Genomic DNA, 57,671 nt, shown 5'->3' with positions numbered 1-57,671 from the left:
CCCCTTACCTATAAAATACGAAGCATCAGCGTAGATCAAACCTATGTGGCTTTTGGGAGCATGGATAACCTGTACTCCATTCTTTTCTTTGGTGTTTTGGTAAGTTTTATCATGAAATACCTGGGTTTTGAATCCTCTATTTTAGCTGGTGAGCATTTCTTTATTCAGATAATCAACTGGCTATTGGTTGGCTTGGTGGTGGCTCTTTCGGTCATGGCCAAATTTATGCTTACAAAAATGTTGAGTTCTCTTTTTTTATTAAAAGAGCTACCCAATATCCAGACCCAGGATTTCGTACACTTCTATACCCTGGTAGTAACCGCAACTGCGATGATATCATTTCTGGACTTCTCCTTTTTTGATTATGAGTCTTTATTTTTCTCTAAATTCTCTCGTTATCTGCTGGTTATGGCTGTGATTTTTTTCCAGATCTGGTTGTTTTTAAAACTTGATAAGTTTTACGCTGTTAGAAAACTGGTGATAATTTCATACCTTTGCACGACCGAATTCTTACCGGGCTTCTTAACCATTTATTGGTTAATGAAAATGTGAAAAAGATTCTAATTTTAGTATTAGTATAGGAATGAGTGAAGAATTGCTTGTAACAGATAAAGAGAGGCTTAATAAAGTATCGTCTATTCTTGTTTCTCAGCCTGAGCCGTCTGATAAAAACTCACCGTATTACAAACTCGCCGAAAAATACAATCTCAAGATAGACTTCCGGCAGTTTATTGAGATTGATCCGGTAGATGCTAAAGAGTTTAGAAAACAAAAGGTGAATATCCTGGATCATACCGCTGTGATTTTCACAAGTCGGAATGCTGTGGATCATTTTTTCCGCTTAGCGGCGGAGAACAAGGTAGAGATCCCTACGGATATGAAATATTTCTGTATATCTGAGCAGACAGCTAACTATCTGCAAAAGTATATCGTCATTCGAAAACGAAAGATATTCACTGGCGAGCGTACTGCAGCTGACCTGTTAGAGGTTATGAAAAAGCATAAAAACGAAAAGTACATATTTCCGTGCTCTGATATTCGAAAAGACGACATCCCTGACTTTCTGGACAAAAATGGCTATAAGTGGTCTGAAGTAATCATCTACAAAACTGTGGCGAGTGATCTCTCGGATCTCTCAGACATCACCTATGATATTATAGCGTTTTTCAGTCCGTCAGGTATTAAGTCTCTTTTTGACAACTTCCCGGATTTCAAGCAAAACAAAACGAGGATTGCCGCGTTTGGTCCTACTACGGCTAAAGCTGTTAAGGATGCAGGACTTATTCTGGATATTCAGGCACCCTTGCCAAATGCCCCCTCAATGACCGGAGCGATAGAGTACTACATAAAAAAAGCCAACAACCTCTAACATTGCTCTTCAATAAGGGGTATTTTTGTTAAAGGCGTTATTGACTAAGTAAATACTTCTTTATGAAGAAATGGTGGCTTTTGACTGTAATAGTATTCTGTGCTCTGGCGGCCAGTGCCCAGAATAACTTCTTTTTTGGACACTACATGTTTAACCCCTCCTACTTTAATCCAGGCTGGACAGGAAGTCAGGAGGTGGGCTTTGCTGCCGCACAGCACAGAAGCCAGTGGCTCGGGTACAGCAGCTCATTTGACGGGCCCGGGGGCGCACCGTCCACACAAATGCTCACTGGTGTAGCGCCTATACAAAACTTTTTCCTGTCATCAGTAGGACTAAATGTGTCTAATGATGACTTGGGACCGGTTGCTAACCTGCAGGTTCAGTTACCTGTTTCGTATTCAGCAGAGATGCGGGGTGGGCGTCTTAGTATCGGTGTGGCTCCTGCGGTATTTTCTCAGACACAAAAGTTTGATGAGCTTCGGTTTAATGATCCTTCCGATCCACTAAATAATCAAAGCAGGGAGACGCAGATACAGCCAAACCTGAATGCCGGGATATTTTTCAAGACCGGCGGAGGCTTCTTTATAGGTGCAAGTGCCCTGAATCTGCTAAGGCCTGGTTTTGATTTTGGTCTGGATAGTCTGGAAAACGTTCAGGAGATTTCTTATGCAATTCATGGGGGCACACAGTTTTCGATAGGAGACGATCTGAATCTCAGCCCTACTTTTTTGGTTCGATCAGACCTTAGCCGTTTCACTTTTGATGTTGGTGCAATTGCTACCCTGAGAAATAAAATGTGGGGGGGACTGTCCTATCGACGGAGAGAGTCTGCCATCCTGTATCTTGGTTACAGCCTTTTACCGGGAAACAAATTAAAAGTCGGGTATTCGTTTGATTACATTTTGCAGTCTCAGGACGGTAAAGCTCCGACCTCACATGAAATTTTTATTCGGTACGATTTGCCCAACCTGATTTTTGGAGGCAGGAAGTCTGTGAAAACACCGCGATTTAGCTACTAATGGGGTATTTGCTTACCCCCTAAAGTGGGTATTTAGTCTAAAAATTAGGATAATTTGAAGATAAAACTTGTGTCGAAATCATATAAGGTTATATATTTAGGCTTGGTAAGGCACAATAATTTTTGTTAAAGTTTGTTTATTTTACATACTTGCAAGTTCAAATAAGGTGTTATGAATAATATGCGTGTTTTAAGGTTATCTACATTAACCGGACTCACACTCAGTGTTTTGCTACAGGGTTGCGGCCTCTTTGGAGGTGGTGGCAGTAGTGATCGAGGTGAGTTAGTAGGAGTTCCCGACCGTGAAGGTTGGGAGATGACCAGACCTTACGGGATGGTAGCTGTTCCAGCCGGTACATTTCATATGGGACAGGCAGATGAAGATCTTCCTGCCACCCAGATCAATCTTAATAAGCAGGTGACCATCGGAGCCTTCTTTATGGATGATACTGAAATTACAAATAACGAATATCGTCAGTTTACCCAGGCAATAACAGAAGGTTCGGAAGTAGACCTTCCTGCAGGGTACTCCGTTGGTGATCTTCTGCCGGACACTACGGTGTGGACAAGAGATTATACTCACCACATGGGAGATCCATTGGTGGTTTATTACTGGTCACACCCGGCTTTTGATGATTATCCGGTAGTAGGTGTAGACTGGAACGCCGCTCAATACTTTTGTGAGTGGCGAACGCAGCACTTGAACGAATATCGAACGAGTGTTGGACTTCCGGTTATGCCAAATTTCCGTTTACCATCTGAAGCAGAATGGGAATATGCTGCCAGAGGGGGTAGAGATATGGCTAAATATCCATGGGGGAACCCATACATCCGTAACCAAAAAGGATGTCTTTTAGCGAATTTTAAGCCAGGACGGGGTAACTACTTCGATGATGGCTTTGCTTATACTTCCCCGGTAGGAACATATTTCTCGAATGATTATGGCCTGTTCGATATGTCTGGTAATGTGGCGGAGTGGTGTGAGGATGCTTACAATCCTTCAGCAATGCCATTGGTTTGGGACTTAAACCCAACCTATTATGATGAGCGAATAGATTATAAAATTATCCGGGGAGGTTCGTGGAAAGATATAGCCTATTATCTGGAAACAGGTACGAGGACCTATGAACATAGAGATTCTGCACGTGCATCTATTGGATTCAGATGCGCAATGACGTATCTTGGTAGATCTTCGGGATATGAATTTTAATGATTGACATAAATTACTAACCTAAATAATTCAAAAAAATGAGCAAAAAAGGCGGATTCCAAGAGCTTCTCTTCACCACTATAATGCCTAAGATTTATGGAATCGGGGCTGCTATCGTTATCGTTGGTGCGATGTTTAAAATTCTTCACCTCCCAGGATCAGGTGCCATGCTTGGTATAGGTCTTACTACGGAGGCAGTCATCTTCTTTTTAAGTGCTTTTGAGCCTAAGCACAAAGATCCGGATTGGTCAAAAGTATACCCGGAGCTTGCAGATGATTATGATGGGCCGACTGCTCCTAAGCGAGTGACGACAGGGTCTAATACGGGTGTTGCAGCCAGCATGGATAAATTGATGGCTGACGCAAACGTGGGGCCGGAGTTGCTCAAAAGTCTGGGAGATGGCATGAGAAAATTGTCTGATAGTGCAAATAAAATGGCGCAACTTGGAGAGGCTTCAGTGGCTTCAGCAGAATATGCTAAAAACCTTAAGACCGCTTCAGTCTCCCTGTCAGAAATGAATAAATCTTATGCGTCAGCACAAGAAGCAATAGCTGCAATGTCAGAAGCATCTAAGGATACTAAAGAATACCACTCTCAGGTACAAAACGTAACTAAGAGTCTGGGTGCTTTGAATGCAGTATATGAAATGGAGCTTAAAGACGCTCAGAGCCATGTGAAGTCAATGAATAAATTCTATTCTAATCTGACTGAAGCATTGGATAGCATGTCTGCTGCAGGTAAGGAGACTTCAGCTTTCCAGGGAGAGTTGAATCAGCTTACTTCAAATATTGCATCACTTAATAAAGTGTATGGCAATATGCTAAGCGCAATGAAAGGTTAATTTTCCAATTTTAAGCTAAAAGAAAAAAGATATGGCTGGAGGAAAAGAAACACCACGGCAGAAGATGATCGGGATGATGTATTTGGTACTAACAGCTTTGTTAGCACTAAACGTTAGTTCTACGGTCATTGATAAGTTCGTATTTCTTAATGACTCTCTGGTACGAGCCAATAACGAAACCCAGGAAAGAAATGGAGCTATCCTTGAAAACATTATAAGTACGGTAGATGATACCGGAAACAGGGAAGCTGACCTGGTCATTGTGAAGGCTGCAGAGGAACTGCGAGCAGAGACTGCACGTGTAATGGAAGAAATAGACAACCTGAAAGTCGCTGTTATAGATGAATCAGGGGGATATGAGGAAGGACATGAACCGGAATATAAAGGGGATGCCAAGCATCTGGTAGGGAAGGTAGACTATAGCACGGTAGGCCACTACATGATGCCAGAAGAAGAAAACGGTCAGGGACACGGTATAGAACTAAAGCAGCTCTTGAATGGCTATGCGGAGTACGTAAAGAATAAACTGGATGAAATTGGTGCTGAAGAGGGAGACCTGACAGCTTATAAAGAAATTGCGCTGGATGCCGATCAGGATCCTGTATATAGCGCAGATCCAAACCAAAAAGGGAAAAGTTTTTCTATTCTGGCCTTCAATGACTCACCAACACCCGCTGGCCTGGCGACACTTAGTGAATTCCAGTCACGAGTGCTGGGTTATGAGACAAGAGCCCTTGATTATCTGTCGGATAAAGTAGGTGCTGGTGACCTGAAATTTGACAGGATTGTACCTATGGTGAAGCCGGAATCCAAGTATGTAGCGGCCGGTACCAAGTACTCGGCTAAAATGTTCATTTCCGCATCTTCTTCAGGAGTGACTCCTACGATGAAGTACAATGGGAATGAGATTCCTGTAGATGCCAGTGGCCAAGGGTTAGTAGAGTTTACGGCAAACTCTTCCAGTTTTGATAAAGATGGACTGGCCCGTAAGACTTATGAAGCTGCTATTACAGTGACACTTCCCGGGGGAAGAGATACCACTTTTGTGGAGCAGATGGAATACTTTGTAGTAAAACCTACTATTCAGATCCAGTCACAATCCGTACAGGCATTGTATAGAAACTGCGGGAATAAGCTGGATGTGCAGGTCCCACAATTAGGAGTAGCTTACAATCCTTCATTTTCAGCAAAAAATGCGAGAACTTATGAGGGTTCTGAAAAAGGTGCGGTAACCGTAGTGCCTACATCTCTTGAAGAGGTGACTCTTAATGTTTCCAGTAATGGAAATTTTATTGGTGCAAGGAGTTTCAGTGTTAGAAGGATACCCGCTCCATCAATTACTGTTTATGGACCGGATCAAAAGGAAGTGAATATGAAGACTGGTATTTCTGCCAAAACACCGAGAATTTATATAAAGCCTATTCCTGATGAAAGTTTCCAGCAGTTTTTGCCGGATGATGCAAAATTCCGTATTGCTGAAGCTCAGATCACGCTGGTTAGTGGTGGTTTAGGAAGAGGCTCTATTACAACAGGTGAAAATGTGAACCTTTCTCAGATAGCTTCAAGAGCCAGGAAAGGTGATCAGTTAGTAATAGAGATCAAGAAAGTTCAGAGACAAAATTTCAGAGGTCAGGTGGAAGATTTTCCAACCTTCCAGCGATTTGTGAATATTTCGCTCAACTAAGAATAATGTAAAAACAGGGTTATGAAAAATTTTTGTTGTGCTTTTTTAATGGCTCTATTTGTACTTCCGGCAGCGCATAACGCTTCTGCACAGGAGATACAGGCGCCAATCATAAAAGCTGTTGTTCCTGAATATCACCAGATGTTCAAGAAAACAGTTTGGAGGAGAATGGACCTTAAGGTTAGACAAAACAGGGCATTCAGTGCGATCAATCAGGAAATTCCAAGATTGTTATTCGATGCTGTGAACGAAGGGTTAATCAAGCCTTACATGTCTGATTCGTGTGTCAATCTGATGCCAGATAGTGTTTTTATTGACCAGACTAGCATTGAAAGACAGAGTGGAGGGTTTGGTGGAGGAGGTTTTGACTCAGGATTTGGCGGTGGATTTGGGGATGAGCCTGCTCAGGAATCTGCTGATAGCGGTCCGCAGTACGATCCAATACCACCTGAGGTATTTGATGTCCTTTATTTAAAAGAGGATTTAATGTTTGATCGCAACCGGTCCAGGATGTATTGGTACATTCGGGCTTTATCTGTTGCTTTACCAGCCAGAGCAGGTGCTGTTTGGAATGAAGCAGGATTCGAGAAGAAAGTAGCACATTTCAAGTATGAAGATGTGATCAATCTTTTCAGGGGACCTTATGCAGATAAAGCGCTTTGGTATAACAATCAAAATGATGCGGCTCATAGAAACTATGGGGATGCATTTGAGCTAAGGCTTTTTGCTGCTCCTATAGTGAAGGTTTCTAACGCTCAGGATTTGGATATCAGACAACAGACCTCAGATCCATACGAGGCAATAATGCTACAGCAAAAAGCTGAATATGATCTGATGGAATATGAAAGTGAACTTTGGGAATATTAAATGTATTCGAAAGACATAAAAATTTAAGAGGGATCAGGATTGATCCCTTTTTTCTTTTAGACCCTCCTTTATGAGTGAGGCTTTTGACTTACCAATGACCTTTTCCAGTTCATCGGCAGAAGCTTCCTTGATCCTTTTTACACTTTTGAAATGTTGCAACAGCCTGGTTTTTGTCGCACCGCCAATCCCTTTAATTTCATCCAGGGAAGATTTGATAGAAGCCTTACTTCGCTTTTGCCTGTGAAAAGTGATGGCAAATCGATGAGCCTCATCTCTAAGGTGTTGCAGGAGCTTTAGAGCCGGAGATTTTTTGCTAATGTGAAGTGGTACGGAATCTTCCGGGTAATAGATCTCCTCGAGACGTTTCGCAATTCCGATAATGGGGATTTGACCATAAACATTGAGGTTTTTTAGCGCTTCACAAGCGGCGCTTAGCTGTCCTTTTCCTCCGTCTATTATTACCAGATCCGGGAGTGGTACCTCCTCGTTTATGAGGCGTTTGTATCTCCTTCCCACAACCTCTCGCATGCTGGCAAAGTCATCCGGCCCTTCTACTGATCTGATATTGTACTTTCTGTAGTCTTTTTTGGAAGGTTTTCCGTTTTTGAAGCAGACCATCGATGAGACCGGATTGGTTCCCTGTATGTTACTATTGTCAAAACACTCGATATGCTTTGGCAAATTGTTAAGCCTTAAGTCGGACTGAAGCTGTTCCAGTACTTTTTCATTGGGAGATTTTGCTTCAGCTTTTCTTTTTGCCTTTTCATTTCTAAAGAAGAGGGCATTTTTGACAGAAAGGTCTACAAGCTTTTTCTTATCCCCGATCTTTGGCAGTATTAATTCTACATTACCCCAGCTGTCGATTTTTTTATTCGTTAATATCTCATTGTTTTCACTTTGATATTTATCGCGGATATTAAATAGGACTACCTGCAATAGTTCATCTTCCGGCTCATCAAGCCTTCTCCTGGCTTCAAAGGTTTCTGAGACACGTATACTGCCATGCTCTATACGCATGTAGTTTAAAAAATACTTTTCGCCTTCCGTGATCACACCAAAAACATCTGTGTTGTTGATCTTAGGATTTACAATCAGGGACTTGGTTTGGAATTTTTCGAGATATTCCAGTTTGGTTTTGTAGGTATGCGCCACCTCGTATTTAAGTTCCCCTGCAGCTTTTTGCATCAGGTTTTTGAACTGTGTCCTGACGAATGCGATGTTGCCTTTTAAAATCTCCTTTGCGCTTCTGATATCCTCCAGGTAGTCACTTTCTGATTGTAATCCTTCACACGGTCCCAGGCAATTGCCTATATGATACTCAAGGCAAACTTTAAATTTCTTTTTTTCAATATTTGATCGGGAAAGATTAAGGTTGCAGGTTCGGATGGTGTATAGCTTACGAATCAGGTCAAGTACATTATTCATGGCCTTCACACTGGTATACGGCCCGAAATAGTCCCCCTGTGATGGAATGATCCTGCGGGTAGAGAAGATTCTTGGGAACCGTTCATTGGTTACACAGATACTTGGAAAGCTTTTGTCATCCTTCAAAAGGATGTTATACTTAGGTTGGTTTTCCTTGATCAGACTGTTTTCCAGCAGCAGTGCATCGAACTCAGAATTGACAATGATAAATTCTATATAAGCTATTTCGTTTACCAGCCTTGCGGTTTTCCTGTTGACGGTACCTGCTTTGGTAAAGTAGCTGGACACCCTTTTAACCAGACTTTTGGCCTTACCTACATAGATTATTGTGTTTTCCTCATTGAAAAACTTATATACTCCGGGTTCATTTGGTAGTTTATTATACTCTTTGGTCGAGAATTTTTGAAATTCCATGTCCGCTTACATGATATCGTCTTCATTGATGATATCGGATTGTATAGAATCTGCTGGATTTACTATGGCTTCATACCTGTCACAATTCAGTTCTATACTGATTGGTTTTATGGGCTTGTCAAAAGACCCTTTGGTATAACCTAATGTAGGATCATCGTACACTTTCACCATGAAGCGCTCCCAGATCGGCATGGCGGTACGGGCGCCCTGACCCATTGCCCAGTACCTGAAGTGAATAGATCTGTCATCTCCCCCTACCCAGGCCCCAGCTGCAAGATCATGAGTAATGCCTACGAACCAACCATCCGAAGCATTTTGAGTAGTACCTGTTTTGGCGGCTATCTCATTGTTTTCCCGAAGAGAGCGGTCAATGGCCAGACCGGTGCCACCAGGCTCCTCTGTAGTACCCTTGAGCATATGCAGCATTACGTAGGCGGTTTCCTCATTGAGGGCTTCTCTAGTCTGCGGAACAAACTGCTGAATGACATTGCCATTTTGATCCTCAATGCGTGTGATGTAAAATGGCTCGGTATAGACACCTTTATTGACAAAAGTGGAATATGCTCCAAGCATTTCATAAAGGGATACATCACCTACTCCCAATGCGAGAGATGGTACAGCATCGAGGTGACTTTCTATTCCCAGCCTATGGGCATAATCTACCACAGTCTGGGGACCTACCTGCTTCATCATGAAGGCTGTAATGCTATTTACTGACCGGGCCATTGCCTGGCGGATAGTCATTACTTCTCCTGAAAATCTTCCGGACGCATTATCCGGGGTCCATGTTGGCGGGTCCTGTCCGGGCATGGAAAAGGTAACCGGAGCATCCACCACAGGATAGCATGGCGAATAATCATTATCGATAGCCGCTGTGTAAACGAAAGGCTTGAAGGTGGATCCTGGTTGCCTTTTACTTTGTTTTACATGATCAAATTTGAAATACTTGTGATCTATGCCGCCTACCCATGCTTTGATGTGACCTGTCGTCGGGTCCATAGCCATAAAGCCGGCCTGGAGAAATCTTTTGTAGTAAGCCAGAGAGTCGTATGAACTCATTAGTGTATCCACTTCTCCATCCCAGGAAAAGACGGTCATTGGTCTTTTTTTATTCAGGTAGTAATCTACCGAATCAGAATCTTTTCCAAACTGCTGAACAAGGTCTCTGTAGTGTTCCGTACGCTCGATGGCATCTTCCAGAAAACCTTCAATTTCATTGCCTTCCTCGTCTATCCATGGATTTCTTCCTTCCCAGGATTTATTAAATATCTGCTGCAGGGTATCCATGTGTTCTTTCATGGCCTCTTCAGCATACTGCTGGAGTCTTGTGTCTATGGTGGTATAGATCTTTAGTCCGTCTTCAAACAGGTCGTAACCATGCTCTCGAGTCCAGGCCAAAAGGTCTCTTCTGATGACGGTTCGGAAATAAGTAGCCAGACCCTCATTATGAGAATCCACCTTATAATTGAGCCCAAAGCCAGAGGTTTTAAGGCTGTCATACTGTTCCTTGTTTATTAGACCGTTTTTATAAACATTGTACAGTACTTCAGTCCTTTTTCTCATGGCATTGTCCGGGTTCAGGATAGGATTCCACCTTGTAGGGGCATTTATGGCACCCACTAAAACCGCCGATTCTTTATAGTTAAGTTGTGAAGGCAGTTTATTGAAAAATGTTTTAGCAGCTACTTTAATCCCAAAAGAATTACTTCCAAACTCTACTGTATTTAAGTACATGGCCAGGATCTCTTCTTTCGTGTAAGATTCTTCCAGTTGTACCGAAATGATCCACTCTTTCAGCTTGGTTATGATCTCACCCACTCCCCCATATTTGTAGAGCTTCCCCCGGTTTTCGGAAGAGGTCCGATAGAGGTTTTCCGCAAGCTGCATGGTGATGGTTGATCCTCCTCCTCTAAACTGCCCGATTAGTTTGCCAGTTATCGCTCGAATCAAACCTTTCAGGTCGATTCCTGAATGCTCTTTGAACCGGATATCTTCTGTTACCAGCAGCGTATTTACAAGCTCAGTAGAAAGCTCCTCGTAAGTTACCGGTGTGCGGTTTTTCCGATAGTATTTTCCAAGGGATACTCCATCAGCACTTATAAGTTCTGATGACAGGTCGGGATCCGGCTTTTCCAGTTCCTGAAGGCTGGGCAGTCCACCGAACCAGTTGTTGAAATCGGCTTTTACCAGGTAAAAAAGAGTGGGCACTGTAATGACAGCCCCAAGAAAGAACACCCATAGCAGGATGACAATGATCTTTATTCCTTTTCGATTCATTTTAGATAGTGCTTTTCAAAAAAGTTCAGGTAGGCGGTCAGGTCCTTGGTCTTGTAGAAGATATCAAAATTATCTTCTGATATAACAAAACTGTATATTTTTTCTCCTTTATGTGTATCATTCAGCGGTAATTCAACATCAAATTTTTTCAAATAATTCTCTGCTTCTTGACCATTTGGAAAATCATTGATCAGAATCATAGCGTTTTTTTCATTCAGGATCAGGTTACCTGTGCTTAGTCTCTGCTCTCCCTCTTTGATGTATTGATCTACTTCTGATGTTACCGCCTGTGATAGAGCGCTCTTGTTTGGATACACAATGACGAGGTAATGCTTTTGGTCAAAGTAGGTGATAAATTTAGCTTTGGCACTGTTATAAAGGTTGATCTGGTAGTTTTCGCTGGATTCTACCAGGCTTTTTGCGTAAGGTACCAGTTCACTCTCCGGATAGGTTTTTATAAAATTGTTGAGTTCGTATTGGTATTTGTACTGCCCTTCCAGCTGACCAGTATTTAAAACAGTGAGTAATGCCATATTATCTTCAAAAGTGTTTTCAGCTGAGCTTGTCAGGGCGCTGTCAAGCAGTTCTATTGAAGATTTGTATTCTTTGTCTTTGTAAAGCTTATAGGCCCTGGCATACACCTTTTTGAGCTTTTCTGTGATGGCCTGATTCTCTTCCCTGTAATTGGGGTTGTCTACCAGTTTGGCATAAACAGTTTCGGAAAACTCAGCTTTGAGTCGGTTGGCTTTTTCTTCGGCAAGGTCCGGATGTTTGTTTTTGTATAGCAGATATAGCTGGTACAATACCTCTGCTTCGTATTCGCTGCCTGGGAATCGTACCAATAAAGCCTCAAAAGTCTTGATCGCATTGTCTTTTTCTTCCAGATTGAAGTTGTAGATGTTCCCCAGTTTGTAGTGGGCGTCCTCTACTTCTTTTAGCAATTGGTCTATCTCTTCCTGACTTTTAGGTACTGAGGCCAGCATGGTTTCTACCTCTTTTTGCATGCGTTGTGCTTTGGCATCCTCTGATGAAAGGGTGTCAATTGCCTTGTTCTGACCTGCATCCTGGGCGACCAGCTGCCCGGTTTTCAGGCTTCTGCGCCAATTGTCTGCCAATGGGATGTCACCCCATGTGGCTTTAAACTCACTGATTCCTTTGGCAACCTCTGTCGGGTTGTAAAAATACCAGGTGGCTCCACCAAGATTAGTCCCGATCAGGTCTCCTTCATTTACATCAAAGGAGCTGGCCGCCTGATTAGCCCTTCTTCGTTCCTCCCTTTTCTTTTTTTCTTCATTAAGTTTTTCTTGTTGTTCCACGAGCTCTGTAGCCAGAGCCACTAATGAATCCTGTGGCAGGTTTGCTAAAGCAACCAGGCTGTCATTCTCACGGATGGTTTTTATCTGAATAACAAATTCGTCCAGTATTTCCTGTCGTTGTTTGATCTTGGCAAAGTTCTCTTCGTCTTTTGGCATGGTGTTGACAGTGCTGTCATAGTAAGCCTGCGCAAGCTCAAAATTTTTCAGGCTATCATAGTAGATCTGGCCCAGTTTGAGATATGAGTAAGCTTTTTGCCTGTCATTTTTAACCGAGGTTCTTACCGAAGATTTGTAGTAACCAATGGCCTCATCCAAATTGCCCTGCTTGAGTTCGAAATTGGCCATTTCATAGTAGATCTTGTCTTTATATTCTTTGTTTTTGGTATCTCGGAGGAGTTTTTTAAAATATTTTCTGATTTTTTTGATATCACCTGAACTGGTTAGCTCCGTCACCTGGGCCATGTTTAGTTTGGTGTAAAATTCCAACTCATACTCCGGGTTGTTTTTCAAAGACCTCTCGTAGTAATTGTACGCCTCCGATTCAAAACCAAGCTGCTGGTACACCTGACCAATGATAAAGTCTATTCTGGATTTGTCTGCAAAGCTGGTCATCAGATCTTCAGCTTTCACCAGGTTCTGAACCAGCTGGTCAAAATCATTTCGTTTTTGATACAGATAGGCTCTGACCAGGTGTAGCTCCTCCTTGTTTTTACGGTTGAGCTCTTCTTTTTTCAGGTAATCTGAAACGGCGATTGCATTATTGATTTCATTGAAATCAACAAAAGTCTTTATCAGCTCAATAAGGGCTTCATGACGGGCATCATCGTCCTCTCCTTCTTTGTTGACAAACTTGAAGGTTTCTATAGCATCTGCATATTCGAGCGAGTAGTACCGGGCTTTCCCTACCAGGATATATGAATCATCTTCCCATTTGGAGCCCTCATGACGCTGAATTGCAATCGAGGCCTTTTCTATACAGTCCTCTATCTGGGTCTTCAGGCTATTGGCATCATTGCTATCTACCGGCACATATATTGGCAGGATTTTATTGTAATTCCACTGATAATTGTCATAAAGAGTGGTTTCTATTTCTTTCATGCGCTCGTTGGCGATGAAATAAGCATTGTAATGCGCTGTAAGGTCATGATAGGCGGTATTCAGGGGGTTGCTGCTGTACGTAGAGCAGCCTCCTGCTATCAAAAGAATTGCCGTCAGGTAAATTAGGAGATCTCTCAACACAATAGATGTTTGCAAATTAACGTATATCTCTGTAGAATCTTGTAAAAATAAGACATCAGGTTTTTAATAGGCCTTACATATAAAAGTATTCCATAATTTGGTGATTGAAAATCAATAGGTTAACTAATTTTGCTTGCTTTAAGGCGGAAAAATGAATTCTGCGAACTAAACGATTGAGAATAAAAAACTCAGAAACTTGACACCCAAGAAGACATTATCAAACTGGCTGACAAACCGGTATCTACTGATCATCCGAAACGAGGAGAACTTTGCGGAGAAGAAGACTATCAGCTTCAATTTCGCTCGTGTTATCCTTCTTTTTGCGGGTATTTTTGTGGTATTGATTTCTTTGTCAGTTTACCTGGTAACCTTTGTTCTGGAGCAGTGGCTGGATCCGCGTTTTGCCATGATGCAGTCTAACCGTCAGTTGGTGGATCTTACGATGAAGATCGATTCTCTGGAATATCAACTGTCTATACAGGATCAGTACGTGGACAATATCAAAAGAGTCGTAGGTGGGGATATAGAAGCACTTAATACTCTAGAAGCAGGTCGTGAGCCAGCCGACTTTAATCCCTCTGAAATTCAGCTGGGCGAATCGATTCCGCCTATCGATTCACAGTTTCGGGCAGAATTTGAGAAAGAGGATCTGGGGATACTGACTTATCAAAACTCCAGGTCAGATGAGTTCAGGGAGCTATTTCTTTTTACACCGATGGATGGGATTGTTACTGATGAGTTTAATCCCAAAGCGGATCATTACGGTACGGATATCGTGGCTAAGGAAAATGAACCGGTAAAATGTGTAGCTGACGGAGTGGTTATTTTTTCTTCATGGACCTTAGATAGTGGCTATGTGATTGGTATTCAGCACAGTGGCAATCTCATATCCGTGTATAAGCACAATTCGGAATTATTAAAAAACGTTGGTAATTTTGTGAGTGGAGGAGAAATAATTGCTATAATTGGGAATACGGGAGAACTTACTTCAGGTCCGCATCTCCATTTTGAGTTGTGGCACAATGGTAACCCCGTTAATCCACAAGAATATGTCGCCTTTTAAATTCGTACATCAATTTTTAAAAAAGAAATGTTTAACAAACAGGAAAAGAAAGTGGCAGAAGATCTAAGTAATTCAAGCAACATCATTGGTAAAGGAACCATCCTTGAAGGGAATCTTGAGACCTTTGGGAACATCAGAATAGAGGGCAAGGTGGTTGGAAATATTAAAACGAAAACCAAGGCGGCCTTTGGAGATTCTTCTCAGGTAGAGGGTAGTGTACTCGCACAAAATGCAGAAATAGCCGGGCATATTTCCGGAACAGTGGAGGTTACTGAAGTCCTGGTACTGAAGCCTACCGCTGTGATAGACGGTGATATTATTACCAACAAGCTTATTGTAGAATCTGGCGCTACATTTAATGGTAGCTGCAAAATGGGAGTGAAAAGTAAGGAGATAAAGATAGGGAAGGTTGAAGGACAAGAAGAAAAACCGCTCCTTAAAGCCCAATCCTGAGAAAGGTAATGATTATGCTCGGTTAACGAGCATAACTTTTGAGCTACTCTCCTTAAATTTGGGGATTATCCTTGGGGGTTATTACCTCGATCGTGAGATAGGGTTTGAAATCCCCTGGATTCTTATTTTATCTATCTTCCTGTCTGTGGCTGCAACCATTTATTATTTGCTTAAGAAGTTTGGTTCATGAAGAAATACCTGATCGCTACATTCCTGATCTCTGTTTTCTTCATAGTAGCATATTATCTAGAGGCGGGTGACTGGTTGTCCATAGATCTTCATGAAAAATTTCCAGGGCTGGTTATCTTTTTTTTCGCCCAGTCAATCATTGTTTCATGGATGTTTTATCAGGCTGAAAAAAATGAATGGAAGACTCCGCTTTATGCACTTGGAGCGATTACATTCAGACTAATGACAGCCCTGTTCTTTCTCGTGATATTATTCATGCTGAAGCTGGATAATATAAAATCCCTCATGATCCAGTTTATAGCCCTTTACTTGGTTTATTTAATCTTTGAATTATTTGCTGTATTACCTAACTTGCGGCGGAATTGAGGAGTGAACCCAATAGCAATGAATAAAAATCGGAGTAACGTCTTGTCTAAGTTTTTGAAATTCAGCAGCTTATTTCTTATTGTTTCAGTGCTTTCGGCAGTTCCGGCGCTTGCGTCCGGTGGAGACGAGGAAGGGGAGAAATTTGATCCGAGTGAAATGATCAATCACCACATCAGTGATGCTCATTCATGGGAGATATTTCACGGGTTTACGGTACACCTTCCGGTTATTATTTACTCCGAAGAAAATGGTCTGGATATATTCTCCTCCGGCAACTTTTATGATGAGGATCATAATGTAGTTCCTTACAAAGGTTATGTGATGGAGCATGAGCACATTACCCTTGCTGACGGGGAGCATGTTATAGACCTGTCAATTACGAAAAATGTACTATTTCTGCTTATAAATTCGACTGTTTTGATTCTGATTTTTCTTGCAGTAGCCAGGGGATATAAAAAGAACGCAGGTGGGCCTCCAAGGGGAATACAGTCCTTTTTCGAGCCTATAATCATTTATGTCAGAGATGAGATAGTAAAGCCAAACATTGGCCCCAAGTACGAAAGGTACCTTCCTTACCTGATGACATTGTTTTTCTTTATCTGGTTCGGGAATCTTTTGGGGCTGCTTCCCGCAGCTGCAAACTTAACAGGCAACATTGCGGTTACGCTGACATTGGCTGTTTTCAGCCTTATAATCACACTGATTTCAGGGAATAAAACCTATTGGTCACATATTTTTGATCCGCTGGGTAGTAGTATGAGTTGGGTGGCCAAGGTACCTCTTTATATGATCCTTGTGCCCATTGAGATCATTGGAATATTTACAAAGCCATTTTCACTGATGGTACGACTTTTTGCAAACATTACTGCAGGTCATATCATCATCTTAAGCATAATAAGTCTTACGTTCATTGCGCAGAGCATAGCTGTGGGAGTTGCCGCTACCATTTTTGCTACCGTTATGAACATGCTGGAATTGTTTGTGGCCTTGCTGCAGGCATATATTTTCACCCTCCTTTCTGCTATGTATTTTGGGCAGGCAGTAGAGGAGCATCATTAATGAATCTTTTATTTTAAACCATATAAATTAGATTAATCATGGGAGCAATTGGAGCAGGTTTAGCAGTACTGGGAGCAGGTCTTGGTATCGGTATGATCGGTAAAGGAGCTACTGAAAGTATTGCCAGACAACCAGAAGCAGCCGGCAGAATCCAGACTGCAATGATTATTGCAGCAGCCTTGATAGAAGGTGTTGCACTATTTGCAGCTGTAATCGGATTCTTGTCTATCGGATCTTAAGCATTCTAAACCCAACCTGATCTTGATAGCATTAGGCTTCAGGATCAGGTTTATTATCAGGCACAATAACAATTAAAATATGGTTCATCCGGAGATAGGATTAATAATTTGGCAGACGATCGTTTTCCTTGTAGTATTTGGAATTCTGGCTGTATTTGTATGGAAACCGATCGCGGGCGCATTAAAAGCTCGAGAAAGTAAAATAGAGGACTCATTACGAGCAGCTGACCTGGCGAAAGAAGAGATGGAGCAGATCAAAGCAGATAATGAATACCTGCTTCAGGAAGCTCGTACAGAACGCGATAAGATATTGAAAGAGGCGATTTCAGCAGCTAACAGGATCAAGGAAGAAGCAAAAAGTGAAACCTCTGTGATTGCGGATAAGATGATTGCGGATGCAAAGGCTAGCATCGAATCTGAGAAAAAATCAGCGCTGAAAGAGGTAAAAGACCTGGTAGCTAGTCTCTCTTTGGAAATTGCCGAGAAAGTGATCAGAGAAAAGCTCTCAGATGACAAATCGCAAAAAGCGCTGGTAGATAAATTCCTCAAAGACGTAAAAGTAAACTAAGATGTCGATTACCAGAATAGCAAAGAGGTATGCCAAGCCATTGTTGGAGCTGGCTGAAGAGAAGAAGGTGCTGGAAGAGGTACGTGATGACATGGCTAATTTTTCTGAGATATGCGATGCTAACAGAGAGTTTTTGCTCATGCTGAAAAGCCCAATCATACCTCATCTCAAAAAAGCAGCTATTCTCAAGGCTATTTTTGGTGAAAAGGTAAATCAGCTTACTGCACAGTTTTTTGATATTGTGACCAGGAAGAAACGGGAGAAGTTTTTACCTGATATTGCCAGTGAATTTGTAATTCTTTATAACGCAAAAATGGGCTTCCAGGAAGCCACTGTCACTACTACAATTGCTTTGGATGATGCTTTGCGCAAATCATTTGAAAAACTTGTAACCGACATTACTGGTAAGAAGCCAAAACTTAATGAAAAAATAGACCCGAATCTGGTTGGGGGTTATATCCTTCAGCTGGGTGACCGTCAGATAAATGAAAGCATTAGTGGTCAGCTAAGAGACCTGAAATTGAAATTTCAAAGAGAAACGATTTAATAAACCTGCCCGAAAAGGCACAAATAATAATATAAGACTATGGCAGATGTTCGACCTGATGAAGTCTCGGCAATACTAAGAGAGCAACTATCCGGCTCTAAAACGGAGGCTGAGCTTGAAGAAGTAGGAACTGTTCTTCAGGTAGGAGACGGTGTGGCGCGTATCTATGGTTTAACTCAGGCACAGGCTGGAGAGCTTTTGGAGTTCGAAAATGGCCTGAAAGCAATGGTTTTGAACCTGGAGGAAGATAACGTGGGCGCTGTACTTCTTGGAGAGTCAGCTGAGATCAAAGAAGGTGATACTGTAAAAAGGACCGGGCTAATTGCCTCTATTAAAGTAGGTGACGGTATGTCCGGCAGAGTGGTAGACACACTGGGAAATCCGATAGACGGCAAAGGAGCAATAGAAGGTGAGCTTTTCGAAATGCCTATCGAGCGAAAAGCTCCCGGAGTGATCTATCGTGAGCCTGTGAGTGAGCCTTTGCAGACAGGTATCAAAGCGATCGACTCCATGATCCCGATTGGTAGAGGCCAGCGTGAGTTGATCATCGGTGATCGTCAGACTGGTAAGACTGCCGTGGCGATTGATACCATTATCAATCAGAAAGAATTTTATGACCGGGGAGAGCCTGTATACTGTATTTATGTAGCGGTAGGCCAGAAAGCTTCTACCGTAGCAGGAATACAAGCCGCGCTGGAGAAAGCCGGCGCTATGGCATACACTACGATTGTGAGTGCTGCAGCTTCTGACCCTGCCCCTATGCAGTTCTTTGCTCCTTTTGCCGGAGCAGCTATTGGTGAGTATTTCCGCGATACCGGTCGTCCGGCTCTCGTGGTATACGATGACCTTTCCAAGCAGGCTGTTTCTTATCGTGAGGTATCTCTTCTACTCAGAAGGCCTCCGGGACGAGAAGCATACCCAGGAGATGTATTTTACCTTCACTCCAGATTGCTTGAGCGTGCAGCCAAGATCATTAACAATGATGAAATTGCCTCTCAAATGAACGATCTGCCTGAGCCTCTTAGGGGTAAGGTAAAAGGAGGTGGTTCTTTAACAGCCCTTCCTATTATCGAGACACAGGCTGGTGACGTGTCGGCTTATATCCCTACCAATGTGATCTCAATCACAGATGGTCAGATATTCCTTGAGACAAACCTCTTTAACTCAGGTATCCGTCCGGCTATCAACGTGGGTATCTCTGTATCCCGAGTGGGTGGTTCGGCTCAGATCAAGTCCATGAAAAAGGTGGCAGGTACGCTTAAGCTTGACCAGGCGCAGTTCCGGGAGCTTGAAGCTTTCTCAAAATTCGGTTCTGATCTGGATGCTGCTACAAAGCGAACGATAGACAGAGGTAGAAGAAACCAGGAAATTTTGAAGCAGGCTCAATACTCTCCCGTACCGGTAGAGGAGCAGGTGGCCATCATCTACGTTTCTACTAAAGGCTTCCTGGATAAAGTGCCCGAGGTAAAAGTGAAGGAGTTTGAATCTGACTTTATTAATGTTTTAAGAGCTGAAAACAAAGACGTTTTAGAATCGCTAAAGGCTGGAAAACTGGAAGAATCTGCAACAGATAAGCTTGCAGAAGTAGCTAAAGGTCTGGCAGCGCGCTATAACTAAGAATAACCCAAATGGCGAACCTTAAAGAAGTAAAAGGAAGAATTCAGTCGGTCACATCGACCCAGCAGATCACAAAAGCCATGAAAATGGTAGCTGCAGCCAAGCTGAGAAGAGCGCAGGATCGTATCATACAGATGCGTCCTTACTCTAAGAAGCTAACTGCGATCATACAGAATGTGGCCGCCGGAGTGGATAGTGATCAGGTAGAAAATCCGTTTGCTGAATCCAGAGAGGCCAATAATGTACTTTTGGTAGTGGTATCCTCTGACAGAGGTCTCTGTGGTGCTTTTAACAGCAGTATCTTTAAGTATACAAAAGCTGTAATCGCTGAAAAATATTCCAGTCAGGAGGCTGCCGGAAATGTGACTTTATTGCCAATAGGGAAAAAGGCTTACGATCACTTTTCTAAAAGAGGGTACAATGTAATCGACGAGTATGCCGGTCTTTTTGGTAGTCTTGATTTCACTCACGTGATGGAGGCTGCTGAGTTTGCCATGAACGGATTTATTGCCGGAGATTTTGATTCAGTAGAGATCATTTTTAATGAATTTAAGAATGTAGCTACTCAAATCGTACGAGCCGAACAGTTCCTGCCTTTGACTACAGTAGTGGATGAGGAGGAAGCAGAGAACAGCAATTCAAATGATTACCTGTTTGAACCGAGCAAAGAGTTTATTTTTTCTGAAGTCATTCCAAAATCACTGAAGATCCAGTTTTACAAAGCACTTCTGGAATCTAACGCTTCTGAGCAAGGCGCCCGTATGACAGCCATGGATCAGGCGACAGATAATGCGGGAGAACTGCTTAAGGAACTTAGACTGACTTATAACCGAACTCGTCAGGCTGCAATTACCAAGGAGATCCTTGAGATTGTGGGAGGCGCTGAGGCGCTCTCACAGGGAGGATAAGTGGTTCGTTCCTGATGGAAGTTTTATACAGATATTTCAGATGGCTCTCATTAGATGTGGTAATGGGAGCCATTTTTGTTTTAGCATATCTGGGCAAATATTATGAGGTCCATCTCCCCTTTTCTGTTTACGTTGCTTTAGGCGCAGCAATTTGGCTGATCTATACTACCGACCATCTGATAGACGCCCGAAAAGTAGCGTCTCCCTCCAGTCCCCGTCATCGGTTTCACAAGGAGCACTTTAGCTGGCTGATTATTATTTCAGGTCTGGTACTTATCTGTGGTTTGGTTAATATGGTCTTTTTGCCTGAGGTTGTCATCAGAAATGGTGCCTTGCTTTCGGCAGGTTGTGTTGGGTACCTGGTCCTGGTTTTTGTTGCGAAAAAGCTGTGGGTGAAAGAGCTGATTGTAGCAGTAGCTTATGCTGTGGGAATTTTTTTAGGGCCGGCCTCATTGGCACAGCGTATTGCATTTATTGATGTGCTGTACTGCAGCCAGCTGGCCATGATAGCTTTGATCAACCTCATGATCTTTTCTTTCTATGACCAGAAACGGGATCGGCAGGATGGCTTTGGTTCTTTGGTTATTACAGTTGGGACCAAATATGCTTCATGGCTCATTCATGGGATGTGCTTGCTGAGTATTTCATGCAGTTTGAGTCTTGTCACTTTATTTAACTCACCTCTTCAGTTTTTATACCTGCTGATGTCAGTAGTACTTTACGGGGTATTTCTCGTGCCTGCTGCCTCTTATAAGGATCGATTCAGAGTCATTGGTGATGGCGTATTTTATCTCCCGATCTTATTTGTTTTGTGACCAAAGTATTTGGTTATGAAAAACAACTTTGATTTTATAGCCAGGTTTTACGACGGACTTGCTGATCTGGTGTTTGGGAAAATGTGGGAACATGTCCAGTTAGCGCCGGTACGTAATCTTAAACCCGATGCTAAAGTCCTGATCGCAGGAGGTGGTACAGGAAGGATCTTGCCCTGTTTGCAGAGGACTCATCAGGTGGTTTTTCTTGAGCTGTCTGAGACAATGATGAAGCTGGCAAAAGAGCGGGAAAGCGATGCAAACATCACATTTATCCAGGATGATTACCTCGAGTGGCGAACTGACGAATCTTTTGACGCAGTTATTTTTCCTTTTTTCCTGGATTCGTTTCATGCGAGTAATCTTAAAAAGATACTGGCCAAAGCCAAAGATTTACTTGCAAGCGGTGGACAGCTTCATGTTGTGGACTTTCAAAAAGGCAAGGCTTTTCAGCAGCTTATTGTGTGGCTGATGTATCGCTTTTTTAACATAACAGCAAGGTTGGAAGCCCGCAGGCTAAACAATATTCATCAGTTTATTATGGAATCGGGCTACGATATGGATTTTGAGGAGAGCTACCTCGGGAGTTGGATTTTTTACCGTATGTATACTATTTAGGTAGCTAAATGACTGCAAAAACATGGTTATTGCAGTCATAATTTTTTAAATTTAGAGAAGCCAACCCTGATTAACTTAAAAAATCCAACGTAACCTTCAGTCCTATGTGCTTTGTTAAAACTATCACGTGCGGATTTCTTTTAGTCATTTCCGCATTTACATACAGTCAGAACACTGTCAGGATCAGTGTAGATGCAGCTAAATCTCAGGGAACTCTGAAGCCAATCTGGGCTTATTTCGGGTATGACGAGCCCAACTATACCTACATGAAAAATGGGAAGAAACTACTTTCCGAGATAGCTGAGCTCAGCAGTGTGCCTGTGTACGTAAGAGCTCATAACCTGCTTACTACCGGAGATGGAGAAGCAGGTCTTAAGTGGGGGTCGACCAATGCTTACACTGAAGATGAAGACGGAAATCCTGTCTATGACTGGACGATCGTTGATCAGATCTTTGATACCTACGTGGAGCGGGGCATGAAGCCCCTTGTGGAGATGGGATTTATGCCAAAAGCACTGTCTGAGAAACCCGAACCATACAGGCACCAATGGGATATTACTAAAACCTATGAAAATATCTTTACCGGGTGGACATATCCGCCAAAGAATTATGAGAAATGGGCCGAATTGATCTATCAGTGGGTGAAGCATTCCATAGATCGGTATGGGCAGGAGGAGGTTGAGACCTGGCTGTGGCAGGCCTGGAATGAACCCAATATTGGTTACTGGTCAGGTAAGAAAGAAGAGTATTTTGAGCTTTACGATTACTCGGTAGACGCAGTGAGGCGCGCATGCCCCAAATGTAAGGTTGGAGGGCCACACACTACGGGTCCTCGCTGGTCAAAAGCCTATGACTACCTCATTGATTTCATTGATCATGTATTGGAAGGGGAAAACTATGCGACAGGAGAAACCGGAGCACCTCTGGATTTTATTGCTTACCATGCTAAAGGGAGTCCTGAAGTGGTAGATGATCATGTGCAGATGAATATGGCGCCTCAGCTGATGGATATTGTCAGAGGGTTTGATGCGGTAAATCTCTACCCGCAGCTGGAGGGAATACCCATTATCATCGGGGAGTGTGATCCGGAGGGGTGCGCTGCATGCTCTGAAAAGACCAACCCACAAAATGGTTATCGTAATGGCACCATGTACTCCAGCTACACAGCTTCTTCTTTTGCCAAGATCTATGATATCGCTGATGCGTATGGTGTTAATCTTGAGGGGGCACTGAGCTGGTCTTTCCAGTTTGAGGATCAGGACTGGTTTGATGGTTTTCGTTCGCTTGCTACCAATGGAGTAGATAAGCCGGTTTTGAATGTTTTTCGGATGTATGGGATGATGGGTGATGACAGACTGGTTGTTTCGTCTACCGGAGCTTTGGGCTGGGAAAAGGTACTGCACGATGGTGTAAAAGAGGATCCTGATATCGATGCACTAGCCAGTCGATCGGAAAATTCGGTGACCGTTGTGGTCTGGAACTATCACGATGATGACCTTCCGGCACCAGACGCAGCAATAAATTTGGAATTAACCTCTTTGCCTAACGGAAGAGCTACAGTGGAACATTTCAGGATAGATGAAACTCACAGCAATGCCTATACGCTCTGGAAAAAAATGGGCAAGCCACAAAACCCATCAGCGGAGCAATACAAACAGCTTGAAAAGGAAGGCAGGCTTGAAGAACTACAGCCGCCAAAGAAGATCCGGGTTGAAGAAGGAAAATACACCCTGGATTTTGAACTGCCCAGACAGGGAGTGTCATTGGTCACGCTAAGCTGGTGATCAGATCAAATTGATCTCGGATAACTCTCGTCCGATTTCATGAATGCCATTAAGAATCTTTTCTGTTTGTTTGGCTGATGGTTTCTTTTTTCCCTGAACGTATTGGGAGAGTAAGGTGGGGTTCATGCCGATCTTTTCAGCCAGGAAAGAAGCATTCAAAACCCGATAGTATTGAAAGAATTGTTTCAGGTCAATCTGAAGATCAATGTCTGATGGGGAAATGCTTACATTTTGATCTTGAAATAGCAGCTCTAAAGCTTCTACAAGGTTATTTCCCAGCTCAGTAATGGACTTACCGGTTGTGTACACTCCTAAATCATCAATATAGCTAGAAAAACCGGTATCCGTCTTTTCTACTATTGCTGTGTATTTAGTATTCATTTCAAACCTGCCTTCTTTAAAATAGAATTTGCTGTTCCTGTTGCCATTTCTGAAGATCCGTGATTAGGAAAGATGATGATTCCTTCCTTTGTATCGTGTTTCAGTTTAATATGTGATCCCTTTTGGGAAATGGCAAACCAACCATCTTTTTTGAGCATCTTTAACAGCTCATTACATTTCATGGAGAAAAGTTTAAGATTATAAATTCATTTACAAAACTCTACGCAAAATGTTTCTCCAAATATGACCTAAAGGTAAATAATTATTTACTTTTTGCCAAGACTAGTTTTGGCTTATTCCTCATGTCCCTAAACCCAATCAAAAAGTAGTTCCCACCATCCTTAAGTTTGTATTTCTTCTTAAGCTCCTCTGGCTTTAGCGGATAGTTTTTAGTGATGACATTCGCTTGCTTAAGCTTTTTGAGTTCTGCTTTGTCAGGGGAATGATTGAATACTTTGAATATGCGACCCGGAAAATCCTGGATTAATTGGTCACTGGTATAAAGATGCGTGTTAGCAGCTAATTTTTTAATTGGATATTTCGCAGTAATGCTCTTGAATGCACCGGCTTTTAAAATGGAGGCATTGGGATCATAGAGGTAATCAGATACCTCATCAAAATCAACCTGTATCTTCTTTTCCTTGCTTAATTGAAACCTGAATATTTCTGCTTTAGAGTCGGCCAAATTAGTACAGATGATCTCCGGCTCGGGCACTTCCCTGGTAAAGTCCATTAAAAACAGCACCTCTTTACATTCATTTTTGATGCTCAACACATGTATTTCGGCAACATGATCCAATTCAGCCAAACCCTTGCTGATGTCAATCAATGGAGCAGCCTTCACTAAAACGCTATCTGCCTTTTCTTCAAGTAGTGGAAGGAGGCTGGCGAGACTTGGAGAGCAATCTGCAAACCGAAAGACTTTCCTCTGCAGGGCATCTCTTCGTGCCGGGTCAATGAAGAAAGTAGCTTTTCCCTTAAAGTTTTCCATGACCTCTTCCGCTGTGGAGTGTTTCACCTCAATGTTTTTTTCACCGAGAAGCAAGCTATTGTGTGAAAAGAGAGCGCAGAGCCAGGAGTCTCTTTCCACGTATGTGACATATTCAAACCCATGACTTAAAGCGAGAGTATCCACTCCCATACCACCGGTGAGATCAATCAAGTGTTTTCCGGATATAATGCCTGCTTTATATGCGGCTGCTTCTTCAGAGGAAGACTGCTCTACGGATAGTGGTGGCGGAAGTATGATGCCCTTCTGAGCAACCCACCCGGGCAATTTTGTTTTGGCTTTTCTTCTACTAATGAGTTGATCTGCTACCAACCTGCTTTGCGCCTTGCTCCACTCTTTCGGGGGATTCAAGATCACATCTATCGGATCAGTGTCCCTGTGCTCGGAAAGATACCTTCTCACCTTATCGGATTGCAGAAATTCAATCGGCTCCATATCGTAAAGCTAGCAACAAATATTCACCTTGATTTGCAGGAGATAAATTAAAGTTATATATTTAAGAAAATTATATATTATGTATAGGGAATATATCAAAGGAACCATAAAAACCATTGTTTTAAAGTTGCTTTCCGAGAAAAAAAAGATGTATGGGTATGAGATTAGTCAGCGAGTGAAGGAGCTATCCTCGGGGGACATAGAACTTACCTACGGCGCACTCTACCCGATTCTATACAAACTGGAGAAGGATGGCTTCCTGACCACTGATTCAGAGATTGTGGACGGACGAGTACGCAAATACTACTCTCTGACCAAATCGGGGAGTAAGGCAGCTAAGGAAAAAGTGGCGGAACTGCAGGAGTTTTTAGAGAGCATTAAAAAGATTCTCAGCTCTTCATCAGGATTAAGTTTAAACACATGGGGAATCTAACTAAAGAACAGATTGATCACATATCTCAGGAGCTGGATCGGCAGGGGATCACATTCGAACCACTTAAATCCGAGCTCCTGGATCACCTCATTTGTGATGTCGAAATTCAAGTTGAACAGGGCCAGGATTTTACTAGTGCATGGGAATCAGTAAACCATCAAATCCCTGAAAATCATTTGTCCAACATTCAAAACGAAACCATGATACTACTCAAGAAAAAAATCAATCCGGTCAGGGTATTTTCCATATTATCGATACTATTTCTGGCTTTCGCAACATTGTTTAAAACCCTCCACCTTCCAGGTGCCGGGGTCTTACTTTTTTCATTTTTTATAGGATCAGCAGCCACACTACTTATTGAATCTATTAGAAGTATTTATCTCTACAGGGACCTGAAAGGACGATGGATCATCTTACTAACTACGCTCCAGGTGATCGTATTTATTGCCGGATTGGTATTTAAAGTGCTTCACTTACCAGGAGCAGGTGCTCTCCTTCTTTTTTCTATCATTGGATTGAGTATATTCTTCCCAGCCGTATCTATTTATTTCTACCTATCCCGACAAAGATTAAAGGATTATCTCATTATTCGGATGATTGAGAATAACCAAAAAGGCCTGGAAAATATTGCCCTTGTATTGATCGGCTTTGGGTTGATTTACAATCTGTTTTCATCGCCAATGGGCGATCCGCAGAATGTGGGAGGTGTTATGTTTTTCATCTTTTCTGTTGTGTTGATCGGGATGTATGCCTTCACCCTTACCTGGTCCCATTTTGCGAGCAGGGAAGGACTAAAGCCGGTATCAGACCTGTTATTGCTGATTTTTTCTTCCATTGCGTTTGTCGGCTTTATGATGCCGGTGATCATAGGCTCGAAAGACTATTTTGTACTGCGGAATGTGATGGCCTATACCCCGGCGATCATTTTCTGTACCATTGTAGCGGTCCATTACCTGGGCTTTTCCGGGGTTAAGGACCGAATAACCCTGGGCACATTAAGTGGATTGCTCATAGGCTATCCCTTATTGCGTATGGCCATCAAGTTGGGATGGTTTGACGGGACACTGGAAGGCCTGATCTCTGATTCGTCTTTTGTATATGGCTTTGCCGTATTTTTATTGATATTGCTAATTGTCTACCGAAAGGAAAAGTTTTTTAAGGCGATGGTAATGCTCACACTTGCCTCTCATATGATCCCTACTTTATAAATAAAAAAGGCTGTTAGCATCAACTAACAGCCTTTTTTGTGAAATTTATCCTTATTCTGGTTATAAAACCAGACTATTCTCAATCACGAACTCAGCGATCTGTACCGCATTGGTTGCTGCGCCTTTCCGCAGGTTATCTGCCACGATCCACATGTTGAGGGTTTTGGGCTGTGTCTCATCTCTCCGGATACGCCCTACGAATACCTCATCCTTTCCGTGTGAGTTGATAGGCATAGGATAAACGTTATTTGCAGGATCGTCCTCCACAATGACACCCGGTGTCCTGGCCAATATACTCCTTACCTCAGCAACGTCATATTCCTCCTCAAATTCGATATTGACCGCTTCCGAGTGACCTCCCATGGTAGGGATACGTACACAGGTGGCAGTAACTTTCACATTGTCGTCACCCAGGATCTTTTTGGTCTCGTTGACCATCTTCATTTCCTCTTTGGTGTAGTCGTTTTCCAAAAACACATCGATGTGCGGAAGGACGTTCATGTCGATCTTGTATGGGTAGGCCATTTCTCCATCTTTGCCTACACGCTCATTCATCATCTGGTCTACGGCATTTTTACCTGTACCCGTCACAGACTGGTAGGTAGAAACCACAATTCTTTTGATACCGTATCGCTCATGCAAAGGCGCTAGCGCCAGCACCATCTGGATCGTGGAGCAGTTAGGGTTGGCAATGATCCGGTCATCAATGCGAAGGTCACTACCATTGATCTCCGGTACCACCAGCTTTTTGGTCGGGTCCATTCTCCATGCGGACGAATTGTCAATGACCACCGTGCCATTTTCGGCAAACTTTGGCGCCCACTCTTTGGAAGTACTACCACCGGCTGAGAAGAGGGCAATATCCGGTTTCTGAGCTACAGCATCTGCCATGGAAATTACCTTGTAGGTCTTGCCCTTAAAAGTGATTTCCTTACCCACAGAGCGCTCTGAAGCGACTAACAACAACTCATCGAAAGCGACATTTCGCTGATCGATTACTTTTAAGATCTCCTGGCCTACCAATCCGGTAGCGCCTACAACAGCAATTTTCATAACTTTTCTTAAATTACAATCTTCGTTTTTAGAACATTATTTTATTTTTTCAATAGAACGGCGAATTTAATATAAGATGCGGTTAAGACCCACACTTCTATCAATTTTCCTCTTTCTAAGTGTTTACGGATTTTCCCAGATTAACGATGACTTTGCGGATGGGGATTTTACCACGGCCGTTTGCTGAAAACAGATTTTTTTAGATTTATGGTTCATAATAAAACCGGAGGCAATCGAAATTCATACCCATGTAGCAATAAATGACTTGATTAGAGTAGAAGAAGGGGGTAAAAAGCATTAATTTGAAGAATCAAAACATCTTAGAGATATAAATGAGAGAATGGAAAGAGCTAATTGAACGGAATCTGCAAAAACAGAATAACAGTGTTGCCAAAATCAACATTGATAAAGCAACTGTTCAATATTCTGAGAAAATAAAGTTAAACAGAGTATTAAAATCGTTGACAGGTGATGAAGAAATTGTAAGAGCATTTTTAATTGACAGATTAGTAAATGAACTAGATTACAAACCTGACAATATAGAGATTGAAAAAGAGTATTCTGTAAAAGCAGGGCACGGGAAGCTTTCACCAAGAATTGACATTGTCGTTAAGGACGAAAATGGAAATCCATTCTTTTTCATTGAAGTCAAAGCACCTGATAAATACGAGAAAGAGAAATCCGAAATCGAAGGACAACTTTTTTCATTAGCTCAAGCAGAAGAAAAGGACTTTAAAACTAAGGTTCAATATTTGGTTTACTATACTGCTGACCTTCAGGAAGAAGGAATTTTAGATAAAGCAATCATTATAGATTTTGAAAAGTACCCCAACTATACGGACTGGGAAAATGACGGCTTTATTTCTATTGCTACAGGATTAACCGCAGGCTATGGTGAGCCGAAAAAACAACCTTTAATCAAAGGACACCAAAAGCACGATTTAAGAACTAAAATAAATCGTGAAGAAATTGAAGGTTTAGGAAAAAACCTACATAACGTACTTTGGGGCGGTGGTGGAACGAACGATAGTGAAATCTTTTATTCTCTCGTAAACATTATACTTGCCAAAATCCAAGATGAATACGAAAAGGAAGACGATCAAGAGTATGACTTTCAAATTTACCAATACGGAAGCCACCTTGAGAGTCCTGAGAAAATCTATGAGCGGACTAACCAACTTTACAAACGAGCTTTAAAGGAGCAACTCAATGTTTCCGAACAGCAAAAAATAGATGATGACAATGTTATAAACAGGAATAAGTTTCCATTAAATAAGCTCATTTACACAGTTCAAGCATTAGAGAGTTTTTCATTTTTAGAAGGTCGTAGCTCATTGGACGGCAAAGATATTTTAGGTGACTTTTTTGAAAGTATTACCAGAGACGGGTTTAAGCAAACCAAGGGACAATTCTTCACGCCAACTCCAATTGTGAATTTCTTACTTTATGCTTTGCAATTGGATGATTTGGCAATTGACCGTTTAAATAGTGACCGAGAATTACCTTTCATCATTGACCCTTCGGCTGGTAGTGGAACCTATTTAGTAGAAGCAATGAAGCTCATTACCAAGGAATTAAAGTATAAGCAAAAAGGTAAACTCAAATCAAGCCGACAAATCGAACAACGCTTTGAAGAACTTTTCACGCCTGACCATGCTGAGAATAAATGGGCAAGAGAATATTTGTACGGTTCTGAGATCAACTTTGACCTAGGCACAGCTTCAAAAGTAAATATGATTCTGCATGGTGACGGATCAACCAACATTTTTGTAAAAGATGGATTGCTCCCTTTTCGTTTCTATGTGAAAGAAACCTCCCCTAACTTTTTAGAAACTGCGAGTGCCGAAACCCTTTACAAGGGCAAAGAAGTAAATGCAAAATTCGATGTGGCAATAAGTAATCCACCGTTTAGTGTTGACTTAGATAGGCAAACTCAACGAGAAGTCAAAAATACCTTTATTTTCGGAAACAAAAAGAACTCGGAAAATCTCTTTATTGAACGATACTACCAACTTTTGAAAGAAGGTGGAAGATTGGGGGTTGTCCTTCCCGAAAGTGTTTTTGACACCACAGAAAACAAATATATTCGTCTTTTTTTGTTTAAATATTTCAATGTCAAGGCTATTGTAAGTCTTCCACAAATAACATTTGAACCTTTTACATCAACCAAAACAAGCTTGCTGTTTGCTCAAAAGAAAACCAAAAAACAGGTAGAGGAATGGAATACTCTTTGGGACAAATATGGCAAAGAATGGAGTTTTCTAAAGGTAAGAGTTACAGACTATGTTAAGTATTTCGTCAAGAGAGAAAAACTCAATAAAAAATGGGCGAAGGATGTGGTCCAAGACATTGAAAAAGAAAACCTGAAGAACATCAAAACAAATATTCAACGTTACTTAAAAGACTATATAACTCCTGAAGATGAAGTCTTAGCTGTAAAAGAACTTTTAGAAAAATACGGAGAAGAAATAGACAATATCTCAAAGTATGAGAGAGAAACGGATGTTTTTGGCTTTTATAATGCTTGGTGGGTTTTTGGTGAAGTTGCCAAAGAATTAGATTATGACATTTTTATGGCAGAAGCTGAAAATGTAGGCTTCAAACGAACCAAAAGGGGAGAAAACCCAATGCCTAACGACTTATTCGATTTGGAATATGCACCGTACCAATTAGACACCAAAGACATCATTGAATCGTACGACAAAAATCTAAAAATCTTAAATGATCTCTTGAAAGAAAGCCAAAAAGAGCTCGAGATAAAAGAAAAGAAGGTTGCCGAAAAGGGAACAGAATCGCTAAAAAAGAAAGTCGAAAGAGTCAAAACAGATATCGAAACGCAAAAGAAAAAAATTAAAAGCTTGGAAGCTGAAAAAGATCGAGTAATCGAAATTTTTAAAACCTATTATGATAATGACAAATTAAAAACAGAATATATCGAAAGAATAGATAAAGAGCTAATTAGCCACTTCAAAAATGGTGTTCTTTCTCATTACAAAAGTGATGACATTGTGTTACGCACCACTGAAACTATTACCATATTGGATAACATTAGAAAGGAAGTGAAATGGGAGTAGTTGGATTTAAAACAAAACTCTCAGACCTTAGGTCTGACCAATATTTAAGATGTGATACTGATTTTTTGGAATTCAATAAGTCCGTTGGTACTGCAAATCGTTTTTTAAAGAATTATGTTTCCAATTTCGAAACAGGAAAACCAATAACAAAAGCGGACTATTCAGAAAATGGTGAAGCAACGCGGTATATTCATTTGGTAGTGCGGAACATCAAAAATGGAGTGTTAAACTTAGACGACCCTATTTATATAACTGAAGATAAAGGCGAAGCTCTCAATCAGTTTAAGGTGGAAAGCGACGATATTGTTATCGCTATTTCCGCTAACTGTGGTTCTGCCTTTTACTTTGAACAAAGGATTGAAGATATTCAATTAACGCTCTCTCATTACTTATCAAAATTCAAAGTAAACCCTGACAAACTGAATCCAAGACTTCTAGTTTATTATCTGAATAGTAAAACAATCCAGAAATATTTTAGAGCAACGGAAACGGGTAAAACACAAAAAAACCTTTCAAAAACTTATTTGAAGGAATTACCAATTTTTTTGCCAACTGATATAAATCGCCAAAATGAACTTTTAAAAAAAATAACGTCAATTGAAGGTGAAATAACTAAACTAAACGAACAAGCTTTAAACCCTTTACACATTATTAATAAAATTTTCGGAGAGGCCTTTGGGTTCAATTGGGAAGAGTTTGAAAGCATTAAGCGAGAGAAAACCTACACATCGAGCATTCTGAATTTCGCTAACAATATTGACTGTAGAATGGGTATTCGTTTTCACAATAGGGCAGGTCAATATGTACAAACCTTTTTAGAAGACATAACAAACAAGCGAGTTAAAGATTTTATTTCTGAACCTATCGTTTTAGGAAAAAGTGTATCTCCTAAAGACTATGATGAACACGGAAATTATTTTTATATCGCAATGTCCAATATCAAAACCTGGACATTTGATTCAGAAGACTGCAAAAAAGTTTCGGAGGAGTACGCTTCAAGCAACTTAAATAAGACAGTTAAGAAAGGTGATATTCTTTTGGCTCGTTCAGGTGAAGGAACAATAGGGAAAGTTGCCTTGATTGAAGACGAAGGAATAAATGGAATCTTTGCTGACTTTACTCAAAGGATAAGATTAATCCGGTTTGACCCGTTATGTGCTTACTATTATTTCAGAAGTGACTTTTTCCAATATCTCGTTTACACTCACAAAAAAGGACTTGGTAATAATACAAATATTTTCCCAAGCCAAATAAAGGAATTTCCAATGCCGGATTGGGGAGTAAATAAACAATTAGAAATTGTAGAAACTCTTAAAACTCAGCTTGACAAGCAAAAAGAAATTGGTAGACAAATTGAAGAAAAACAACAAGAGATAAATAAAATAATTGAAGAATCTATAAAACAAGAAAACTAATATGCAAGCACTTCTGACATATGCATTGCTGCAAGTCGGTTAAGCAAAACATTCAACCCAAGACATGTCAATTCTCAGTCTTTCCTGGCTGATCAAACACAGGCTAAGTTAGAAATTGATCCGAAGCATTTGTACCTGGCACATCAAATGCAGCGGAGTAGAGCTTTATCACTATTAATTATCAGTTTGACCGGGGCGGGCAGTTTGCCAATGTTACTGTTTACAACCAGCTGGGGCAACCGGTCGCGGAGCTGGCTAAGGGGGAGTCGCTGAGCACATCCGGGTTTCTCACCTGGGACGGTACCAGTGCATCGGGCAATAAAGTGCGCAGAGGCTACTATGTGGTGCTGTTTGAAGTGTATGATGGTCAGGGCCACCAGCAAGTACTGAAGGAGACCGTGGTAGTGGGGAGGTAGGCTTGACTAATATTAAAAATCCATTAGCTTTACTATGAGGGTATAGGTGAAGTATAGTGAACTATGCTCACTATATTCGGGGGGAACCTTTCACTTACTGCATGAATGAATATTACAGAACTGTCGGACTAACCATTGTCTGTTTTGTGGCAGGTTTTATGCTTTGGCCAGAATTTTTCGAACTTTCAATGAACGAGATTAAATCTTCTAGAATGATTCTGAACACTCATGGCTCAAGCCCATTGCGTTCCGGGGGAATTCTTTTTTCAATTGCGATTGGATTAATTCCATTACTACATTTCGGAGTAGTTAAGTTCGCGAATATCAGGACAACTCAACAAAAATTGATTTCATTAACCATTTTGTTATTCTGTGGATTAGGGGCCTGGCAAGTGAAATTACTGACAGTTATTTCAGGAACCTTCCGAACAAACTCCATTCTTGAATCCACAAGCTCAGACATTCATTTTGAATACCCAATCAACGAGGTTCAACCACAACTTTTTCTCACCATAGGTATCGCAATCGGAACAATGGCAAGTGCTGTAATTTTCAGAATAGCGAACCGCAAACTGAAGAATAACGAAAGGTAACATTGCATAGAGCCTGGATAGATCTTGTAATTGTTCCGTTTGATAAGAGTCTGGAAAATGAAAATTATAGCAATCAAATATTGAGAGACATTGTTGACCAAATCAAATAACTACATTTCCCTATCCGATACTCCCAGGCATAAAAAAAGGGGCAAGTTTAGCAACTTGCCCCTCAATAAGATCGATCCATAACTGGTTGGGATCGAATCTTGCGACCTGACTTGCGTCAGATCAAATCACCGCCTAAAATTTACTCGCCTTTGCGAAGTTATACCGTAAAAGTAACCAATTCACTGAGAATGAAAAGAGTGGATTCTTTTTTTCGGGAATATTCTCGTTTGAACGGGAATTATTAACTACTCAACAATCCTAATCGATTTTTAAAGCATCGTCTGCTTATTTTATTTACTTTGCATTACCCAGCAAATTAAAGTTATGGAATACCGACGGCCAGTTATTTTCCTACTGATCTTTCTTGCCATTATCCCATTCGCAAGTGCGGGTAAGCTTAAGCGCATAAAAAAGGCGATCCAAAAGGAAAAGTTTGAAAAGGCTGAGCGATTGGTTCATAAAATGCTGGAGAAGGACAGCATCAATCCCGGCGCTAAATATTTCTATTCGGTGATGTTTAGTGATACTGCCTACTACAGGTATGATATTGATTCAGCACGCGTATATATCAATGAAGCCTATGATGATTATCAGGCATCTCCTGTAGAAGATTTGAAAGACCTGAGAAAGGTTGACCTTACCAAGCTGGATTTTATTAAGCAAAAAGATTTTGTAGCTGATCTGGCATTTGCCAGAGCCAGGGACCAGATGACCGTCACTGCTTTTCAGGTTTTTTTAAACCGGTATCCTGATGCTTTAAGTGAGGTACGTGATAAAGCGATCACTTACAGAGACAGTCTCGCGTATGAGCTGGTAATGGAGAAAAACACCTGGGAAGCTTACAAAGATTACCTCGAAACTTACCCTGAGTCTGCCTACGTCGGGGCTGCAAAGGAAAGGTACCAGGTGTTGATCTTTGAGGATTATACAAAAGAGGGAGACCTGGATGGGTATATTCGTTTTTTGGATGATCACCCTGATACGCCTTTCAGGAAAGAAGCTGAGAAAATTATTTTTGAGCGTAGCACCATAGACCATTCCTGGGAATCATACAGGTACTTTATGGAGCGCTATCCGGACTCTCACCTATCAAAAAAAGCAGGGGATATACTTTACTACCGCTCGCTAAATGATCCTCAGCATTCCTGGGAGGATGTTGCCCGGTTTCATATAAAAGGGGACTCGCTCAGAGAAATGCATGAATTGAATCAGGAAATCCTCTTTCCGGTTTCTGAGGCGGGATTGTTTGGCTTTATGAATCTGTCCGGAACCGAAAGAGTTGCTATGAAATTTCAGCGCATCCCGGACCGGTACATGTGCGGCAGGATCAAGGATAGCTGGCTGGAGGTAGTCGAAAATGGCAAGACTCGCGCTATTGCCAGAAATGGGAGGTCAATTCTGGAAGGAGTAAGTGAGTTTACGGAAACAGGACCATCCACCATTTTGGTTAAAGGGGAAGGAGAAGGGCTCTATCATAAAGCAGGATATCTCCTCGTCACTGAGGCGGAGGAAGCTCAGGAATTAAGCAATGGATGGATATCTTTTGCTAAAGATGATCTTTGGGGCGTGGTAACTCCGGCGGGGTACCAGCTTATGTCACCTGAGCTCGATGCAGTGAGAACTGAGGGAGCTTTTTTTGTGGTAGAGAAGGACGGCCTTTTTGGAGTAACGAATGCAAATGAAATGATGCAGGAGGGATTTGCTCCGCAATTTTTATTTGATGACTATGAGGTGATCAATGACACCCTGTTTCAGGGATTCAGCGCGGACGAGGAATGCCTTATAAATGCTGATTTGCAATACCTTAGAAAACCTGGTAAAGAAGCCATTTATGTTTCAAACTCTTTTTGGTACCAGAAAGGAGACAAAGGGTATCAGATCTTTGATGTGGAAGATCAGGAGATATTAGGTCAGACGTTTGACTACCTGGAGGTGAATGAAGGCTGGCTTACCCTAAAGCGACCGGACGAATGGCTACTGATCAGCCGTAAACGGGGCGGCATTTTACCCCTTAACAAGCTGGACTCAGTGAAGCTTATCAATGATGACGCTGCTTATATCAAGCGGAGCGATTCACTACAGGTGGTTTTTCAGAATGGCCGGAGAGAGTGGGTACAGGAGGGAGAGCAGATCCGGCTTTTAACCTCAAACGAATATGAATACCTGCTTTTTAGTACGGTGGATCTTCAGCAGGTTTTTGATAATGAGGGCAAGCTGCTATTTGATACTAAAAATGAAAACCTGGTCCTGCTCTCAGATACATTGTTCCGGTTTAAGCGAAGAAGCAAGGTTGGGGTTCTTACCCACTCAGGGGAGGTGGTGATCAGTCCTAAGTATGATGTAATAGACCAGCAGGGCTCATTGCTCTTTTTGTTGGATGGAGATAAGATAGGGAGCTATGACCTGGAAAACAAGATTAAAATTCCAGTAGAATATGATGCCCGGATCACCAAAATCGGACCTTATTATCAGGTGCAGTCTGACGGTAAAGTGGGCATAGTGGATCAGGATCATGATGAGATACTCCCCCTGAAGTTCTCTGAGGTAAGGCAGTGGAATGACACGGCATTTTGGGCCAGGGAGTCTGAATCATGGCAGCTTATTACTAACAAGGGAAATGTACTGCTGGACAATGTGCTTTCACTCAGTGTGTGGCTGGAAAAACCTGACGAGACTTATGTGTTGATCCTGGAAAAAGAGGGGCATGGTCTGTTAAGTAATAAGCAGGGAAAAATACTCACTTCAGAATACAATGAGATCATCAATCTGGGTACCGCCGAACAGCCGGTAATCTTTGCAGAGCAGCACCTTAAGGCCGCTGCTTTTTATGTGGTCACCTATTTTAACATACAAGGAGGCGTGATCAGGTCGCAGGCTTTCAGGCCTGAAGACTACAACAATATCTATTGTGACCGGTAGTTCGATGCTTTTTTTAACTTCAGCGTAATGCTGAAAAAGCATTTATTTATTACCTTTTGATCATGACAAGAGAGCGATTTCTGGGATTGAGTATGAGTGAAAAAGCCAGGTGGTTGTATTTCAATGGTCAGCTGATTACTTCCATCAGGTATTATGGGTATAAAGTAAATTTATACCTCCTGGAAAAAGTCTACATCGAGGTATTTTATAATCACGCAAAAGACAATGTAGACCGGATTGAGCCTTTGGACGTAAACTCTAAGCGAATGAATTTTTACGCAGATCAGATCAAGTTACCCTCTAACCTGATCCAATAACTTTTGATGAAGGGTGAGTACCTGCGGGATCACCCGGGAGGATTGATCGTTATAAATAATATGGTTGGCCAGTTCAACTTTCTTTTCTTCTGGCCACTGCTTTTCAATGATCTTTTTGATGTCATCCAGGCTTCTGTGAGGATCTCTTTTTAAGACTCGCTCTATCCGGAGCTGTTCCGGGGCTGATACATGGATGACAGTATCCAGCTGTTTGTATGATCCGCTTTCGAAAAGTAGCGCTGCTTCCTTTAGTGTATATGAGGAGTTGTGGCCCTTTGTCCATTGAGTATAGTCGGCCGCCACTGCTGGATGCACCAGCCCATTGAGCTTCCTGAGCTTTTCAGGATCAGAAAAAGCTACTTTACTTAGTAACTTTCGGTTAAGCGCACCATCCACGTATGCGTTACCACCAAACAGTGCATTGATCTGATGGATGAGTTCTTCATCATGATTCATCAACCATTTGGCCCGGGAATCAGCATCGTATACCGGAACACCCAAAACGGCAAAAATCCGTGTGATTATGCTTTTACCGGCCCCTATACCTCCCGTTATACCTGCTTTGAAGGACTTACTGGTCATTGTCATTTGTGGAGACTTTGATATACTCCGGTATGACCTCTATGTCGAGCGTCTGTTCCGGGTAATAAACCAGGATAGCCAGAACGCTGGAATCTTTCGGGTTCAGCATCTTCAGATCTGCTGTCACAGCAAAGTCGTTCTGATCAAAATCGTCATCTTTGGACTCCGGGACTGTGTAAAAAATCTGGACGGATTCTTTGGACAGATAGAAAGATGAGTCCTCAGGGAAGTTTACAGGTTCTACCTTGATTTCTATACTATATCTTCCAAATTTCTCTACGTCAAAACGTACCCTGGCTTCATCAGGTTTAGCAGAAGCAAGTAAGGTTGGCAGGTTGATATCTACGGACCGGTTAAATGAGCTACTGATCCCATTGATCCCAAGGTCCAGGGTATACCGGGTACCTATAGTATCCATGAAGCTTTTCGGCCCTGTGATTGTGATGGTGTCAGGGTTGATCGATATTGGTGAGGTTATCCGGTGGTTTTCTTCCAGGGGAAGGTCCAATGAATCCAGGGTAAGAAGTACCTTTTTCGTTATTTCCGGTTCGATGTTAATGAAAACCGTATCCGTGACGAGGTAATTTATGGTGAGCTCACTGAGCTGATCCTCGATCATAGGAAGCAGGGATGAGCGTGTGTAAAATCCGATTTCCGTGGGGTTGTCTAACGGGATTCTAACGGGATTTACATTAAACCAAAAAGTTTTCCTCAGGAGGTTCCACCCACCGCTCGATACATCTATGACCAGTGATTTTGCCAGAGGCTCTACCACCACTACACTGTCCCGGTTAAATTCAAATTCGATCGGGTAGTTTATGCGAGCGTTGTAATCTTTATTGAGTGCATTAAAAAACCAAAAGGTAGTCGCTCCTATCAAAGAGAGTAAGACTACCTTCCAGTTGTTAAATGCTTTATACACTATATGTTATACTGTTTTTTATTTTGTATCTCCGGAAAGTTTTTTACTTGCCTCCAGGGAGATGGATGATTTCTCGACTACAAGTTTGTTCCCACGGTCTACATCCAGCGTCACTGTAGCATCATCTACAGAAACGATCTTCCCATGGATACCACCCATTGTCACGATCTGATCACCCTTCTTTATGGCACTAATAAACTTCTTCTGGTCTTTTTGTTTTTTCTGTTGTGGCCGGATAAAAAAGAAATAAAAGATGGCGATCATTCCGGCTAACATGATGAACTGAGTATACCCAGCTCCACCTCCGCTGCTTGCTTGCAGTAATAACGTTTTAATCATACTGATTTTAAAAGATTATGAAGGATTTTCTTCCTTCGTTACATTGGCTTTAATTCTTAGCCTGCTAATTTTAGGATAAGTATTTGCAGTGATTGTCACTGTTTTATTTTGGACACCTGGCTTGTTTTTACTGTTAAACCTTACCTGGATCTCACCCTCTTCACCTACAGCGATAGGCTCTTTAGGCCACTCAGGTACGGTACAGCCACAAGATGCAGTAGCTGAAGAGATGATCAACGGGGCATCTCCGGTGTTAGTAAACTTAAAGGTATGCTCTACAATCTCACCCTCTTTAATAGCACCGAAATCGTGAGACTCCTCAGCAAAAGCGAATGCAGGAATGGGACCTTCAGGTTTCACTTCAGGTTCAGGAGTAGCTTCCGGGCTGTTTGCACTGCTAACTGGTCTTACACCATTTTTTTCAGCTTTCAGCTCAGCTACCTGACCTTCAAGTGTAGCCACCCTTTTTTCAAGCTCTTTATTTGTGCAGCTAAATGCTAGTGCACTTATAGCCGCAAGTACGAACAAATTAATCGCGTTTCTTCTCATGGTTCTTATTTTTTTGACGAAAACACTGCAAATCTACTAATTAATAGGATTTTTGCGGTGATTTGAAATCTTAATGATTTGTTAACGGATAGGGCAAGCCAAGCAGATCTACTTTTTCTGTATCTGGTCAATCAGGCCATTTACATCATCAAGGAGCTTTTCTGCCTTCACTTTTGCATCTTTTACTATTTTTTCACCTTCTGATTTTGCTTCATTCTCTACCATATCCGCACCCTCCACCAGATCTTCGATCAGGTCTTCAAGCCTTTTTTTATACTTATCAAGTCTGAATGTAAGCCGGTCACGGGTATTTATCCCCTTATCAGGCGCAAAGAGAATACCCAAAACTCCCCCGGTAACTACACCAAAGAGAAAAGCAAAAAATGAACTTCCACGATTACTCATGATATCTTTAATTTTATTTATTGTCTATTAAGCCTCTGCCGCTTTTTCTTATAACACCTTCCGAAGTTAGTTCGTTTGCTATTACATCCAAAATGCCGTTGATAAATTGTTTGCTTTTTGGGGTACTGTACTGCTTGGATATCTCAATAAACTCATTGATTGTAACCTTAACAGGGATCCCGTGAAAAAGCATCATTTCGGACAGAGCCATTTTTAAAATAATACGATCCAGTATAGCCACGCGGCTGATGTCCCAGTTCTTTACTCTTTCGGTTATAAGACTGTCCAGGTCGCCGCTTTTCCGGATCGTATGATCGTAAAGGTCTTCAAAAAACTCCAGGTCCTCTTCGGGGTTTTTGCTTACTTCTTTCAGCTCAAAAGGAGGATCCAGCTCTGGCTCGTAATCTTTAATGGTTTTCACAACGAGGCTCTTTAAAATGGACTTGTTTTCTGACCAGTGCAGGTCCATCTCTGAGAGGGTCTCATTTATAGATTCATTTTTAAAAATAACCTTCTTAAAGAGGTGCAGCAGGATGCCTTTATGCTCATCTTCACCCGGAGCCTCACTAAACTGATATTTTTTCAACGTTTCATCTGCTTTCAATATTTCCTTATACCAGGTGCGCAGCGTATCAAGTTCATCGCTCCAGGAAATTTTCTGATCGATAACGGACTTGTTGAAAACCTCATTTTTGGTCAGGTCATCTATCACCGGGTTTTGGATGAAGTGCCATTTCCATGGGCTTTCACGGTTGATATGGGCCTTTTCCTTTTTCTCCTTTTCCAGTTTTTCCAGGTGACTTAGCTCTACCGGGATAAGCATCAGCTTCAGATACAGGCGATATATATCATCTATATCACTCAGCATAGCTTTTCTTATATGCTTTTCCTCCCCCCTAAGTTCGTCCTTGTAGTTGCTCAGCGAGCGATCTACGGCGTCCAGTACATCTTCATCAGCAGATTCTTCTCTTTTGAGTGATCCTGCAAGAAGCGACTCTTCAAAAAGCCTGGAGGCAAGTTTGCGCCGGGCCGTAAATTTATCTGCTTCGGAAAAATCATCCTTGGCAGGGTCAGGGTAAAATTGTTTCTCCAACCGCTCCCTTACTACATCCTTCAACGATTCCTGTGTCGTGAAATAGCTGTAAAGTGCCTGCATTGCTTTGACACGAAGAATCCTACGATTAAGCATTTCTAAGAACTATTTTTTTATTAATAAGCCAGTTTTACTTTACCAACATCATTTATTCGGTTCAAAGCTAACTGTAATGCAGCCTTGTGGGTTGTTGTATTATTGTTTTCTGCATAATTGAGCACTTCCAGGCATACCTCGTAGATACGCTCGGTTTGCTCATATACGCGTTCGCGGTTGTAATTACCCTGCTGTTCATAGTATACGTTCGTGATACCGCCGGAGTTGATCAAAAAATCAGGGGCATAAATGATCTCTCGTTCTTTGAGCAGGGCTGCGTGTGTATCTTCTTCATCCAGCTGGTTATTGGCAGCTCCAGCTACGATGGCACATTTTAGCTGTGGGATCGTGGTATCATTCAGAGTTGCTCCGAGCGCACACGGGGCGTAGATGTCCATATCCATGGAATAAAGGACATCCGAATCCACAATGGTCACATCAAACTTTTTCTTTACAGCGGCCAATTTATCTTCAAAAATGTCAGATACATATACCCTTGCGCCTTCTTTTACAAGGTGCTCTACCAGGTGGGTTCCCACATGACCAGTGCCCTGGACAACTATTTTTTTGCCTTTAAGCGTGTCTGAACCGTAAGCTTTTTTAGCGCTGGCTTTCATTCCAATGTAAACGCCGTAAGCTGTGACGGGGCTTGGGTCACCGGACCCGCCCATGCTTTCAGGAATACCTGTCACATAGGGGGTTTCCATGTGCACGTATTCCATGTCCCGGGCGCTCATATTTACATCCTCAGCTGTCCAGTATTTTCCGTTGAGGCTGTGAACAAACTTCCCGAAGCGACGCATCAGGGCTTCGGTTTTGATTTTTTTGGCATCTCCAATGATCACTGCTTTACCACCGCCTATGTTCAGGCCGGCAATGGCATTTTTAAACGTCATACCGCGGGAAAGCCGAAGAACATCTTTGATGGCTTCTTCCTCAGATTGATAATTCCACATTCGCGTTCCGCCCATTGCTGGTCCGAGTACGGTGTTGTGTATGGCAATGATTGCTTTTAGTCCTATTGATTCATCGTGGCAAAAGACCAATTGTTCGTGCTGGAGATCAGCCATCGAATGGAATATTCCAGTTTTAGTCACTTCGGGTTGAATGTCTATCATTGTTGTTGTTATTACCTAGTTTTGCTCTCCTCTTTTGGAGAGAGGCCCCTGGTTAAGGGGCTCAAAATTAGTCGTTTTTAAGTAAATAACCATTTGAGTTACTCTTCGTTTTATTGTTTGTGAAAGACTTAGCACACCTCAATAAATACTTCCTCAAGTATAAATGGCATTTGATTTTAGGTACGATTTTCATAATCATATCTAATTTCTTTGGCATTGTGCCTGCAGTTATTGTAAGATATTCTTTTGATCTGCTGCAGCGCAGTTATGATATTTTTAAAGCATTTTCCGGATTTGAGCTTCAGTCTGAGACCTATGAGGTCTTTGCTTCGAGTATTTTTATCCTGGGAGTGCTCATTTTGATCTCGGCTTTGCTGAAAGGGGTCTTTATGTTTTTCATGCGACAAACGATCATTGTGATGTCTCGAAGGGTGGAGTATGATCTGAAGAATGAAGTATATGACCACTACCAGACCCTTCCGTTAAGCTTTTACAGGAGAAATAATACCGGTGATCTGATGGCCAGGATCTCAGAGGACGTGAGTAAGGTGAGGATGTACGTAGGTCCGGCAATCATGTACGGGATCAATATGTTCACTCTACTAGTGATGGTTATTCCGTTTATGTACTCCATCAACCCACGACTGACGCTGTGGTCGCTTATTCCCCTGCCACTGCTTTCATTGAGTATTTATTTTGTCAACAATATCATCAATAAGCGCGCGGAGGAGATCCAGCAAAGTCTTTCAGGGCTCTCCACCTTTGTTCAGGAGGCATTTTCAGGGATACGGGTGATCAAGTCTTTTGTCCGGGAAGAAGACATATACAACGAATTTAACACCGCCAGTGTGGACTATAAAAACAAGTCGCTTAAGCTGGCTTTTGTACAGGCGTTGTTTTTCCCATTGATTATGGGCCTCATCGGACTTAGTGTGATCCTGACCGTTTACATCGGGTCTGTAGAAGTTTTTGAGGGAGCGATCAGTACTGGTAACATCGCGGAGTTTATCATCTATGTCAACATGCTTACCTGGCCGGTTACTTCTCTGGGGTGGATCACCAGCATTATTCAGCGGGCAGCTGCTTCTCAGAAAAGGATTAATGAGTTTTTACAAACCAAAAATGAGATTGTTTCCACTGAAAACATTGAGAAATCGATTGAGGGTAAGATTACCTTCGATAAGGTTTCGTTTGTCTATCCCGACTCAGGAATTCAGGCACTGAAGGATGTGAGCTTTGAAGTGAATCCCGGCGAGTCCATTGCCATTATAGGTACTACCGGATCTGGTAAATCTACCATTGCCAACCTGATCTGTCGTATGTACAATGTAGCTGATGGCCAGGTCAGGATAGATGATATTAGTATTGAAAAATATGCGCTGGGAACGGTGAGGAGCCAGATTGGCTATGTGCCGCAGGATGTGTTTCTGTTCTCGGATACCATTGCCGGGAATATTGCGTTTGGAAAAGATAATATGTCTTTTGAGGACATCAAGAAAGCTGCTGCCGATGCAGATCTGCTGGAGAATATCGATCGTTTTCCAAATGGTTTTGAGACAAGGGTTGGAGAACGAGGCATTACGCTTTCCGGAGGACAGAAACAGCGGGTGTCCATAGCACGGGCTATCGCACGTGAGCCCAAGATCCTGATCCTGGATGACGCGCTTTCGGCGGTAGATACCAAGACAGAAAATGCCATACTCAATGCGATGACCCGGATCATGAAAGGAAGAACATCTGTCATTATTTCACACCGGGTATCCTCAGCTAAGCTTGCTGATAAGGTGATCATGCTCGATGACGGCTATGTGCTGCAGAGTGGCACCCATGATGAGCTACTCAGGAAAGGTGGAGCTTACAAAGACCTTCATGATAAGCAGCTCCAGGGTGAGGCTGAGGAGGAAAACCTCAGAACGGTTTAAACTATTCCTCAATCCACCACTCCACAGAGCGGGAGTTATCCGGGTATATTAATGTAAAAGTGAAATTCACCAGCTGGTTACCTGCGGAATCGGCTTTTTCCAGAATCATAGACTCTATGGTACCAGGGCGAGGCATAACCAGCGGATGCATGCTGAGATACACGGCATAGCGTTCTCTAGGGTCAAATTCTCTGACCTCAAAATCACTGGGGATCTCAGCCATTTCTTCTTCTACTGAAACACCCAGAAATCGGCCTGCTTCCATATTATCCACCGTGTCATTGAGATACAAGACTTCAGTGAGCACTCCGTTGATACTCCCCTCTTCTATAAGTTGCCGACAATAAACTCCATGATCATAATAGGCATCATTTTCCGGGCTTTCAAAGAACTTGCCAAAAACGGTTCTCTGAACACTGGGTACTTTATATACTCTGACTTCCTGAAAACCTCCCAGGAAATAATAGGTACAGCCGATTATTATGGCCAGAAAAATGACGATAAGGCTAAGGTAGATTGCCTTGGCAGCTTTTACATTCATGATGTTATTACCTCCTTGTATTGCATTTGATGGAGCTGTGCATAGTGACCATCCAGCTCAAGCAGCGAGTCATGGTTGCCACTTTCTACAATCTCTCCCTTGTCCAAAACTAATATTTTGTTTGCATTTTGGATAGTAGAAAGCCTGTGTGCGATCACTATCGAGGTTCGGCCTTTCATGAGCTTTTGAATGGCCTGTTGTATCAGCTCCTCGGTTTCAGTATCTACTGAAGAGGTAGCTTCATCCAGTACAATGATTTTCGGATCGTATACCATAGCCCGTACGAAAGAAATAAGCTGGCGTTGACCCACTGAAAGTGTGGCTCCACGCTCCATTACATTGTAGTCAAATCCACCCGGCAGGCGCTCAATGAATGACCGTGCCCCTACCAACCTGGCTGCTTCTATGACTTTGTCTCTGCTCACAGCCGGGTTTCGGAGGGTTATGTTATTGTAGATGGTATCTGAAAAAAGAAACACATCCTGAAGGACTACTGCTATGTGTTTTCGGAGGTTGTCCAGATCATATTCTTTTATGCTAACCCCATCCACCGTAATGGTGCCTTTTCTGATATCATAAAATCTGCTGAGCAGATTGATCACCGAGGACTTTCCTGCTCCGGTAGCTCCTACCAGGGCCAGGGATTCGCCTCTTTTCACCTCGAAGTTTATGTCTTTCAGAACCCAGTCCTCATCATTGTAGGCGAACCATACTTTGTCAAATTTGACATCTCCTTCTATGGTTTCAGGTTTGTGCTCGCCATTATCAGGTATATGTTCTTTGCTGTCCATCAGGTTCAGGATTCTGTTTGACGAAACAATGCCCATCTGCAGGGTATTGAACCGGTCGGCGATCATTCGGATGGGACGGAAAAACATCTGAATGTACATGATAAAAGCGATCAGCATACCCAGTTGGATCTCGGACCGGATTACGTCCCCTGCGCCATACCACACTACCAGACCTATACCGCCTGCCTGGATTATTTCAGCTACAGGGAAATATGTAGCGTAATAAAGCACTGAGCGAATGTTTGCCCGACGGTGTTCTCTGTTGATTTCGCGAAATTTTTCACCCTCACGCTTTTCCGCATTGAAGATCTGCACGATATTCATCCCGGTGATGTGCTCCTGCACAAAGGAATTGAGATTTGATACCGCTGTTCTTACTTCATTGAAGGAAACTTTGACCTTTTCCTTAAAAATGTAGGTAGCCAAAAGGAGGACCGGCAGCAAGGCAAGGCTCACCAGAGTTAGCTTCCAGTTCATTGCAAACATAAACACCAGGATAACTACCAGCTGCAATACATCAGCAATAATCCCGGCTATGCCTGTGCTGAATACTTCAGATAGTGTTTCTATATCTGATATGTTTCTGGTTACGAGCCGACCGATTGGGGTTTTGTCAAAAAACTGCAGCCTGAGGTTTTGTATGTGTCGAAACAGTTTTATTCGGATGTCTTTGATGATAAACTGCCCCAGCCAGCTGGATAAATAGGTGTGGAAATACTGAACAATTGCCTGTGCCACTAACAGTACCAGAAGGACAATGATCCAGAAAACCAGTCCTTTGTAATCTCCAAACGCCACATCATTGTCTATGGTGTGTTGAATGATCTTGGGTCGGACCGGCACCAGAAGCGCCAGAGCTATCGTCAGAAAAGTGACCAGATAAAACTGCTTCATGTAAGGCTTCGCAAAGACAAAAAGCCTCTTCAGCACTGTCAGGTCAACTATATTTCCACTTACTTTTTCTTTTTCCAATATTCTGTTATTCAAAAATGGTATTCGGGTAGTTTACCTCCGTGAGGTAAAGACCTTCAGGAGGAACAGATCTGCCGGCAGCAGAACGATCACCGCTTTCTAATATAGCTGTAAGTTCTTTTTCAGAGAGTCTTTTCAGGCCCATCTCCAGGAGAGTACCTACCATTGCGCGTACCATGCCTCTCAAAAACCTATTGGCCTTTACGGAAAACACGTGCTGACCGTTCGATTCTTTCCAGTCAATGTCGTAAATCTCACAATCAAAATGATTTACATCCGTATGAACCTTACTGAAAGCCTGAAAGTTTTTCCAGTTTTTTAAAACGTTGATTCCTTTAAAAATTTCTTCCGGATCCAGCGTTTGCGGATAGAAATAGGACAGACCTTCCAGAAAGGGATCTTTCTTCTGATGAATGAGGTAGTGATATTTTCTACTGACAGCATCAAAGCGTGCATGCGCTTCATCCGGCACCTTATGGATGGCATTGATGCTCACCTCTTTAGGCAAGATGGCGTTTAGGCGGTGCTGAAACTTTGGGAGTGCCATTTTAACTTCTGCATCAAAATGAGCGATCTGCTGCCGGGCATGTACACCGGTATCCGTTCGTCCGCTCCCCACGCATTCGGTTTTCACCTGCAGGATGGTACTGAGAGCATGGTTTATTTCTGCCTGTACGGTATGCGCATTGGGTTGGGTCTGCCAGCCGTGAAAAGCTGTGCCTCTATAAGATATGTCCAGAAAAAATCTCACCGACGCAAAATAAATGCATTCCGGAAAGCCAAATGAGTGTTAGCGGAAGAAACTTTGCCGTGAAAATGGGCAGGATGTGGAAAAAAGGAAAAATAAACCAAAAACGATTGCCAATGTGGAGGGGGATGGGCAATTTTGCCAAAAATAGCTGATTATGATCCAACGTATCCAAACCGTATTTCTCTTTCTTGCTGCCTGTGTGATGATTGCTTTTCTCTTTTTGCCTATATGGGGAAAGGTAGATCTTGAAGCCAGGGAGGTGATTAATCTCAATGCTTTCCAATTGGTTTATACCCAGGAGAATACAGCAGGAGAAGAAGTAATAGTTTCGATAAAAGATACCTACTGGATCTCAGTGGTCGCCGTTTTGGCAGCAGCTGTGGCGCTTTTTTCCATTTTCCAATACAAAAACCGTCTGCGCCAGATCCAGCTGGGGGCGCTCAATGCATTGCTGATGGGTGGCACTATAGGATTGAGCTACTATTACTCTACCCTGGGTGAAAAGATGATGCCTACTGAGTATCCGGGTGAATACAAGATTGGTTTTTACATCATCATAGCTGCTTTGCTATTTAATATGCTGGCCAACCGCTTTATCCGGAAGGATGAAAAATTGGTGCGCAGTGCGGATCGGATTAGGTAGATTCATCTCACCAACTGATTTCTCTTTCTTGAATTGAGGGATCTTTTTACTTACTGAGATTAGTATTACCTTTAAAAGTCTATGAATATTCTAATCAAAATATGAATCTCTGGACCCTGAAGCTAAGAAACAGGCTGAAGTTTTCATGGATTTCCTTTTGGCTAAGCAGAAGATAAAACCGCCTTTTGACCTTGCTAAATGGAAAAAAAAGATCAGTGATATTCCCCAGTGGTCAGATGAGGATTTAGCTTGTTTTGAAGAAAAATAGAGAGCATTTTAATAATTGGCCAACTTACAAATGGTGATAGATACAGGTATTTTTATTGGAGCAACAGCTCTAGTGCATCAGTTTCCTGTGATAACATTAAATAGAAAGCACTTTGAACGTATAGATGGACTGAAGTTTGTTTAGGCCAATCCGTTGATTTTTAAATGGATACAAAAGAGCGAGTAATTATTTCATCACTGACATTATGTTTGCTGACAACTTGTCATATTTTCTTGTCTGGAATAATATTTGAGTTCTGGCATTCGATTGAGATTTTAAACTGAACGAACGATATGCAAGAAAAAGGGACTATTTCCATTCATACCGAGAATATTTTTCCGATCATCAAGAAATTTCTCTACTCGGATCATGAAATATTCTTAAGGGAGTTGGTATCCAATGCAGTAGATGCTACCCAGAAGATCAAAAGGCTGGCTTCACTAGGTGAATACAAAGGTGAGCTGGGAGACCTGAGCATCGATATAAGCTTTGACAAAAAGAAAAAAACGATAACGGTATCCGACAAGGGTATCGGTATGACTGCTGATGAAATCAAAAAGTATATCAACCAGATTGCTTTCTCAGGAGCTTCTGAATTTGTTGAAAAATACAAGGATAAAGCAGACGAGCAGCAGATCATTGGTCATTTTGGGCTTGGGTTCTACTCAGCATTTATGGTAGCCAAAAAAGTAGAGATCCATACCTTGTCACGAGAGGAAGGCGCTGAGCCAGCCCACTGGACCTGTGACGGGGAGACCGAGTTTGAGATAAAGCCCGGTAAGAAAAAGGAACGAGGAACGGATATCATCCTCCACATTGCAGATGACTCAGAAGAATTCCTGGACCAAAACAGGCTACAGGGTATTCTGGACAAATACTCCAAATTCCTCCCGGTACCGATCCGCTTTGGACAGAAAGAAGAAAGTGTAGAAGATGGTGAGGACAAAGACGGCAAGAAGAAATACAAGACGGTAAAAGTTGACAACATCATCAACAATACCGATCCGCTTTGGACCAGGTCACCGGCAGACCTGAAGGATGAAGACTACCTGGCCTTTTACAAAGAGCTTTATCCGTTTTCGGATGATCCGCTTTTCTGGATCCACCTCAACGTGGATTATCCGTTTAACCTGACAGGTATTCTTTACTTCCCCAAGCTGAAGAAAAACTTTGAGTTCCAGAAGAATAAGATTCAGCTTTATTCTCGTCAGGTTTTTATTACAGATGAGGTAAAAGATATTGTGCCTGACTTTCTGCAACTGCTACACGGAGTGATAGACTCTCCGGACATTCCGCTGAACGTTTCCCGAAGCTACCTGCAGTCAGACAGCAACGTGAAGAAGATCAATGGATACATCACCAAAAAAGTAGCTGATAAGCTGGGCGAACTCTACAAAAATGATCGCAAATCTTATGAGTCCAAGTGGAGTGATATTGGCGTTTTTGTGAAGTACGGACTGATCTCAGAAGAGAAGTTTGAAGAAAAGGCCAAAGACTTTGTGTTGGTTAAAAACCTGGAAGGCAAATTCTTCAACATTGATGAGTATAAGAAACACGTGGAGGCAAACCAGACAAACAAGGATAAGAATGTGGTTTTTCTTTACACCAATGATGAGGAAAAACAGTACAGCTATATCGAGACAGCTAAAAAACGAAGCTATGATGTGCTGTTACTGGATGGACCGATAGATAGCCACTTTATCAGTCATGTAGAGCAAAAGTATGAGAATGTTACACTAAAGCGGGTGGACTCTGATACCATTGACAAGCTCATCGACAAGGACGAGAAGAAGGAATCAGTCCTTTCAGATAAAGAAAAAGAGCAGGTGACTGAGCTGTTTAAAAAGGCAATCAACGATGAAAAAAACACGGTGGCTGTGGAGCCAATGGCTACAGACGATATGCCGGTTACCATTACACTGCCTGAGTTCATTCGCAGAATGAAAGACATGCAGGAGCAAGGTGGAGGCGGGCCGATGATGTTTGGCGAAATGCCGCTCAATCTGTCAGTATCCGTAAATGCTAACCATGTGTATACCAAGAAAATACTTGAAGCAGAAAAAGAAGAAGACAAAGTGGCACTTGCCAAGCAGGCATATGACTGGGCACTGCTTTCCCAGGGTATGCTCACAGGTAAGGACCTGACCTCCTTTATCAACAGGAGCGTGGATATCGCATCTAAATAAATAGCTGTATAACACTTCTGTTTACCACGAAGTGAACCTCGGGTTTTAAAAAGCACAGGCAGCATGTCTGTGCTTTTATATTTTTTGCCTGCTTGCCAGGGTTATAGTATTTCCCTGCAGAGATCTTCTGCAAGCCATCCTTTTCCACGTACAAAATACGCTTACTTTTATCAGCAGGGTATAATTGTAAATATTCATCAGGATTACTGCCAAACAATATTTTGTTTCACCAGGTAAATTGATGGGTTTGCATAAAGCGGATCAAATAATTTCCATAGAAAAGTGTGATTTTAAATTCACACTTTGTCTGTGTTTATATTTTAGATAAATTCAAAGATCGTTCCCCTCCGCCTGGGGGTATTGTTTAACCTAATTCATTAAATAACTCAATGAGAAAACTTAACAGTTTAGCATCTCTTGTGCTAATCACAGGGTTGCTGTGGTCTTGTAATCAGCAAGGCAATGAAATCGTTATGTCAGATGAAATTTCTGATGAAGTGCTGGCAGCATTAACCAATGCAGGATTTGATGTTACCAGTCAGGCTCCTATTAAATTTGATGATGGTTACCTGGTAGAAGGTGACATTTACATCCCAGCACATCAAATAACCTCCCTGAAAGAGGGTAAAATTCTTCCGACTGTAGAACAGTATAGCACGGATAATCTGGTAAATGCCGGAGGTGGAAGGGTTATCACCATGTATGCTCCTGAAGGTGGCAGAAACGGATACAGCCCTGGTATGATTGCTGGTTTGGACCTGGCCATCCAGCGGTACAATGCAGAAAACCTCCTGATCACTTTTCAGCGAATCACCAATGAGAGCCAGGCTGATATCGTGATGACTCGCCTTAAGAAGGGTGAGGAAAGAAGAGGTATCCTTGGTTCAGCGGGATTCCCTACAGCTTCAGGCGATCCGTATGGAGAGATCAAAATGAGCGGTATTCTGGAATCAACTTACGGTCTGAGTACAGAAGGCATCGCTACCATCATTGCTCATGAAATGGGGCATTGTGTAGGTTTCCGTCATACGGACTATTTTGATCGAAGCATTTCATGCGGAGGTTCTCCTTACAATGAAGGTGATGGAGGCGTAGGAGCAAACCACATCCCGGGTACTCCTACAGGAGCGTCCCTGGCTGACCAGTCTTACATGCTATCCTGTACAGACGGCAGTGATCGTCCGTTTAACAGTGACGACCAGACAGCTTTGGATTATCTTTACTAAAACCAACCTAACTAATCTGAGAAAAAAGGGGCGTTTCGGCCCCTTTTTTTATTTTTAGGAGATGAAAATTTTTAACGACTACCTGGAGGCTACATTTAGAACCACGGGCGCTGAACTTGTCAGTTTGAAAAGGAATAGTGATGATAGGGAGTTTATCTGGCAGGCCGATCCGGACCATTGGGGCAGGCATGCACCCATTCTGTTTCCGTTTGTAGGTAAACTGAAAAATGACAGCTATCAATATCAGGGGCAAACCTATAAAATGAACCAACACGGCTTTGCAAGGGACATGGAGTTTAACCTGATTGATCAGGAAAAGGAGTTTATCAGGTTTTCGTTTACATCCATCGATCAAACCCTTAAGGTTTATCCGTTCAGGTTTGAGTTAATCATCTCTTACAGACTTGAAGAAAACAGCCTGATTGTTGCCTACGAGGTGAAAAACCTGGAATCACCTGACCTGTACTTTTCCATCGGAGCTCATCCGGCGTTTAATTGCCCATTAGTACAGGGAGAAGCAAGGTCCGACTATTGGCTGGAATTTGAGAAAGCGGAGAACGCTCCCACACATAGATTGACAAACGGGCTGTTTTCCGGCAAAACAGATGAGGTGTTTAGAGATAATCAAATTAAAATAAGTGACTCCCTGTTTGATGAGGATGCTCTGGTATTTAAAGACCTAAAGTCTGACAAGGTGACACTGATGAGCCCGTCCCATAAGTGGTTGACCTTTCATTTTAAGGGTTTCCCTTACCTGGGCATCTGGTCGAAAAGTGATAAATCACCTTTTGTGTGCATTGAGCCATGGTTTGGGCTCGCAGATCACCAGGACCATGATCAGCAGATAGCAAATAAGGAAGGGATCAATGTGCTGAAAAAAGCTCAAACATTTGAGTGTGCCTATCAGATTGATATACATTAACATTTTGACAACCTAACTCATTCCAAGATGATCAAGAAAGTACTCACCTTAGCGCTACTGGTCCTTTTTGGCTTTGCCAGGTCACAGGATCTGGCCTACTACCTTCCGGATTATGTAACGTATAACCCCGAAATCCCTACTCCAAAGCAGGTTTTAGGCTACGATGTAGGTCAATGGCATGTAAGCCATGACCAGCTTCTCCACTACATGAGGACCTTGGATCAGGCATCAGACAGGATCAGGATAGAAGAATATGCGAAGAGCTATGAGGACAGGCCACTGAAGGTCCTTATTATTACCAGCCCATCAAACTTTGAAAACCTCGAAGAAATAAGGACTAAGCATGTAGCTCTTACTGACCCTGACCAGAGTGTGTCTATAACTGAAAATAAATTGGTGCACTGGATGGGGTACAGTGTGCATGGCAATGAAGCCAGCGGCGCCAATGCTTCCCTTTTGACGGCATATTTTTTGGCGGCAGCACAAGGGGCTCAGATAACGGATATACTGGATAAGACCGTAATACTCCTTGATCCGTCATTCAATCCAGATGGACTGCAGCGGTTCTCTACCTGGGTCAATATGCACAAATCCAAAAACCTGGTAGCTGACCCAAACTCCAGGGAGTTTGATGAGGTGTGGCCCGGAGGAAGGACCAATCATTATTGGTTTGACCTTAACCGGGACTGGCTGCTTGTACAGCATCCTGAGTCAAAAGGGAGGATAGCCATGTTTCACAAATGGAAACCCAATGTACTGACCGATCATCATGAGATGGGGTCAAACAGTACGTTCTTCTTTCAGCCGGGCGTACCTTCCCGTAAGTTTCCCCTTACGCCTGAGATCAATGTAAGAATGACAGAAAAAATAGCTGAGTATCATGCGGCGGCTTTAGATAGTATCGGGTCATTTTATTACTCTGAGGAGTCTTTCGATGACTTTTACATTGGTAAAGGATCCACTTATCCGGATGTTAATGGTTCTGTCGGAATCCTTTTTGAGCAGGCAAGCTCCAGGGGACACTTGCAGGAAAATCAATTTGGGAAGATCGAGTTTCCTTTTGCCATCCGCAATCACTTTGTGACTTCACTCTCTACCCTGAAAGCTGCTGTGGCTATGAAAGCTGATCTGCTGAAGATGCAGCAGGACTTTTACAAGGAATCCATTCAGCAGGCTCAAAATGATCCGGTAAAGGCCTTTGTATTTGGGAGTAAAAACGACCCGGCCAGGTCTTATCACCTGATGGACCTTTTAAACAGGCATCGGATAGAAGTCTATCCCATAAAGGGTAGAATCACTAAAGACGGGAAAGTTTTTGAAGAAGGCAGCTATATGGTGCCCACAGACCAGCCGCAGTATCGCTTAATAAAAGCTGCATTTGAGACACGGACGAGCTTTACAGACAGTTTGTTTTACGACGTATCCACCTGGACTTTACCCTATGCTTTCAATCTTGATTTTGCTGCCCTTGGTAAGGAGGTTTCTCAGGGTGCACTGGGAGAGAAAATTGAGTATCCCGAATTCCCTTCAGGACAGGTAATTGGCACTTCTGACTATGCATATATGTTTGAGCCTTATGGATACTATACCCAGCGTGCAATTATGCGGCTTTTGGATCGTAAGATCATCACAGAGGTGGCTCATGATGTGCATGTTTCAGGTGAAAGACGATTTGCAAGGGGCTCTATCATTATCCCGGTTGGATTACAGGCTGGCAAAACGGCAATCATTGAGTCAGTTGTTAAAGAAATAGCTGAGAAAGACGGTATCAACGTATACGGAATAAAAACCGGGCTTGCAGTCTCAGGAATAGATCTGGGAAGTCGACAGGTTGAGGTTTTAGAAAAGCCGAAAGTTGCAGTTTTAGTTGGAGATGGGGTGAGTGGATATGAATCAGGTGAGGTCTGGCATCTGTTGGATCAGCGATATGGGATGCAGGTGACTTTATTGCCTGTATCTTCGGTAGGCAGGACTGATCTATCCAGGTACAATCGCATCGTAATGCCACATGGTTCTTACGGAAGCCTTGGTTCAGCTGCAAACAAGCTGAAAGAATGGGTCATGGGAGGAGGAGTGATCGTGGCCTGGAAAAATGGCGGTAAGTGGCTGGCTGATCAGAAGATAAGTAAAGCTGAGTATAAAAAGGACCAGCCGGATACGACTGGCTACAAGCGGTATGTAGACCTGGATCAAACTCGCGGAGCCCAGGTAATTGGCGGATCGATTTTCAATGCAAAACTGGATCTTGGTCATCCGCTGACCTACGGGCTAGAGAAGAGCGAAATGCCCCTCTTTAGAAACCATTCTTTGATGCTGAAGAAGGCCAAAAACCCTTATGCAAATCCGCTGGTTTATACCAGTAGCCCGTTGCTGAGTGGCTATATTTCCGAGGAAAAGCTGGAAGACCTGAGAGGAACTCCAGCCGTTATTATTTCTGATCTTGGGCAAGGCAGGGTTGTGACCTTTACGGATAACCCCAATTTCAGAGCATTTTGGTATGGAACAAATAAGCTGTTTCTAAATGCTTTGTTTTTTGGTCAGACTATATCATCTTCGGCAGCTGAATGAAATTTTTGAGCATTATGATGCGTTTACCATCTGAACGAAGAGTCTGATATGAGAAGATTTACTTTATTCATTTGTTCGTTTGCTTTAACAGGAGCAGTTTATGCGCAGGATGGAGAATCTATCGATGACCTGTTTGAGGTGAAATATGAAACTCCCCTGACCATAGATCTGGATGAGGAAATGGAGGAAGAGGAGACTGCTCCCAAAAAGAAAAAAAAGAAGAAGAACCCAAAGATTTTCTGGGGGATCAAAACCAAGCGAGGCTATACGAAAACAGGCTTTGGAGATCGTACGGTTGTTGAGCTTTTTCATTATTTGAAAGACAAAGATTACGTAGGGCCGGATCCATATGCCAGAGATTTCTACTGGTATGACTTCAAGAAGAAAAAGATCACCAATTCACTGCGGGTAAAGCGCGAATATGCCGGTGTGCTCCATGGTCATTACAAGAAAATGATGGGAGAGCAGGTGCTGGAGGAAGGTTATTTTTACAAAGGCATGAAACATGGGCGCTGGGTTAGGTTTAACAGGAATGATATCCTTCAGGATAAACAACTGTACTGGAAAGGATGGCCCGAAGAGTCACGCCTTTTATACTATGACTTTGAGCGTACCAGGCTAAAAGAAGTTATACCGGTGCATTTTGGCGAAAAAGAAGGTGAATATTTTGCTTACCATGAAAACGGCAATCTGGCGGCTATGGGTCAATACAGGTATGACCATAAAGTGGGGATTTGGCGTGAGTATTATCCAGATCAACGTGTAAAGCGTGAAGTAAAGTATCCGGAAGACGCATTTGACAATACCCCGCCGGTAATCATGAAAGAATGGGACCGGGAAGGGAATGTTATTTATGACCGGAAGCGCTTTGAAGCCAGAGCCAGGTGATTTGTGTTTGTTGCCTGGAGTAACAAAGCATTAGCCTTTAAGTCACTTCTGCTTTCTCAGTGGTTAAGAGACGATCCTTTTACTTTAATACCGAATAAGGGACTGCCGCGCAAATGCAAGGAGAATTGCGGTAAAAGCAAACAATAATCCTGCCTCCCACCCGAGCCAGATCACACCAGTTGCGAATAGGAATGACCACCATAAGATATGGAAAAAAGTACCTACCAGGTATTTAATGGAGACAATGAACCCCTTGTCTTTTACCTTTTTCATCACCTTGCGTAGTGCCAGCAAAGGAGGTAGGTTAAAGATGGATAGCAACCCGATAAATAATCTTTTTACCTGGCCGGTTTTACGGGGTTTTCTCTCTTCATAGAAATCCCCGTCACCCATTTTTTTCAGCTCTTCAAACGAAAGGTGCTCGTGTTTTGGCTGGAATATCCACCTCTTCTTTTTCTCGTAATTTTTATCCTTTTCAGGAAGGATCATCGTAGCTTTCATGGCCACCTCCAGGTCTTGTCTAAATTCGTTATAGGCCTTTTGAGGGTGTTCTTCATAGAGCGCATCGTATTGTTCCAGGGGAATAGGGTCCCCAAAATTGATAATCACTTTAGCCAATGGGTATCGATGAGAAAAATAGTTGAGGCCCGTAGGAATTACGTATAGTTTTTTATTCGGATCAATTTGCTTTCGGGCATCCAGGGCCAGCCGGGCAGCTCCCTTGGAGATGGGTCTGAGATTATAATCAGGATTGTGATTTCCTTCCGGAAAAATGAGCACAGACTGGTCCTTTGTAAGAATGTCAAAACACAACTCAAACACCTGATCATTTTGTGACAGACTCTTGATGCCATCTCTTATTCTGTAAATGGGCATCATATGCATAGCCTTTAGGATGGGAATGGTCCATTTTTTGAAAATATCGGCTCTTGTGAGAAAATGGACGGGTTTAGAAGTAGATGTACCCGTAAGATAGGCATCCATAAAAGCCCCCTGATGATTAGGTGCAAATATTAATGCACCGTCTTTGGGAATTTTGGATCTCCCTATGACCCTGATTCCCCCAAAAAAAAGTCTTAATCCGATTTTTCCTGTAATCCACAGGAAGATGTAAAACCAATGTGCTTTAATCATAATTATTCACTACAGAAACTTGTCGGTAATTCCACCAGGAAGCCAGCGACATCCCTGATAAAATATGCCAGATCCCCCACCAGGCAGCTACGATAGCCATGCCGCCCAGCCCCTGAAAAAATGCAAATATAAGGAGTAATCCGAGTCCTGAGTTTTGAATACCTGTTTCTATAGCAAGCGACCGACAATCGGCAGTTGGCAAGCTAAACAACCTGCCCAGCTGATATCCGGATATCAGAGCTATTGCATTGTGTAAGAATACCAATAGCACAACCATGTGGATGTAGGTAAGGAAAAGATCAAAATTGGCTGAAAATGCCAGAATGACGATTCCCGCAAAAATAATGATGGAACCATAATGCATATATGGTTGTAGTTTTTGTGCTGATTTTGGGAATTTATGCCTGAAGAGCATACCGAGCACGATTGGTATGCCAAGAATGATGACGATCGTTTCCAATACACGCCAAAAGTTTAGGTGCACTTCTTTCAGCAGCTCCGCAGTAG

The 57,671-nt window shown here is 42.4% G+C and carries 54 protein-coding genes (2 of these 54 cut by a window edge); 35 read left to right on the top strand and 19 right to left on the bottom strand.

Annotated elements, in window-relative coordinates; all coding sequences use genetic code 11:
• From AC3E9V_RS25070 to porN, 7 genes are all read left to right on the top strand, one after another.
• Positions 1 to 552 carry the 3' portion of a DUF4271 domain-containing protein gene (locus tag AC3E9V_RS25070; protein WP_488750917.1) on the top strand. It extends 519 nt beyond the left edge of the window, so the window shows 552 of its 1,071 coding nt (coding positions 520-1,071); the start codon falls outside the window, past its left edge; the stop codon is at positions 550 to 552.
• 31 nt (positions 553 to 583) lie between these two features.
• Positions 584 to 1,369 (top strand): uroporphyrinogen-III synthase, encoded by a 786-nt coding sequence (locus AC3E9V_RS25065; RefSeq protein ID WP_488750916.1) that lies wholly within the window; start codon positions 584 to 586, stop codon positions 1,367 to 1,369.
• 62 nt (positions 1,370 to 1,431) lie between these two features.
• Positions 1,432 to 2,388, top strand: coding sequence for a PorP/SprF family type IX secretion system membrane protein (locus tag AC3E9V_RS25060; RefSeq protein ID WP_488750915.1), 957 nt, complete (start codon positions 1,432 to 1,434; stop codon positions 2,386 to 2,388).
• Positions 2,389 to 2,559: 171 nt separating this feature from the next.
• Entirely contained in the window at positions 2,560 to 3,597 is a 1,038-nt protein-coding gene (gene porK, locus AC3E9V_RS25055; protein ID WP_488750914.1) for a T9SS ring complex lipoprotein PorK/GldK, read from the top strand.
• A 38-nt stretch (positions 3,598 to 3,635) separates the two neighbouring features.
• On the top strand, positions 3,636 to 4,439 hold the full coding sequence (gene porL / locus AC3E9V_RS25050) for a type IX secretion system motor protein PorL/GldL (protein ID WP_488750913.1): 804 nt from the start codon (positions 3,636 to 3,638) through the stop codon (positions 4,437 to 4,439).
• Positions 4,440 to 4,470: 31 nt separating this feature from the next.
• Positions 4,471 to 6,123 carry a type IX secretion system motor protein PorM/GldM gene (porM, locus tag AC3E9V_RS25045; RefSeq protein WP_488750912.1) on the top strand — a complete coding sequence of 551 codons (1,653 nt, stop codon included), beginning with the start codon at positions 4,471 to 4,473 and terminating at the stop codon, positions 6,121 to 6,123.
• Between the two features lie 21 nt (positions 6,124 to 6,144).
• Entirely contained in the window at positions 6,145 to 6,990 is an 846-nt protein-coding gene (porN, locus tag AC3E9V_RS25040) for a type IX secretion system ring subunit PorN/GldN (RefSeq protein WP_488750911.1), read from the top strand.
• Positions 6,991 to 7,023: 33 nt separating this feature from the next.
• Here porN and uvrC read toward each other — a convergent pair whose 3' ends face one another.
• From uvrC to porW, 3 genes are read right to left on the bottom strand one after another with little or no spacing between them, the layout of a single operon-like run.
• Entirely contained in the window at positions 7,024 to 8,829 is a 1,806-nt protein-coding gene (gene uvrC, locus AC3E9V_RS25035; RefSeq protein WP_488750910.1) for an excinuclease ABC subunit UvrC, read from the bottom strand.
• 6 nt (positions 8,830 to 8,835) lie between these two features.
• Positions 8,836 to 11,106 (bottom strand): penicillin-binding protein 1A, encoded by a 2,271-nt coding sequence (locus AC3E9V_RS25030; protein ID WP_488750909.1) that lies wholly within the window; start codon positions 11,104 to 11,106, stop codon positions 8,836 to 8,838.
• Positions 11,103 to 13,658, bottom strand: a complete 2,556-nt coding sequence (gene porW, locus AC3E9V_RS25025; protein ID WP_488750908.1) for a type IX secretion system periplasmic lipoprotein PorW/SprE — start codon at positions 13,656 to 13,658, stop codon at positions 11,103 to 11,105. The genes AC3E9V_RS25030 and porW overlap by 4 nt, the downstream gene beginning before the upstream one ends.
• 199 nt (positions 13,659 to 13,857) lie before the next feature.
• Here porW and AC3E9V_RS25020 point away from each other — a divergent pair, with 199 nt between their 5' ends.
• The 13 genes from AC3E9V_RS25020 (at position 13,858) to AC3E9V_RS24960 (ending at position 23,884) form a co-directional block, all read left to right on the top strand.
• The gene (locus AC3E9V_RS25020; protein ID WP_488750907.1) at positions 13,858 to 14,724 is read left to right on the top strand and encodes a M23 family metallopeptidase; all 867 of its coding nucleotides are present in this window, start codon (positions 13,858 to 13,860) and stop codon (positions 14,722 to 14,724) included.
• Positions 14,725 to 14,751: 27 nt separating this feature from the next.
• Positions 14,752 to 15,177: a bactofilin family protein gene (locus AC3E9V_RS25015; RefSeq protein ID WP_488750906.1), complete on the top strand. Its 426-nt coding sequence runs from the start codon at positions 14,752 to 14,754 to the stop codon at positions 15,175 to 15,177.
• Positions 15,134 to 15,367 (top strand): AtpZ/AtpI family protein, encoded by a 234-nt coding sequence (locus AC3E9V_RS25010; RefSeq protein WP_488750905.1) that lies wholly within the window; start codon positions 15,134 to 15,136, stop codon positions 15,365 to 15,367. Before AC3E9V_RS25015 ends, AC3E9V_RS25010 begins: the two co-directional genes overlap by 44 nt.
• Positions 15,364 to 15,732: a hypothetical protein gene (locus AC3E9V_RS25005; RefSeq protein WP_488750904.1), complete on the top strand. Its 369-nt coding sequence runs from the start codon at positions 15,364 to 15,366 to the stop codon at positions 15,730 to 15,732. The genes AC3E9V_RS25010 and AC3E9V_RS25005 overlap by 4 nt, the downstream gene beginning before the upstream one ends.
• Before the next feature lie 18 nt (positions 15,733 to 15,750).
• Entirely contained in the window at positions 15,751 to 16,791 is a 1,041-nt protein-coding gene (atpB, locus tag AC3E9V_RS25000; protein WP_488750903.1) for a F0F1 ATP synthase subunit A, read from the top strand.
• 38 nt (positions 16,792 to 16,829) lie between these two features.
• A complete protein-coding gene (atpE, locus tag AC3E9V_RS24995) occupies positions 16,830 to 17,030 on the top strand; it encodes an ATP synthase F0 subunit C (protein WP_488750902.1) in 201 nt (66 codons plus the stop codon).
• 79 nt (positions 17,031 to 17,109) lie between these two features.
• Positions 17,110 to 17,598: a F0F1 ATP synthase subunit B gene (atpF, locus tag AC3E9V_RS24990; RefSeq protein WP_488750901.1), complete on the top strand. Its 489-nt coding sequence runs from the start codon at positions 17,110 to 17,112 to the stop codon at positions 17,596 to 17,598.
• A 1-nt stretch (position 17,599) separates the two neighbouring features.
• Entirely contained in the window at positions 17,600 to 18,145 is a 546-nt protein-coding gene (atpH, locus tag AC3E9V_RS24985; protein ID WP_488750900.1) for an ATP synthase F1 subunit delta, read from the top strand.
• 39 nt (positions 18,146 to 18,184) lie between these two features.
• Complete coding sequence (atpA, locus tag AC3E9V_RS24980; protein WP_488750899.1) at positions 18,185 to 19,762, top strand: F0F1 ATP synthase subunit alpha; 1,578 nt, start codon at positions 18,185 to 18,187, stop codon at positions 19,760 to 19,762.
• Positions 19,763 to 19,773: 11 nt separating this feature from the next.
• A complete protein-coding gene (gene atpG, locus AC3E9V_RS24975) occupies positions 19,774 to 20,670 on the top strand; it encodes an ATP synthase F1 subunit gamma (RefSeq protein ID WP_488750898.1) in 897 nt (298 codons plus the stop codon).
• A 14-nt stretch (positions 20,671 to 20,684) separates the two neighbouring features.
• Positions 20,685 to 21,485, top strand: coding sequence for a UbiA family prenyltransferase (locus AC3E9V_RS24970; RefSeq protein WP_488750897.1), 801 nt, complete (start codon positions 20,685 to 20,687; stop codon positions 21,483 to 21,485).
• Positions 21,486 to 21,500: 15 nt separating this feature from the next.
• Complete coding sequence (locus AC3E9V_RS24965) at positions 21,501 to 22,100, top strand: class I SAM-dependent methyltransferase (RefSeq protein ID WP_488750896.1); 600 nt, start codon at positions 21,501 to 21,503, stop codon at positions 22,098 to 22,100.
• A gap of 104 nt (positions 22,101 to 22,204) precedes the next feature.
• The gene (locus AC3E9V_RS24960; RefSeq protein WP_488750895.1) at positions 22,205 to 23,884 is read left to right on the top strand and encodes a GH39 family glycosyl hydrolase; all 1,680 of its coding nucleotides are present in this window, start codon (positions 22,205 to 22,207) and stop codon (positions 23,882 to 23,884) included.
• Here AC3E9V_RS24960 and AC3E9V_RS24955 read toward each other — a convergent pair whose 3' ends face one another.
• From AC3E9V_RS24955 to AC3E9V_RS24945, 3 genes are all read right to left on the bottom strand, one after another.
• Positions 23,885 to 24,265 carry a helix-turn-helix domain-containing protein gene (locus tag AC3E9V_RS24955; protein WP_488750894.1) on the bottom strand — a complete coding sequence of 127 codons (381 nt, stop codon included), beginning with the start codon at positions 24,263 to 24,265 and terminating at the stop codon, positions 23,885 to 23,887.
• Positions 24,262 to 24,447 carry a type II toxin-antitoxin system HicA family toxin gene (locus tag AC3E9V_RS24950; RefSeq protein ID WP_488750893.1) on the bottom strand — a complete coding sequence of 62 codons (186 nt, stop codon included), beginning with the start codon at positions 24,445 to 24,447 and terminating at the stop codon, positions 24,262 to 24,264. The genes AC3E9V_RS24955 and AC3E9V_RS24950 overlap by 4 nt, the downstream gene beginning before the upstream one ends.
• 80 nt (positions 24,448 to 24,527) lie before the next feature.
• Entirely contained in the window at positions 24,528 to 25,709 is a 1,182-nt protein-coding gene (locus tag AC3E9V_RS24945) for a THUMP-like domain-containing protein (RefSeq protein ID WP_488750892.1), read from the bottom strand.
• Between the two features lie 79 nt (positions 25,710 to 25,788).
• Here AC3E9V_RS24945 and AC3E9V_RS24940 point away from each other — a divergent pair, with 79 nt between their 5' ends.
• Positions 25,789 to 26,142 carry a PadR family transcriptional regulator gene (locus tag AC3E9V_RS24940; RefSeq protein WP_488750891.1) on the top strand — a complete coding sequence of 118 codons (354 nt, stop codon included), beginning with the start codon at positions 25,789 to 25,791 and terminating at the stop codon, positions 26,140 to 26,142.
• Positions 26,130 to 27,350 (top strand): hypothetical protein, encoded by a 1,221-nt coding sequence (locus AC3E9V_RS24935; protein WP_488750890.1) that lies wholly within the window; start codon positions 26,130 to 26,132, stop codon positions 27,348 to 27,350. The genes AC3E9V_RS24940 and AC3E9V_RS24935 overlap by 13 nt, the downstream gene beginning before the upstream one ends.
• 60 nt (positions 27,351 to 27,410) lie before the next feature.
• Here the strand turns inward: AC3E9V_RS24935 and AC3E9V_RS24930 are convergent, their stop codons facing one another.
• Positions 27,411 to 28,403, bottom strand: coding sequence for an aspartate-semialdehyde dehydrogenase (locus tag AC3E9V_RS24930; RefSeq protein ID WP_488750889.1), 993 nt, complete (start codon positions 28,401 to 28,403; stop codon positions 27,411 to 27,413).
• A gap of 332 nt (positions 28,404 to 28,735) precedes the next feature.
• Between AC3E9V_RS24930 and AC3E9V_RS24925 the strand changes: the two genes are divergently transcribed.
• The 6 genes from AC3E9V_RS24925 to AC3E9V_RS24900 all read left to right on the top strand — a co-directional run bounded on the left by AC3E9V_RS24925 (position 28,736) and on the right by AC3E9V_RS24900 (position 37,248).
• The gene (locus AC3E9V_RS24925) at positions 28,736 to 31,477 is read left to right on the top strand and encodes a type I restriction-modification system subunit M (protein ID WP_488750888.1); all 2,742 of its coding nucleotides are present in this window, start codon (positions 28,736 to 28,738) and stop codon (positions 31,475 to 31,477) included.
• Positions 31,468 to 32,892, top strand: a complete 1,425-nt coding sequence (locus AC3E9V_RS24920) for a restriction endonuclease subunit S (RefSeq protein ID WP_488750887.1) — start codon at positions 31,468 to 31,470, stop codon at positions 32,890 to 32,892. Before AC3E9V_RS24925 ends, AC3E9V_RS24920 begins: the two co-directional genes overlap by 10 nt.
• Before the next feature lie 167 nt (positions 32,893 to 33,059).
• Positions 33,060 to 33,308, top strand: coding sequence for a FlgD immunoglobulin-like domain containing protein (locus tag AC3E9V_RS24915; protein ID WP_488753684.1), 249 nt, complete (start codon positions 33,060 to 33,062; stop codon positions 33,306 to 33,308).
• Between the two features lie 101 nt (positions 33,309 to 33,409).
• Positions 33,410 to 33,901 (top strand): hypothetical protein, encoded by a 492-nt coding sequence (locus AC3E9V_RS24910; protein WP_488750886.1) that lies wholly within the window; start codon positions 33,410 to 33,412, stop codon positions 33,899 to 33,901.
• 435 nt (positions 33,902 to 34,336) lie between these two features.
• Positions 34,337 to 36,931: an outer membrane protein assembly factor BamD gene (locus tag AC3E9V_RS24905; RefSeq protein ID WP_488750885.1), complete on the top strand. Its 2,595-nt coding sequence runs from the start codon at positions 34,337 to 34,339 to the stop codon at positions 36,929 to 36,931.
• Positions 36,932 to 36,993: 62 nt separating this feature from the next.
• Positions 36,994 to 37,248 carry a hypothetical protein gene (locus AC3E9V_RS24900; RefSeq protein ID WP_488750884.1) on the top strand — a complete coding sequence of 85 codons (255 nt, stop codon included), beginning with the start codon at positions 36,994 to 36,996 and terminating at the stop codon, positions 37,246 to 37,248.
• On the opposite strand, the gene coaE is transcribed toward AC3E9V_RS24900, so the two are convergent.
• From coaE to AC3E9V_RS24865, 7 genes are all read right to left on the bottom strand, one after another.
• The gene (gene coaE, locus AC3E9V_RS24895; protein WP_488750883.1) at positions 37,225 to 37,830 is read right to left on the bottom strand and encodes a dephospho-CoA kinase; all 606 of its coding nucleotides are present in this window, start codon (positions 37,828 to 37,830) and stop codon (positions 37,225 to 37,227) included. The two genes, AC3E9V_RS24900 and coaE, sit on opposite strands and share 24 nt — an antisense overlap.
• On the bottom strand, positions 37,820 to 38,752 hold the full coding sequence (locus AC3E9V_RS24890) for a YbbR-like domain-containing protein (protein WP_488750882.1): 933 nt from the start codon (positions 38,750 to 38,752) through the stop codon (positions 37,820 to 37,822). The genes coaE and AC3E9V_RS24890 overlap by 11 nt, the downstream gene beginning before the upstream one ends.
• 18 nt (positions 38,753 to 38,770) lie before the next feature.
• On the bottom strand, positions 38,771 to 39,091 hold the full coding sequence (yajC, locus tag AC3E9V_RS24885) for a preprotein translocase subunit YajC (RefSeq protein WP_488750881.1): 321 nt from the start codon (positions 39,089 to 39,091) through the stop codon (positions 38,771 to 38,773).
• Positions 39,092 to 39,106: 15 nt separating this feature from the next.
• On the bottom strand, positions 39,107 to 39,640 hold the full coding sequence (locus tag AC3E9V_RS24880; RefSeq protein ID WP_488750880.1) for a DUF1573 domain-containing protein: 534 nt from the start codon (positions 39,638 to 39,640) through the stop codon (positions 39,107 to 39,109).
• Between the two features lie 108 nt (positions 39,641 to 39,748).
• Positions 39,749 to 40,045: a YtxH domain-containing protein gene (locus AC3E9V_RS24875; RefSeq protein ID WP_488750879.1), complete on the bottom strand. Its 297-nt coding sequence runs from the start codon at positions 40,043 to 40,045 to the stop codon at positions 39,749 to 39,751.
• 13 nt (positions 40,046 to 40,058) lie between these two features.
• Positions 40,059 to 41,234: a transcription antitermination factor NusB gene (nusB, locus tag AC3E9V_RS24870; protein WP_488750878.1), complete on the bottom strand. Its 1,176-nt coding sequence runs from the start codon at positions 41,232 to 41,234 to the stop codon at positions 40,059 to 40,061.
• A 20-nt stretch (positions 41,235 to 41,254) separates the two neighbouring features.
• Positions 41,255 to 42,352, bottom strand: a complete 1,098-nt coding sequence (locus AC3E9V_RS24865) for a Glu/Leu/Phe/Val dehydrogenase dimerization domain-containing protein (protein WP_488750877.1) — start codon at positions 42,350 to 42,352, stop codon at positions 41,255 to 41,257.
• A gap of 119 nt (positions 42,353 to 42,471) precedes the next feature.
• Between AC3E9V_RS24865 and AC3E9V_RS24860 the strand changes: the two genes are divergently transcribed.
• Positions 42,472 to 44,274 carry an ABC transporter ATP-binding protein gene (locus AC3E9V_RS24860; RefSeq protein WP_488750876.1) on the top strand — a complete coding sequence of 601 codons (1,803 nt, stop codon included), beginning with the start codon at positions 42,472 to 42,474 and terminating at the stop codon, positions 44,272 to 44,274.
• Between the two features lies 1 nt (position 44,275).
• Here AC3E9V_RS24860 and AC3E9V_RS24855 read toward each other — a convergent pair whose 3' ends face one another.
• From AC3E9V_RS24855 to truA, 3 genes are read right to left on the bottom strand one after another with little or no spacing between them, the layout of a single operon-like run.
• Complete coding sequence (locus tag AC3E9V_RS24855) at positions 44,276 to 44,815, bottom strand: hypothetical protein (protein WP_488750875.1); 540 nt, start codon at positions 44,813 to 44,815, stop codon at positions 44,276 to 44,278.
• Positions 44,812 to 46,593 (bottom strand): ABC transporter ATP-binding protein, encoded by a 1,782-nt coding sequence (locus AC3E9V_RS24850; RefSeq protein ID WP_488750874.1) that lies wholly within the window; start codon positions 46,591 to 46,593, stop codon positions 44,812 to 44,814. Before AC3E9V_RS24850 ends, AC3E9V_RS24855 begins: the two co-directional genes overlap by 4 nt.
• A complete protein-coding gene (gene truA, locus AC3E9V_RS24845) occupies positions 46,586 to 47,329 on the bottom strand; it encodes a tRNA pseudouridine(38-40) synthase TruA (protein ID WP_488750873.1) in 744 nt (247 codons plus the stop codon). The genes AC3E9V_RS24850 and truA overlap by 8 nt, the downstream gene beginning before the upstream one ends.
• Before the next feature lie 154 nt (positions 47,330 to 47,483).
• Here truA and AC3E9V_RS24840 point away from each other — a divergent pair, with 154 nt between their 5' ends.
• The 6 genes from AC3E9V_RS24840 (at position 47,484) to AC3E9V_RS24815 (ending at position 56,030) form a co-directional block, all read left to right on the top strand.
• Positions 47,484 to 47,972, top strand: a complete 489-nt coding sequence (locus AC3E9V_RS24840) for a DUF4293 domain-containing protein (protein WP_488750872.1) — start codon at positions 47,484 to 47,486, stop codon at positions 47,970 to 47,972.
• Between the two features lie 561 nt (positions 47,973 to 48,533).
• Positions 48,534 to 50,426 carry a molecular chaperone HtpG gene (gene htpG, locus AC3E9V_RS24835; protein ID WP_488750871.1) on the top strand — a complete coding sequence of 631 codons (1,893 nt, stop codon included), beginning with the start codon at positions 48,534 to 48,536 and terminating at the stop codon, positions 50,424 to 50,426.
• A 389-nt stretch (positions 50,427 to 50,815) separates the two neighbouring features.
• The gene (locus tag AC3E9V_RS24830) at positions 50,816 to 51,652 is read left to right on the top strand and encodes a M57 family metalloprotease (protein ID WP_488750870.1); all 837 of its coding nucleotides are present in this window, start codon (positions 50,816 to 50,818) and stop codon (positions 51,650 to 51,652) included.
• A 61-nt stretch (positions 51,653 to 51,713) separates the two neighbouring features.
• On the top strand, positions 51,714 to 52,574 hold the full coding sequence (locus tag AC3E9V_RS24825) for an aldose 1-epimerase family protein (RefSeq protein ID WP_488750869.1): 861 nt from the start codon (positions 51,714 to 51,716) through the stop codon (positions 52,572 to 52,574).
• 27 nt (positions 52,575 to 52,601) lie between these two features.
• The gene (locus tag AC3E9V_RS24820) at positions 52,602 to 55,142 is read left to right on the top strand and encodes a M14 family metallopeptidase (RefSeq protein ID WP_488750868.1); all 2,541 of its coding nucleotides are present in this window, start codon (positions 52,602 to 52,604) and stop codon (positions 55,140 to 55,142) included.
• 48 nt (positions 55,143 to 55,190) lie between these two features.
• On the top strand, positions 55,191 to 56,030 hold the full coding sequence (locus AC3E9V_RS24815) for a toxin-antitoxin system YwqK family antitoxin (protein ID WP_488750867.1): 840 nt from the start codon (positions 55,191 to 55,193) through the stop codon (positions 56,028 to 56,030).
• 84 nt (positions 56,031 to 56,114) lie between these two features.
• Here the strand turns inward: AC3E9V_RS24815 and AC3E9V_RS24810 are convergent, their stop codons facing one another.
• Complete coding sequence (locus AC3E9V_RS24810) at positions 56,115 to 57,164, bottom strand: 1-acyl-sn-glycerol-3-phosphate acyltransferase (protein ID WP_488750866.1); 1,050 nt, start codon at positions 57,162 to 57,164, stop codon at positions 56,115 to 56,117.
• A protein-coding gene (locus AC3E9V_RS24805) for a bile acid:sodium symporter family protein (RefSeq protein WP_488750865.1) crosses the window boundary here: on the bottom strand, positions 57,157 to 57,671 show its 3' portion. It continues 403 nt past the right edge of the window; the window shows 515 of its 918 coding nt (coding positions 404-918); its start codon lies off the right edge, out of view — the gene reads right to left on this strand; the stop codon is at positions 57,157 to 57,159. The genes AC3E9V_RS24810 and AC3E9V_RS24805 overlap by 8 nt, the downstream gene beginning before the upstream one ends.

Source organism: Marinoscillum sp. HNIBRBA16962, assembly GCF_057801515.1.
This window is presented reverse-complemented; position numbering and strand designations above follow the sequence as displayed.

What these genes read in the sequence shown, in the direction of transcription:
- atpE (WP_488750902.1), top strand. Translation starts at nt 16,830, where the DNA reads ATGGGAGCAATTGGAGCAGGTTTAGCAGTACTGGGAGCAGGTCTTGGT.
- AC3E9V_RS24820 (WP_488750868.1), top strand. Translation starts at nt 52,602, where the DNA reads ATGATCAAGAAAGTACTCACCTTAGCGCTACTGGTCCTTTTTGGCTTT.
- AC3E9V_RS24925 (WP_488750888.1), top strand. Translation starts at nt 28,736, where the DNA reads ATGAGAGAATGGAAAGAGCTAATTGAACGGAATCTGCAAAAACAGAAT.
- AC3E9V_RS24825 (WP_488750869.1), top strand. Translation starts at nt 51,714, where the DNA reads ATGAAAATTTTTAACGACTACCTGGAGGCTACATTTAGAACCACGGGC.
- AC3E9V_RS24970 (WP_488750897.1), top strand. Translation starts at nt 20,685, where the DNA reads ATGGAAGTTTTATACAGATATTTCAGATGGCTCTCATTAGATGTGGTA.
- AC3E9V_RS24900 (WP_488750884.1), top strand. Translation starts at nt 36,994, where the DNA reads ATGACAAGAGAGCGATTTCTGGGATTGAGTATGAGTGAAAAAGCCAGG.
- AC3E9V_RS25015 (WP_488750906.1), top strand. Translation starts at nt 14,752, where the DNA reads ATGTTTAACAAACAGGAAAAGAAAGTGGCAGAAGATCTAAGTAATTCA.
- AC3E9V_RS24905 (WP_488750885.1), top strand. Translation starts at nt 34,337, where the DNA reads ATGGAATACCGACGGCCAGTTATTTTCCTACTGATCTTTCTTGCCATT.
- porM (WP_488750912.1), top strand. Translation starts at nt 4,471, where the DNA reads ATGGCTGGAGGAAAAGAAACACCACGGCAGAAGATGATCGGGATGATG.
- porK (WP_488750914.1), top strand. Translation starts at nt 2,560, where the DNA reads ATGAATAATATGCGTGTTTTAAGGTTATCTACATTAACCGGACTCACA.
- porL (WP_488750913.1), top strand. Translation starts at nt 3,636, where the DNA reads ATGAGCAAAAAAGGCGGATTCCAAGAGCTTCTCTTCACCACTATAATG.
- coaE (WP_488750883.1), bottom strand. Translation starts at nt 37,830, where the DNA reads ATGACCAGTAAGTCCTTCAAAGCAGGTATAACGGGAGGTATAGGGGCC.
- AC3E9V_RS24880 (WP_488750880.1), bottom strand. Translation starts at nt 39,640, where the DNA reads ATGAGAAGAAACGCGATTAATTTGTTCGTACTTGCGGCTATAAGTGCA.
- AC3E9V_RS24930 (WP_488750889.1), bottom strand. Translation starts at nt 28,403, where the DNA reads ATGAAAATTGCTGTTGTAGGCGCTACCGGATTGGTAGGCCAGGAGATC.
- AC3E9V_RS25005 (WP_488750904.1), top strand. Translation starts at nt 15,364, where the DNA reads ATGAAGAAATACCTGATCGCTACATTCCTGATCTCTGTTTTCTTCATA.
- AC3E9V_RS25060 (WP_488750915.1), top strand. Translation starts at nt 1,432, where the DNA reads ATGAAGAAATGGTGGCTTTTGACTGTAATAGTATTCTGTGCTCTGGCG.
- htpG (WP_488750871.1), top strand. Translation starts at nt 48,534, where the DNA reads ATGCAAGAAAAAGGGACTATTTCCATTCATACCGAGAATATTTTTCCG.
- uvrC (WP_488750910.1), bottom strand. Translation starts at nt 8,829, where the DNA reads ATGGAATTTCAAAAATTCTCGACCAAAGAGTATAATAAACTACCAAAT.
- yajC (WP_488750881.1), bottom strand. Translation starts at nt 39,091, where the DNA reads ATGATTAAAACGTTATTACTGCAAGCAAGCAGCGGAGGTGGAGCTGGG.
- AC3E9V_RS24920 (WP_488750887.1), top strand. Translation starts at nt 31,468, where the DNA reads ATGGGAGTAGTTGGATTTAAAACAAAACTCTCAGACCTTAGGTCTGAC.
- AC3E9V_RS24875 (WP_488750879.1), bottom strand. Translation starts at nt 40,045, where the DNA reads ATGAGTAATCGTGGAAGTTCATTTTTTGCTTTTCTCTTTGGTGTAGTT.
- AC3E9V_RS25065 (WP_488750916.1), top strand. Translation starts at nt 584, where the DNA reads ATGAGTGAAGAATTGCTTGTAACAGATAAAGAGAGGCTTAATAAAGTA.
- AC3E9V_RS24855 (WP_488750875.1), bottom strand. Translation starts at nt 44,815, where the DNA reads ATGAATGTAAAAGCTGCCAAGGCAATCTACCTTAGCCTTATCGTCATT.
- AC3E9V_RS24965 (WP_488750896.1), top strand. Translation starts at nt 21,501, where the DNA reads ATGAAAAACAACTTTGATTTTATAGCCAGGTTTTACGACGGACTTGCT.
- AC3E9V_RS24815 (WP_488750867.1), top strand. Translation starts at nt 55,191, where the DNA reads ATGAGAAGATTTACTTTATTCATTTGTTCGTTTGCTTTAACAGGAGCA.
- AC3E9V_RS24865 (WP_488750877.1), bottom strand. Translation starts at nt 42,352, where the DNA reads ATGATAGACATTCAACCCGAAGTGACTAAAACTGGAATATTCCATTCG.
- AC3E9V_RS24840 (WP_488750872.1), top strand. Translation starts at nt 47,484, where the DNA reads ATGATCCAACGTATCCAAACCGTATTTCTCTTTCTTGCTGCCTGTGTG.
- AC3E9V_RS24910 (WP_488750886.1), top strand. Translation starts at nt 33,410, where the DNA reads ATGAATGAATATTACAGAACTGTCGGACTAACCATTGTCTGTTTTGTG.
- AC3E9V_RS24945 (WP_488750892.1), bottom strand. Translation starts at nt 25,709, where the DNA reads ATGGAGCCGATTGAATTTCTGCAATCCGATAAGGTGAGAAGGTATCTT.
- AC3E9V_RS24810 (WP_488750866.1), bottom strand. Translation starts at nt 57,164, where the DNA reads ATGATTAAAGCACATTGGTTTTACATCTTCCTGTGGATTACAGGAAAA.
- atpH (WP_488750900.1), top strand. Translation starts at nt 17,600, where the DNA reads ATGTCGATTACCAGAATAGCAAAGAGGTATGCCAAGCCATTGTTGGAG.
- atpA (WP_488750899.1), top strand. Translation starts at nt 18,185, where the DNA reads ATGGCAGATGTTCGACCTGATGAAGTCTCGGCAATACTAAGAGAGCAA.
- porN (WP_488750911.1), top strand. Translation starts at nt 6,145, where the DNA reads ATGAAAAATTTTTGTTGTGCTTTTTTAATGGCTCTATTTGTACTTCCG.
- AC3E9V_RS25030 (WP_488750909.1), bottom strand. Translation starts at nt 11,106, where the DNA reads ATGAATCGAAAAGGAATAAAGATCATTGTCATCCTGCTATGGGTGTTC.
- AC3E9V_RS24830 (WP_488750870.1), top strand. Translation starts at nt 50,816, where the DNA reads ATGAGAAAACTTAACAGTTTAGCATCTCTTGTGCTAATCACAGGGTTG.
- atpF (WP_488750901.1), top strand. Translation starts at nt 17,110, where the DNA reads ATGGTTCATCCGGAGATAGGATTAATAATTTGGCAGACGATCGTTTTC.
- atpB (WP_488750903.1), top strand. Translation starts at nt 15,751, where the DNA reads ATGAATAAAAATCGGAGTAACGTCTTGTCTAAGTTTTTGAAATTCAGC.
- AC3E9V_RS24935 (WP_488750890.1), top strand. Translation starts at nt 26,130, where the DNA reads ATGGGGAATCTAACTAAAGAACAGATTGATCACATATCTCAGGAGCTG.
- AC3E9V_RS24950 (WP_488750893.1), bottom strand. Translation starts at nt 24,447, where the DNA reads ATGAAATGTAATGAGCTGTTAAAGATGCTCAAAAAAGATGGTTGGTTT.
- nusB (WP_488750878.1), bottom strand. Translation starts at nt 41,234, where the DNA reads ATGCTTAATCGTAGGATTCTTCGTGTCAAAGCAATGCAGGCACTTTAC.
- AC3E9V_RS24960 (WP_488750895.1), top strand. Translation starts at nt 22,205, where the DNA reads ATGTGCTTTGTTAAAACTATCACGTGCGGATTTCTTTTAGTCATTTCC.
- AC3E9V_RS24940 (WP_488750891.1), top strand. Translation starts at nt 25,789, where the DNA reads ATGTATAGGGAATATATCAAAGGAACCATAAAAACCATTGTTTTAAAG.
- atpG (WP_488750898.1), top strand. Translation starts at nt 19,774, where the DNA reads ATGGCGAACCTTAAAGAAGTAAAAGGAAGAATTCAGTCGGTCACATCG.
- AC3E9V_RS24955 (WP_488750894.1), bottom strand. Translation starts at nt 24,265, where the DNA reads ATGAATACTAAATACACAGCAATAGTAGAAAAGACGGATACCGGTTTT.